Origin of the sequence: Kosakonia sp. YIM B13588, from assembly GCF_042788165.1 — a bacterium.
GTDB lineage: Bacteria > Pseudomonadota > Gammaproteobacteria > Enterobacterales > Enterobacteriaceae > Kosakonia > Kosakonia sacchari.
This window is the reverse complement of sequence record NZ_JBHZPO010000013.1, coordinates 55,202-112,872: the sequence shown is the minus strand read 5'-3', so window position 1 is coordinate 112,872 and position 57,671 is coordinate 55,202. Positions and strand designations below refer to the sequence as shown.

Here is a 57,671-nt window from a genome sequence, read left to right as displayed (position 1 = left end):
GCTTACGGCTGGAGTATCGAACGGGTGGCGTATCGCCCGGTGCGCAGCTCCAAGCGACTGATTGCGCTGATCTCCGCCATCGGTATGTCTATCTTCCTGCAAAACTATGTCAGCCTGACCGAAGGTTCCCGCGATGTGGCGCTGCCAAGCCTGTTTAACGGCCAGTGGGTTGTCGGCAGCAGTGAACACTTCTCGGCAAGCATTACCACCATGCAGCTGGTTATCTGGATTGTAACGTTTGTGGCTATGCTGGCGCTGACGCTGTTTATCCGCTATTCCCGCATGGGGCGCGCCTGCCGCGCCTGTGCGGAAGACCTGAAAATGGCAAGCCTGTTGGGTATCAACACTGACCGCGTTATCGCGCTGACCTTTGTGATTGGTGCAGCGATGGCGGCGGTTGCGGGCGTACTGCTTGGCCAGTTCTATGGCGTTATCAACCCGTATATCGGTTTTATGGCCGGGATGAAAGCGTTTACCGCTGCGGTACTGGGCGGAATCGGTAGCATTCCAGGCGCAATGATCGGCGGCCTGATTCTGGGTGTCGCAGAATCTCTCTCTTCGGCGTATCTGAGCACCGAATACAAAGATGTGGTGTCGTTCGCGCTGTTGATTGTGGTGCTGCTGGTAATGCCGACCGGCATCCTCGGTCGCCCGGAGGTTGAAAAAGTATGAAACCGATGCATTTTGCGATGGCGCTGCTGTCGGCGGCGATGTTTTTCGTGCTGGCGAGCGTCTTTATGGGCGTTCAACTGGAGCTGAACGGCACCAAACTGGTGGTTGATACTGCGGCGGATATTCGCTGGCAGTGGATCTTTATCGGCACGGCGGTGGTGTTTTTCTTCCAGTTGCTGCGGCCTGTTTTGCAGAAAAGCCTCAAGGGTGTTTCCGGTCCGAAATTCGTGCTGCCGGCAATTGATGGCTCTACGCTCAAACAGAAGTTGTTCCTGTTGGCGCTGCTGGTGATTGCAGTGGCGTGGCCATTTGTCGTTTCACGCGGCACGGTGGATATCGCCACCATGACGATGATCTATATCATTCTCGGCCTCGGGCTGAACGTGGTGGTCGGGCTTTCCGGTTTGCTGGTGCTGGGTTACGGCGGTTTCTATGCCATCGGCGCATATACCTTCGCACTGCTCAACCACTATTACGGTCTGGGTTTCTGGACGTGCCTGCCATTGGCGGGGCTGGTTTCCGCTGCCGCGGGTTTCCTGCTGGGCTTCCCGGTGCTGCGTCTGCGCGGTGATTACCTGGCGATTGTGACGCTTGGCTTCGGCGAAATCGTCCGCATTCTGTTGTTGAATAACACCGAAATTACTGGCGGTCCGAACGGTATCAGCCAGATCCCCAAACCGACCCTGTTCGGACTGGAGTTCAGCCGCACCGCCCGTGAAGGGGGTTGGGATACTTTCAGCAACTTCTTTAACGTGCCTTACGACCCCAGTGACCGCGTGGTGTTCCTCTACCTGGTTGCGCTGCTGTTGGTGGTGCTGACGCTGTTTGTGATTAACCGTCTGCTGCGCATGCCGCTGGGGCGCGCGTGGGAAGCGCTGCGCGAAGATGAAATCGCCTGCCGCTCGCTCGGCCTGAACCCGACACGCATTAAGCTGACGGCCTTTACCATCAGCGCCGCGTTTGCCGGTTTTGCCGGTACGCTGTTTGCCGCGCGCCAGGGCTTTGTCAGCCCGGAATCGTTCACGTTCGCCGAGTCCGCATTTGTGCTGGCGATTGTGGTGCTGGGCGGTATGGGGTCGCAGTTCGCGGTGATCCTTGCGGCTATCCTGCTGGTGGTTTCCCGCGAGTTGATGCGTGACTTTAATGAATACAGCATGTTGATGCTGGGTGGTTTGATGGTACTGATGATGATCTGGCGTCCGCAAGGCTTGCTGCCGATGACCCGTCCGCAGTTGAAATTGAAAAACGGGCAAGCGAAAGGAGAGCAGGCATGAGTCAGCCACTGTTATCCGTAAACGGTTTGATGATGCGCTTTGGCGGTCTGCTGGCTGTCAACAATGTGTCGTTAGAGCTGCGCCCGCAGGAGATCGTTTCGCTGATTGGCCCGAACGGCGCGGGCAAAACCACCGTGTTTAACTGCCTGACCGGTTTCTATAAACCGACGGGCGGCACCATTATGCTGCGTGATCAGCACCTGGAAGGGTTGCCGGGACAGCAAATCGCCCGTATGGGCGTGGTGCGGACTTTCCAGCATGTGCGTCTGTTTCGCGAAATGACGGTGATTGAAAACTTGCTGGTAGGACAGCATCAGCAGCTCAAAACCGGGGTTTTCTCAGGCCTGTTGAAAACACCGGCGTTTCGCCGCGCGCAGAGTGAAGCGCTGGATCGCGCCGCAACCTGGCTGGATCGCATTGGTTTGTTAGCGCACGCTAACCGGCAGGCCAGCAACCTCGCTTATGGCGATCAGCGCCGTCTGGAGATTGTGCGCTGCATGGTGACGCAGCCGGAAATCCTGATGCTCGATGAACCGGCGGCCGGTCTGAACCCAAAAGAGACCAAAGAGCTGGACGAGCTGATTGTCGAGCTGCGTAACCATCACAACACCACCATCCTGCTGATTGAGCATGATATGAAGCTGGTGATGGGGATTTCCGACCGGATTTATGTCGTGAACCAGGGCACGCCGCTGGCGAACGGGACGCCGGAAGAGATTCGTAACAACCCGGACGTGATCCGCGCATACCTTGGTGAGGCCTAAGATGGAAAACGCGATGTTATCTTTTGACAAAGTTAGCGCTCACTACGGCAAAATCCAGGCACTGCATGATGTCAGTCTGCATATTAACCAGGGCGAGATCGTGACGTTGATTGGTGCCAATGGCGCGGGGAAAACCACGCTGCTCGGCACGCTGTGCGGCGATCCGCGCGCCAGCAGCGGGCGCATTGTGTTTGATGGCAAAGACATTACCGATTGGCAGACGGCGAAAATTATGCGCGAAGCCGTGGCCATTGTGCCGGAAGGCCGCCGCGTCTTTTCGCGGATGACCGTGGAAGAGAACCTGGCGATGGGCGGTTTTTTCGCCGACCGCGAGCAGTATCAGACGCGTATTCAAAGGGTTTATGAACTGTTTCCGCGCCTGCACGAGCGCCGCATTCAGCGCGCTGGCACCATGTCCGGCGGCGAGCAGCAGATGCTGGCGATTGGTCGCGCACTGATGAGCCAGCCGCGTTTGTTACTGCTGGATGAACCTTCGCTAGGTCTTGCGCCGATCATTATTCAGCAAATCTTCGACACCATTGAACAACTGCGCAAAGAAGGAATGACCATCTTCCTGGTGGAGCAGAACGCCAACCAGGCGCTGAAGCTCGCCGATCGCGGGTATGTGCTGGAAAACGGCCATGTTGTGCTGGAAGACACCGGCGATGCATTACTGGCGAACGAAGCGGTGCGCAGCGCTTACTTGGGCGGGTAACTTATTGATGTAATAGCATTTAAACCGGTCTCGCAAGGACCGGTTTTTTGTCTTAAAAACGTTTTCCTGCGATGCGACCAGACGGTTTGATGGGATATGATGCGGGTGGCGCTTGAGGCTTTTTGCCTCATGACGGTAAAAAGTTGTGCGGCAGAAAGAAGAAAGCCCCGAAGGTCATTTTTCAATTAACCAACGAGGCCTGTCTATATGCTCGACACATGTAGAGTAGCCTCTTACCCGCCGAAAGGCAAGGAGCCGCAGGTTATGAAGCTACCGCAAGGAACCCTTATCTGGTGCGTGTTTATCGTGTGTTTCACACTGCTGATATTCACGTATTTGACACGAAAATCGCTGTGCGAAATTCGTTACAAAGATGGGTTCCGCGAGGTCGCGGCTTTCATGGCTTACGAATCCGGTAAGTAGCAACCTGGAGGCAGGGATAAATCCCTGCCTTTTCAGGGGAAATGGTGATGTGTATACCTCTTAGCGCCTTTACAAAGGGCTTCTCTGTTTAACAGGGAAGCCCTTTTTCCTTTCAAAACGCGACGGCACCACCCATTAACCGCCATTTTTCCTTCACCGTACCATCATCCTGGCGACATTTTCCTGACGCCTGGCTGTCGTCTATTTGTAATTAAATGGTTATTTTTCTGTAATTCGAGCATGTCATGTTACCTCGCGAGCATAAAAACGCGTGAAATCGCGCATCCGCATAACAAGAGAGAGCACAATGACAACGTTACGACATACAGCTTTGGGTCTGGCGATGGGGTTAGTCTTTGCAGGCAACGCCATGGCGGTCACCACCATTCCGTTCTGGCATTCGATGGAAGGGGAGTTAGGTAAAGAAGTTGACTCCCTGGCGCAACGTTTCAATGACACCCACCCGGATTACAAAATCGTACCCATCTATAAAGGCAACTACGAGCAGAGCCTGAGCGCGGGTATCGCGGCCTTCCGTACCGGTAATGCACCGGCGATTTTGCAGGTTTATGAAGTTGGTACCGCCACCATGATGGCGTCTAAAGCAATCAAACCGGTCTACCAGGTGTTTAAAGACGCGGGCATCAACTTTGATGAAAGCCAGTTTGTGCCGACCGTTGCGGGTTACTACACCGATTCTAAAACGGGTCATTTGCTCTCTCAGCCGTTCAACAGCTCTACGCCAGTGCTGTATTACAACAAAGATGCCTTTAAAAAAGCGGGCCTGAACCCGGATCAGCCGCCGAAAACCTGGCAGGATCTGGCTGAGTACACCGCTAAGCTGAAAGCTGCCGGGATGAAATGCGGTTACGCCAGCGGCTGGCAGGGCTGGATCCAGATTGAAAACTTCAGCGCCTGGCATGGTCTGCCGGTTGCTACCAAAAACAACGGCTTTGATGGTACCGACGCGGTACTGGAGTTCAACAAGCCGGAGCAGGTAAAACACATCGCCATGCTGGAAGAGCTGAACAAAAAAGGCGACTTCAGCTACTTCGGGCGTAAAGATGAATCCACTGAGAAGTTCTATAACGGCGACTGCGCCATTACTACTGCCTCTTCTGGTTCGCTGGCGGATATTCGCCATTACGCCAAATTCAATTATGGCGTTGGCATGATGCCGTATGACGCCACCGTGAAAGGTGCGCCGCAGAACGCCATCATTGGCGGCGCAAGCCTGTGGGTGATGCAGGGTAAAGATAATGCCACTTACAAAGGCGTTGCCCAGTTCCTCGACTTCCTGGCGAAACCGGAAAACGCAGCGGAATGGCACCAGAAAACCGGCTATCTGCCGATCACTACCGCAGCGTACGATCTGACGCGTAAAGAGGGCTTCTATGACAAGAACCCGGGCGCAGATATCGCTACGCGTCAGATGCTGAACAAGCCGCCGTTGGCATTCACTAAAGGTCTGCGTCTGGGCAACATGCCGCAGATCCGTACCATTGTTGATGAAGAGCTGGAAAGCGTGTGGACCGGTAAGAAAAGCCCGCAACAGGCGCTTGATTCCGCCGTTGAGCGTGGTAACCAGTTGCTGCGTCGCTTCGAGCAGTCAACCAAGTCTTGATGTAGCGCTTTGCCGGGGAAGATGCACTTACCCGGCAGACAAATACGGCCTACTTAACGGTAGGCCGTTGCTATCCGGCCTATCTGAAAAGAGTTGCTTATGTCCTCATCCCGTCCGGTGTTTCGTTCGCGCTGGCTCCCGTACCTGTTAGTTGCACCGCAGCTGGCGATCACCATTATTTTCTTTATCTGGCCTGCGACTGAAGCGCTGTGGTATTCGGTACAAAGTGTTGATCCGTTCGGCCTCTCCAGCCAGTTTGTCGGACTGGATAATTTCGTCGCGCTGTTTCACGACAGCTATTATCTGGACTCTTTCTGGACCACCATGCGCTTTAGCGCGTGGGTGACGTTCAGCGGCCTGCTGGTTTCACTGTTTTTCGCCGCGCTGGTGGACAACGTGGTGCGCGGCAGCCGCATTTATCAAACGCTGATGCTGTTGCCGTACGCCGTTGCGCCAGCGGTTGCCGCTGTGCTGTGGATTTTTCTCTTTAATCCCGGGCGTGGCTTGCTTACCCATTTTCTGGCGCAGTTTGGCTATGACTGGAACCACGCGCAAAACAGCGGTCAGGCAATGTTCCTCGTGGTTTTTGCTTCGGTATGGAAGCAGATCAGCTACAACTTCCTGTTTTTCTTTGCCGCCTTGCAGTCGATTCCACGCTCCCTGGTTGAAGCCGCCGCCATTGACGGTGCCGGGCCGATCCGCCGCTTCTTTAAATTGTCGCTGCCGCTGATTGCGCCGGTCAGTTTCTTCCTGCTGGTGGTTAACCTGGTGTACGCCTTTTTCGACACCTTTCCGGTGATTGACGCCGCGACAGCAGGCGGTCCGGTTCAGGCGACGACGACACTGATTTATAAAATTTACCGCGAAGGTTTCGCCGGGCTGGATCTCTCCGCGTCCGCAGCGCAGTCGGTAGTGCTGATGTTTCTGGTGATAGTGCTGACGGTTGTCCAGTTCCGTTATGTTGAAAGTAAGGTGCGCTACCAATGATTGAGAATCGCCCCGGACTGACATTGTTCAGCCATATCATGCTTATTCTCGGGATTGCGGTGGTGCTATTTCCACTGTATGTCGCCTTTGTAACGGCGACGCTGGATATCAACGCCGTTTACGACACGCCAATGACGCTTGTCCCCGGCACCCATTTGTGGGAGAACCTGCGCAACATCTGGGTCAACGGTATAGGCGCGAATAGCGCACCGTTCTGGTTGATGCTGACCAACAGCTTCATCATGGCGTTGGTCATCACCGTCGGCAAAATCGCTGTGTCGATGCTCTCGGCCTTCGCCATTGTCTGGTTTCGCTTCCCGCTGCGTAACCTCTTCTTCTGGATGATCTTCTGTACGCTGATGCTGCCGGTTGAGGTGCGTATTTTCCCCACTGTGGAAGTGATAGCGAACCTGAAAATGCTCGACAGTTATACCGGTTTGACGCTGCCGCTGATGGCCTCTGCCACAGCAACGTTCTTGTTCCGCCAGTTCTTTATGACCTTGCCGGACGAGTTGATGGAAGCGGCGCGAATTGATGGCGCATCGCCAATGCGTTTTTTCCGCGACATTGTGTTGCCGCTGTCAAAAACCAACCTCGCGGCGCTGTTCGTCATCACCTTTATCTACGGCTGGAACCAGTATTTGTGGCCGCTGCTGATCATTAGCGATATCAATCTTGGCACCGCCGTGGCGGGGGTAAAAAGCATGATTGCCAGCGGTGAAAGCACCACGCAATGGAACCAGGTCATGGCAGCTATGTTGCTGACGTTGATCCCCCCGGTCGTTATCGTTTTAGCCATGCAGCGAGCGTTTGTGCGTGGCCTGGTCGACAGTGAGAAGTAGGTTGTATCCCTTGATTGTGCGTGACGTCGACGCTGAGCCGAAACCGCGTAATCAAGGCGGAGGATGATGGACATAGTGGGCCTATGTCCAAATCCGACAACGCAGAGTACGCGGTTTCGGCACGCGTCCCGAAGGGCTGGGGCCATTTTTGCCCAAAGCTGCGTTACTCGCGTTTTATTTGGGCCCACCAAACTTCGCCGCTCGCGCCTTGCCTTGGGCAAAAATGGCCGCCAGCGACGTTCACGAACAATCAAGAGATGCAACCTTATATGGCAGGATTAAAATTACAAGCGGTCACCAAGAGTTGGGACAGCGGCAAAACCCAGGTGATCCAGCCGTTGACGCTGGATGTCGCCGACGGCGAGTTTATTGTGATGGTTGGCCCCTCGGGCTGCGGTAAATCAACGCTGCTGCGTATGGTCGCAGGCCTGGAGCGCGTAACCAGCGGGGATATCTGGATTGATACCCAGCGCGTCACCGAGATGGAGCCCAAAGATCGCGGTATCGCGATGGTGTTCCAGAACTATGCGCTCTACCCGCACATGAGTGTGGAAGAGAACATGGCGTGGGGGCTGAAAATTCGCGGCATGGGCAAAGAGCATATCGCCGGGCGTGTCGCGGAAGCGGCGCGTATTCTTGAATTAGACGGTCTGTTAAAACGTCGCCCGCGCGAACTCTCTGGCGGCCAGCGCCAGCGTGTGGCGATGGGCCGTGCGATTGTCCGCGATCCGGCGGTATTTCTCTTCGATGAACCGCTTTCCAACCTCGATGCCAAGCTGCGCGTGCAAATGCGCCTCGAGCTGCAACAGCTGCATCGCCGCCTGAACACCACTTCGCTGTATGTTACTCACGATCAGGTGGAAGCCATGACGCTGGCGCAACGTGTGCTGGTGATGAATAAAGGTGTGGCGGAGCAAATCGGTACGCCGGTTGAGGTGTATGAAAAGCCTGCCAGCCGCTTTGTAGCGAGCTTTATCGGCAGCCCGGCGATGAACCTGCTTGATGGTCGTATCAGTAGCGCTGGCACGCACTTTGAGCTGGAGAGCGGCATGGCGCTGCCGATCAACTGGTACTATCGCGGGTATGCAGGCCGCAAGATGACGCTGGGTATCCGCCCGGAACATATTGCGCTAAGCTCACAGGCCGCAGGCGGTGTACCGCTGGTGATGGACACGCTGGAGATCCTCGGCGCGGATAACTTAGCACATGGTCGCTGGGGCGAGCAGAAACTGGTAGTGCGTTTGTCGCATCAAGATCGCCCGACGGCGGGCAGCACGTTGTGGCTCCATCTGCCGGAAAATCACCTGCACTTATTTGATGGTGAAACAGGACAACGAGTATGAGCAACTGGCCATATCCCCACATTGTCGCCCATCGCGGCGGCGGTAAACTGGCGCCGGAAAACACACTGGCCGCCATTGATGTTGGCGCGCGTTACGGGCATACGATGATTGAGTTTGATGCCAAGCTGTCGAAAGATGGGCAGATTTTCCTGCTGCATGACGACAACCTGGAGCGTACCAGTAACGGCTGGGGTGTCGCGGGCGAGCTGGCGTGGAACGATCTATTAAAAGTGGATGCGGGTGGCTGGTTCAGCGGTGAATTCAAAGGCGAACCGCTGCCACTGCTTTCTGAAGTGGCCGATCGCTGCCGCCAGCACGGCATGATGGCGAATATCGAAATTAAACCGACCACCGGCACCGGGCCGCTGACCGGTAAAGTGGTGGCGCTGGCTGCGCGCGAGTTGTGGGCAGGAATGACACCGCCGCTGCTTTCATCGTTTGAAATTGACGCGCTGGAAGCGGCACAACAAGCTGCGCCGGAACTGCCGCGCGGTCTGCTGCTTGATGAGTGGCGCGATGACTGGCAGGCGCTCACTGAGCGGCTGGGCTGCGTGTCGATCCATCTGAACCATAAACTGCTGGATGAAGCCCGCGTGCGTATGCTGCGCGATGCGGGCTTGCGCATCCTGGTCTATACCGTCAATCAACCCGCGCGGGCGGCGGAACTTCTGCGCTGGGGCGTTGACTGTATCTGTACCGATAAAATCGACGATATCGGGCCGCACTTCCAGTACTAAGGTGTTGTCGACGGCGATGTGCTTTGCAGCATGTCGCCGTTTTGCGTTTGCGGCAGCATATGTTGCTGCGTCATACCGCTGCTAGTTGTTCCCCCGCTGAGCATCCCGGCGCTGTTGTTGGGAAGCACTTGCTGGCCGCCGGGATTGAGCTCCCCCGGCTGCGCCTGCCTTACCCGTTGGGAATTGTTGTTCATCTGCGTCTGTAATTGTTGCTGTTGCAGCTGGGTTTGCGTCTGCATCTGCTGTTTCAGCATTCCTTGATGTTGCTGCTGCTGGTTGAGCATCTGTGTCTGCATCCGCTGCTGGCTTGGGATCACATACCCCGGCTGGTGTGGATCATTGGTGGTGTTTAATGACTGTGCGAAGGCGCTAAGGGGCAGCAGCGCCGCCAGAATCAGTAATCGTTTCATCGTCCTGTCCTCCATTGAGGTTTCCTATCAGTTTACTCGCTTTCATTCGTGACAATGCATTTTTAAGAGTTGTGAACCAGGCTTAAGCGGGGACTGTAGCCCTTACTCGGGAGAACGACGATGATGAAACAGAAGTTTGCGCGTTGGCTGGCGATTGCCGCGCTAATGGCGGGAGGATGTTTTGGCGTTGCGGCGGCACCGCCAGAAGGGCAGGCAACCGCGCCACCTCCGGTGTCTTACGGGGTTGAAGCCGATGTCTTTCATCCTGTTGTAGCGAAACAGGGCATGGTTGCCTCGGTGGATGAAACCGCCACGCGCGTCGGTGTCGATATTCTTAAGCAGGGCGGTAACGCGGTGGATGCCGCCGTAGCAGTCGGTTACGCGCTGGCGGTCACGCACCCGCAGGCGGGTAATCTTGGCGGTGGCGGCTTCATGCTGATTCGTAGCAAAGAAGGGAACGTTACGGCGATTGATTTCCGTGAAATGGCACCCGCTGGCGCAACACGCGATATGTTTCTGGACGAACAGGGCAACCCGGACAGTAAAAAATCCCTGACTTCCCATCTGGCGTCCGGCACGCCCGGCACCGTTGCGGGTTTCTCGCTGGCGCTGGAAAAGTACGGCACACTGCCGCTGAACAAAGTGGTGCAACCGGCCATCAAGCTGGCGAAACAGGGCTTTGTGGTGAACGATGCGCTGGCAGGTGATTTGAAAACCTATGGCAGCGAAGTGTTGCCCAACCACGAAACCAGCAAAGCCATTTTCTGGAAAGATGGCGAACCATTGAAAAAGGGCGACAAGCTGGTACAAAGCAATCTCGGCAAAAGCCTGGAGATGATTGCGGAGAAAGGCCCGGATGCCTTCTACAAAGGCGCGATTGCTGAGCAAATTGCCCAGCAGATGAGCAAAAACGGCGGGCTTATCACCAAAGAGGATTTAGCCAACTACAAAGCCGTAGAGCGCACGCCGATAAGCGGCAGCTATCGCGGTTACGAGGTTTACTCCATGCCACCGCCCTCATCAGGTGGAATTCATATCGTGGAGATCCTCAATATCCTGGAAAACTTCGATCTGGCGAAGTATGGCTTCGGCAGTGCGGATGCGATGCAGGTGATGACCGAGGCGGAGAAATATGCCTATGCCGACCGTTCGGAATATCTGGGCGATCCGGACTTTGTCAAAGTGCCGTGGCAGGCGTTAACCAACAAAGAGTACGCCAAATCGATTGCCGCGCAGATTGATGTCAACAAAGCTCGACCCTCCAGCCAGATCCGCCCCGGTAAGCTGGAACCTTACGAAAGTAACCAAACCACGCACTACTCAGTGGTGGATAAAGACGGCAATGCGGTTGCGGTCACTTATACGCTGAATACGGTGTTCGGCACCGGGATTGTTGCTGGCAACACCGGCATTCTGCTGAATAACGAAATGGATGATTTCTCTGCCAAACCGGGCGTGCCGAATGTCTACGGGCTGGTGGGCGGCGATGCGAATGCGATTGGGCCGGGCAAACGTCCGCTCTCTTCAATGTCGCCAACCATTGTACTGAAAGATGGCAAAACCTGGCTGGTCACCGGCAGCCCCGGCGGTAGCCGAATTATCACCACGGTGCTGCAAATGGTGGTGAATAGCATCGATTTTGGTATGAATGTCGCCGAAGCTACTAATGCGCCGCGTTTTCATCATCAATGGCTGCCGGATGAACTGCGCGTCGAGAAAGGCTTTAGCCCGGACACGTTAAAACTGCTTGAGCAGAAAGGGCAAAAGGTGGCGGTGAAGGAAGCGATGGGCAGTACGCAGAGCATTATGGTCGGGCCGGACGGTACGCTGTATGGCGCGTCGGATCCGCGTTCGGTGAATGATTTAACCGCCGGATACTGAATAGATCCTCTCCCCGTTGGGGAGAGGATATTTTTAGCCTTTCATACGCGCCATAAAGTACGAATCAACAAATTCGCCGTTACGCAGCGCATAGCGCTTACCGGTGCCTTCGATTTCAAAACCAAACTTGCGATACACCGCCAATGCCGGAGCGTTATCGACAAATACCGTCAGCTCAATGCGTTCAATGCGCAGCCAGTTATCGCACAGGTTAATCATCTCACGCATCAGCGCGCTGGCGACGCCACGGTTCTGGAAGGCGGATGAAACCGCCATGCCGAATATCGCCACATGGCTGCGGCGCGGGTTTTGTTCCACCATTAACGTCAGGTTTCCGGCGACTTGCTCGTCAATGCACGCGACCAACTGGCGGCGACCGGGTTGCGGCTTCAGGCGATCTTCCCACAGTTCAGCAGGGGGATGAGGTAGCTGTAGCAGGTTATGGTACACCTCGGGTTGCGCATAAAACTGACGTAAAGATTCTGCATCGCGCGCTTCGGCATGGCGTACCACTATCTCACTCATCCTGCTTCTCCTGTTGATGGGGTAGATGATTACCTTCCTGGCTTTCTGGCGAAGCGTCAACTGCCATTTTTTGCAAAAAAAAGTGGACAAGTGCGAATGATAATGATTATTATTGCCATGCATTCAGGGAAACCGTTGCGGTAATCCTGAAAGCACGACATTGCTCACATTGCTTCCAGTATTTCTTAGCCAGCCGCGTGCTGGCTTTTTTTTGCCTGCGATTTGCCTTCCCGCTTGCCGCCTTTTGGGAAAAGGGGCAGGGACACGTCCTTTGCAGATGCGCTATGGTTGTGAGAGTCAACTTAAGAAGGACTGGATTATGACTTTACATTGCGCCTTTATCGGCTTTGGTAAAAGCACCACCCGTTATCACCTCCCGTATGTTCTGCACCGCAAAGACAGCTGGTATGTGGCGCACATTTTTCGCCGCTATCCGAAGCCGGAAGAGCAGCATCCACAGTATCAACATATTCACTTCACGAGCGATATTGACGACATCTTTAATGATCCGCAGGTAAAACTGGTGATCGTCTGTACCCATGCCGACAGCCATTTCGACTACGCGAAGCGCGCACTGGAAGCAGGGAAAAATGTGCTGGTGGAAAAACCGTTCACCCCAACAATGGCAGAAGCGGTAACGCTGTTCGAGCTGGCAAAACGCAAAGGCCTGACGGTAACGCCGTACCAGAATCGCCGTTTTGACTCCTGCTTCCTCACCACGAAAAAGGCGATTGAAAGCGGCAAACTCGGCAACATCGTGGAAATTGAAAGCCATTTTGATTACTACCGCCCGGTAGCGGAAACCAAACCCGGATTGCCGCAGGATGGCTCATTTTATGGCCTTGGCGTACATACGATGGATCAAATCATTTCGCTGTTTGGCCGCCCGGATCACGCTGCGTATGACATCCGCAGCCTGCGTAATAAAGCCAACCCGGACGATACTTTCGAGGCCCAGCTGTTTTACGGCGATTTGAAAGCCATCGTCAAAACCAGCCATCTGGTGAAGATTGATTACCCGAAATTTATCGTCCATGGCACCAAAGGGTCGTTTATTAAATACGGTATCGATCAGCAAGAAACCAGCCTGAAAGCCAATATCATGCCGGGCGAACCCGGTTTTGCCGCTGACGACAGCAAGGGCGTTCTGGAATATGTGAATGCGGCGGGTGAAACGGTGCGGGAAGAGGTAGCTCCGGAAACAGGTGACTACGGACGCGTCTACGATGCGCTATACGAAACGCTTTCAAACGGTGCGCCAAATTACGTCAAGGAATCTGAAGTTCTCACCAACCTTGAACTGCTGGAACGCGCCTTTGAACAGGCTTCTCCTGCCACGATAACCCTCGCGAAATAACCGAAAAAGGCTCCTCATAACTTGTTCACTTTTTTTGAACAGAGGAGTCAATTTTCACCCTCTATGATCGTTGGTCAATTGCGTCCACACTTACTCCATCGAAAACATACGGGGGTAAAAAACATGATCTTCTTACGCAAAGCAAATGACCGTGGCCATGCAAATCATGGTTGGCTGGATTCCTGGCACACCTTCTCGTTTGCCAACTATTACGACCCAAATTTTATGGGTTTCTCGGCACTGCGGGTGATTAACGATGACGTTATCGATGCAGGTCAGGGCTTTGGCACTCACCCGCACAAAGACATGGAAATCCTGACGTATGTGCTGGAAGGTGCGGTTGAACACCAGGACAGCATGGGCAACAAAGAGCAGGTTCCTGCGGGCGAGTTCCAGATTATGAGCGCCGGTACTGGGGTGCGTCACTCGGAATACAACCCGAGCAAAACTGACCGTCTGCGCCTGTACCAAATCTGGATTATTCCAGAAACTAACGGTATCACGCCGCGCTATGAACAGCGCCGCTTTGATGCGTTGCAGGGCAAACAACTGGTACTGTCGCCGGATGCGCGTGATGGTTCGCTGAAAGTGCATCAGGATATGGAGCTTTACCGTTGGGCGCTGTTGAAAGATGAGCAGTCTGTCCACCAGATCGCCGCCGAACGCCGCGTGTGGATCCAGGTCGTAAAAGGCGAAGTCACCATCAACGGGACCAAAGCCACCACCAGCGATGGTCTGGCAATTTGGGATGAGCAGGCTATCTCGGTGCATGCCGATAGCGACAGTGAAATCCTGCTGTTCGATCTGCCGCCGGTATGATGTTGGTTAAATAAATGACGCAACCTCCTGGTTTTGGCCGGAAGGTTGCGCGTTGTCCGTGATAAACTGAGAAAATCTCTCACTCAGAATAAAATGTCAGGACGATGAAAAAGAAAAGACCCGTACTTCAGGATGTGGCCGATCGCGTTGGCGTGACCAAAATGACCGTTAGCCGATTTTTACGTAACCCGGAACAAGTTTCCGTCGCGTTACGTGGCAAAATCGCGGCTGCACTTGATGAACTGGGTTATATTCCGAATCGGGCTCCCGATATTCTCTCCAACGCCACCAGCCGGGCAATTGGCGTGTTACTTCCCTCTTTGACCAACCAGGTTTTTGCTGAAGTTTTACGCGGCATTGAAAGCGTTACCGACGCGCACGGGTATCAAACCATGCTGGCGCACTATGGCTACAAAGCTGAGATGGAAGAAGAGCGCCTGGAATCGATGCTTTCGTGGAACATTGATGGCCTGGTCCTTACCGAACGTACCCATACCCCGCGCACGCTGAAAATGATTGAAGTTGCTGGTATTCCGGTGGTGGAGCTAATGGACAGCCGCTCGCCGTGCCTCGATATCGCCGTTGGCTTTGATAACTTCGAAGCGGCACGGCAGATAACGTCAGCCATCATTGAGCGCGGCCACCGTCGGGTCGCTTATCTCGGCGCGCGCCTGGACGAACGTACTATCATCAAACAGAAGGGTTACGAGCAGGCGATGCTGGATGCGGGTTTAACGCCATACAGCGTGATGGTGGAGCAATCATCCTCTTACACCGCTGGCATTGAGTTGATGCGCCAGGCGCGCCGCGAGTACCCTCAGCTTGACGGAATTTTTTGTACTAACGATGACCTTGCCGTTGGCGCGGCGTTTGAGTGCCAGCGTCTGGGGCTGAAAATTCCGCAGGATATGGCAATCGCCGGGTTCCACGGTCACGACATTGGCCAGGTAATGGAGCCGCGTCTGGCAAGCGTGCTCACGCCGCGTGAACGCATGGGGCGTATTGGCGCTGAACGCTTACTGGCGCGCATTCGTGGTGAGTCAGTTACGCCGAAAATGTTAGATTTAGGTTTCACTTTGTCACCGGGCGGATCTATTTAGTCTGACAAATTTGAACTAGCTCACACTTATTTATCTCTGGCACGAATGGATATTGCTTCTCCATTACCCCGGCAGGACAATGTTACCGATAACAGTTACCCGTAACAATTCACTCTTGCACCTGTGGGGGCTACCCTTGAGCACGACTAACCTTGATCACCACGTTTATGTTCTGATGGGCGTTTCAGGCAGCGGCAAATCCGCTGTCGCCAGCGAAGTGGCGCATCAGTTACATGCCGCGTTTCTCGACGGCGATTTCCTCCATCCGCGCAGCAACATCACCAAAATGGCGTCCGGTGAACCGCTGAACGACGATGACCGCAAACCATGGCTGCAGGCGCTGAACGACGCCGCTTTCGCCATGCAGCGCACCAACAAAGTGTCGCTGATTGTTTGCTCGGCGCTGAAAAAACACTATCGCGACCAGCTGCGCGACGGTAACCCAAACCTCTCTTTCATCTACCTGAAAGGCGATTTCGAGGTGATTGAAGGCCGTCTGAAAGCGCGTAAAGGGCACTTCTTCAAAACGCAAATGTTGGTAACGCAGTTTGAAGCGCTGCAAGAACCGGGTGCGGATGAGCCGGATGTTCAGGTTGTGGATATTGACCAGCCGCTGGATGGTGTTGTTGCCAGCACCATTGAAGTCATTAATAAAGGCAGTGCTAAGTGAGTACATTAACGCTTGTTTTAACAGCAGTAGGCTCGGTTTTGCTGCTGCTGTTTTTAGTGATGAAAGCGCGTATGCACGCTTTCGTTGCTTTGATGGTGGTTTCCATTGGTGCAGGGCTTTTTTCCGGGATGCCGCTGATTAAAATCGCGCAGACCATGGAAAAAGGGATGGGCGGCACGCTCGGCTTTCTGGCGATTGTGGTCGCGCTCGGCGCGATGTTCGGCAAAATCCTTCACGAGACCGGCGCGGTGGACCAAATCGCCGTCAAAATGCTCCACTCTTTCGGCCACAACCGCGCCCATTACGCGATTGGTCTGGCGGGGTTGATTTGTGCGCTGCCGCTGTTCTTTGAAGTAGCGATTGTTCTGCTGATTAGCGTGGCGTTTTCCATGGCGCGTCATACCGGCACCAACCTGGTGAAACTGGTGATTCCGCTGTTCGCCGGCGTTGCGGCAGCCGCGGCGTTTCTGCTGCCAGGGCCTGCGCCAATGCTGCTGGCATCGCAGATGCACGCTGATTTCGGCTGGATGATCCTGATTGGCCTGTGCGCGGCGATTCCGGGCATGTTGATTGCCGGTCCGCTGTGGGGCAACTTTATCAGCCGCCATGTGGAGCTGCACATTCCTGATGATGTTAGCGAGCCGCACCTGGGCGAAGGCAAAATGCCCTCGTTCGGTTTCAGCCTGTCGCTGATTTTGCTCCCGCTGGTGCTGGTGGGGATGAAAACCATCGCCGCGCGTTTCGTCACCGAAGGCAGCAATTTGTACGACTGGCTGGAGTTTATCGGTCATCCGTTCACCGCGATCCTTGTTGCGTGCCTGGTGGCGATTTATGGCCTGGCGATGCGTCAGGGGATGCCGAAAGACCGCGTTATGGAAATCTGCGGTCACGCGCTGCAACCGGCGGGCATTATCCTGCTGGTGATTGGTGCAGGCGGTGTGTTCAAGCAAGTGCTGGTGGATTCCGGCGTTGGCCCGGCGCTGGGCGAAGCGCTGACCGGCATGGGCTTGCCAATTGCGATTACCTGTTTTGTGCTGGCCGCTGCGGTGCGCATTATTCAGGGTTCCGCCACGGTTGCCTGCCTGACGGCTGTTGGCCTGGTAATGCCAGTTATTGAACAGCTGCATTTCAACGGCGCGCAGATGGCGGCACTCTCTATCTGCATCGCGGGCGGTTCGATTGTGGTAAGTCATGTCAACGACGCCGGTTTCTGGCTGTATGGCCGCTTCACCGGCGCAACCGAAGCGCAAACGCTGAAAACCTGGACCATGATGGAAACCATCCTTGGCACCACCGGTGCGATTATCGGGATGATCGCCTTTTCACTGTTGAGCTAAGTTTGCACACCCTCTCCCGGCGGGAGAGGGTTGGTTTTACCCCTTCATCCACACCCGAATCCCATCCAGGAACATCTGGGTGGCGAGCATCACCAGAATCAGCCCCATCAGCCTTTCCAGCGCGTTAACCCCTTTCTCGCCGAGCAGGCGCAAAAACAGCGACGATTGCAACAAGATAGCCACGGTGCCGCCCCAGGCAATCAGCAGCGCAATCACCAGGTGACTCATTTGATTCGGATATTGATGGGAAAGCAGCATTAACGTTGCCAGCAGTGTTGGGCCTGCCACCAGCGGAATAGCCAGAGGAACAATAAACGGCTCTTCGCCAGCGGGCAGCCCAGAGCTGCTACCGGATTCGCTGGGAAAAATCATCTTAATGGCAATCAGGAACAGAATGATGCCGCCGGAGATAGAAACCGTCTCCGCGCGTAAATTGAGCAGCGCGAGGATTTTCTCCCCGGCGAAGAGGAAGATAAACATCACCAGCAGCGCAATCAGCAGCTCGCGGATCATGATCGCCCGTCGGCGCTTTGGCTCGGTGTGTTTCAGTACCGACATAAAGATGGGCAGATTGCCCAGGGGATCCATAATCAGGATCAACAACACGGTGGCGGAGATGATATCAGTCATTCACTCTTATCCCTGACGCAGGCAGCAAAATTACAGTAATTAGCTGCATTTCTGATACGTTCGCGATCATTGATTAATTTCACTTGCGACTTTGGCTGCATTTTGTAATGTGGCTATTCCCAGTGGGATACTGGTTCGTATACACAGCACACACCTTCGCAGGAACTTCGCTATGAAAAATGTTGGTTTTATCGGTTGGCGCGGAATGGTCGGCTCCGTTCTCATGCAGCGCATGATTGAAGAGCTCGATTTCGACGCCATTCGCCCTGTCTTCTTTTCCACTTCCCAGTTTGGGCAGGCTGCACCCGCGTTTGGCGGAAGTACAGCAGGCACGCTTCAGGACGCATTCAATCTGGAAGCGCTGAAGGCACTCGACATCATTGTCACCTGCCAGGGCGGCGATTATACCAACGAAATCTATCCAAAGCTTCGTGAAAGCGGCTGGCAGGGTTACTGGATCGACGCGGCTTCCTCTTTACGCATGAAAGATGACGCCATCATTATCCTCGACCCGGTTAACCAGGCGGTGATCAACGACGGTCTGAACAAGGGCGTGAAAACCTTCGTCGGCGGTAACTGCACCGTCAGCCTGATGCTGATGTCGCTCGGCGGGCTGTTTGCCAACGATCTGGTGGAGTGGGTTTCCGTTGCCACTTACCAGGCCGCATCCGGCGGCGGCGCGCGCCATATGCGTGAACTGCTGACGCAAATGGGCCAGTTGCACAGCCATGTTGCCGCCGAGCTTGCCGATCCGGCGTCAGCGATTCTGGATATCGAACGTAAAGTGACCGCGCTGACCCGCAGCGGCGAATTGTCGGTCGATAACTTTGGCGTACCGCTGGCGGGCAGCCTGATCCCGTGGATCGACAAACAGCTTGATAACGGCCAGAGCCGCGAAGAGTGGAAAGGTCAGGCTGAAACCAACAAAATTCTTAACACTGGCAATGTCATTCCGGTTGATGGCCTCTGCGTGCGTATCGGCGCGCTGCGCTGCCACAGCCAGGCGTTCACCATCAAGCTGAAAAAAGACGTGTCGATTCCGACCGTCGAAGAGCTGCTGGCGGCGCATAACCCGTGGGCGAAAGTGGTGCCAAACGATCGAGAGATCAGTATGCGCGAACTGACGCCAGCCGCCGTCACCGGCACGCTGACCACGCCGGTTGGTCGTCTACGTAAATTGAACATGGGACCGGAGTTCCTCTCGGCCTTCACCGTAGGTGACCAGTTGTTATGGGGTGCGGCCGAACCGCTGCGTCGCATGTTGCGCCAACTGGCGTAACAGAGTTCACCACCACAAGGGGCGCTACGGCGCCCTTTTTTTGTGCTTTTTTGCCAGAAAGAAGCACAGATGTGTTTATTTTCTCAAGTGTTGAAAAGTGTTGGCTATGCTTTAGACAAGGTGTCGGAACATCTTGCCTGAAGATGGGACGGAGCAGAGAGGATGCACATTTGGTGCTGCGCCGTTCAGGTCAAAAAAGTGTCGCAACCGGACTTACTACGGTGGAAGGTGCGATGCCACAACAACAGGATGAGAACCATGTCCGTTCGTGTTGATAAAGACGTCATTAACGCGCTTATTGCGGGTCATTTTGCTGATCCTTTTTCGGTGCTGGGGATGCACCAGACCGAAGCGGGTCTGGAAGTACGTGCGCTGCTGCCTGATGCCACCGAAGTGTGGGTTATCGAGCCGAAAACCGGGCGCAAAGTGGGAAAACTGGAGTGCCTGGATTCCAGGGGCTTCTTCAGCGGCGTGATGCAACGCCGTAAAAACCCTTTCTATTATCAGTTCGCCGTTATCTGGCACGGCCAACAAAACCTGATTGACGATCCCTACCGTTTTGGCCCGTTAATCCAGGATATGGATGCCTGGCTGCTGAGCGAAGGCACGCATATGCGGCCTTACGAAACGCTGGGTGCGCACGCTGATACGGTCGATGGCGTGGTTGGAACGCGTTTCTCCGTCTGGGCGCCGAATGCGCAGCGCGTCTCGGTAGTGGGGCAATTTAACTACTGGGATGGCCGCCGCCACCCGATGCGCCTGCGTCGGGAAAGCGGTATCTGGGAGCTTTTCATTCCCGGTGCGCTCAATGGGCAGCTCTATAAATTCGAGATGATTGATGCGCACGGTAAGCTGCGTATCAAAGCTGATCCTTACGCGTTTGAGGCGCAAATGCGGCCCGACAGCGCGTCGCTGATTTGCGGCTTGCCGGGCAAGAAAACGCAGAGCGAAGAGCGCAAACGCGCCAATGAATTCGATGCGCCAATCAGTATCTATGAAGTTCATCTGGGCTCCTGGCGTCGCCATACCGACAACAATTTTTGGCTCAGCTATCGCGAGCTGGCGGATCAGCTCGTGCCTTACGCGAAATGGATGGGGTTCACCCATCTAGAGTTGATGCCTGTGAATGAACACCCGTTCGATGGCAGCTGGGGTTATCAGCCTACCGGCCTGTACGCGCCAACCCGCCGTTTTGGTACGCGCGATGATTTCCTGCACTTTATTCATACCGCGCATGCTGCCGGTTTAGGGGTGATCCTCGATTGGGTGCCGGGCCATTTCCCGTCGGATGACTTTGGTCTGGCGGACTTCGACGGTACCAAACTCTACGAGCACAGCGATCCGCGTGAAGGCTATCACCAGGACTGGAACACGCTGATTTATAACTATGGCCGCCGGGAAGTGAGCAACTATCTGGTCGGTAACGCGCTGTACTGGATTGAGCGCTTCGGCATTGACGCTCTGCGCGTGGATGCGGTGGCGTCGATGATCTATCGCGACTACAGCCGTAAAGAGGGGGAATGGATCCCCAATGAATACGGGGGGCGCGAGAACCTCGAAGCCATCGAGTTTTTGCGCAATACCAACCGCATCCTCGGTGAGCAAGCGCCCGGTGCCGTGAGCATGGCGGAAGAGTCTACCGATTTCGCTGGCGTGTCGCGCCCGCCATCGCAAGGCGGGTTGGGCTTCTGGTACAAATGGAACCTCGGCTGGATGCACGACACGCTGGATTACATGAAGCTTGATCCGGTGTTCCGCAAATACCATCACGACAAGATGACCTTCGGTATTCTCTATAACTACACCGAAAACTTTATTCTGCCGCTTTCCCATGACGAAGTGGTGCATGGTAAGAAATCGATTCTTGACCGTATGCCCGGCGATGCCTGGCAAAAATTCGCCAACCTGCGCGCCTATTACGCCTGGATGTGGGCGTTCCCCGGTAAAAAACTGCTGTTTATGGGCAACGAATTCGCACAGGGCCGCGAATGGAACCACGACGGCAGCCTCGACTGGCACTTGCTGGAGGGCGGTGATAACTGGCATCACGGCGTGCAGCGGCTGGTGCGCGATTTGAACCAGGTTTACCGCCATCATAAAGCGCTGCACGAGCTGGACTTCGACCCGTACGGTTTTGAATGGCTGGTGGTGGATGATCATGAAGCTTCGGTATTTGCCTTTGTCCGCCGTGATAAACAGGGCAATGAAATCCTCGTTGTCAGTAACTTTACCCCCGTGCCGCGCCCGGATTACCGCATCGGCATTAACCAACCGGGGCGCTGGCGCGAAGAGTTAAACAGCGACTCAATGCATTACCACGGCAGCAATACCGGCAATGGCGGCGTGGTGCACAGCGACGCGATCGCCAATCGCGGGCGTGAGCACTCCCTGCTGCTGACCATACCGCCGCTGGCGACTATCTGGCTGGTGCGGGAGGGCGAATGAGCAAGCTGACGACCGGAAAAGCGACGCCTCACGGCGCACATGTGCAGAGAGACGGTGTGAACTTTACGCTGTTTTCCGCCCATGCTGAGCGCGTGGAGCTGTGCCTGTTCGATGACGAAGGCAATGAACAGCGCGTCGACTTACCCGGTCGCACCGGCGATATCTGGCACGGTTTTCTGCCGGGCGCGAAGCCGGGCTTGCATTACGGCTACCGTGTTCATGGCCCGTGGGAACCCGCTCGTGGGCACCGTTTTAACCCGGCCAAATTACTGCTCGATCCGTGTGCGCGGCGTGTTGAAGGCGAAACGCTCGACAACCCGCTGTTTCACGGCGGTTATGACGCGCCGGATCCCCACGATAACGCCGCGCTTGGCTTACGCAGCGTGGTGGTGCATGAAAACTACGACTGGGAAGATGACGCGCCGCCGCGCATCCCCTGGGGTAACACGGTCATTTACGAAGCGCATGTCAAAGGGCTGACGTGGCTGCACCCGGAGATCCCGCAGGAAATACGCGGCACCTACAAGGCGCTGGGCCACCCGGTGATGATCAACTGGTTTAAACAACTGGGGATCACCGCGCTGGAATTATTGCCGGTGGCGCATTTCGCCAGCGAGCCGCGCCTGCAGCGGCTGGGGCTGTCTAATTACTGGGGCTACAACCCGCTGGCGCTGTTTGCGCTGGAACCCCGCTACGCCAGTAATCCGGCGCAGGCGATGACTGAGTTTCGCGATGCGGTAAAATCGCTGCATCGGGCAGGGATCGAAGTGATCCTCGATATCGTCCTCAACCATAGCGCTGAAAGCGACCTCGACGGGCCGACCTTCTCCCTGCGCGGCATCGACAACCGAAGTTATTACTGGATTCGCGAAGATGGCGACTACCACAACTGGACCGGCTGCGGTAACACGCTCAATTTGAATAACGCCGATGTGGTGGATTACGCGCACGCCTGCCTGCGTTACTGGGTGGAGACCTTTCATGTGGATGGTTTTCGCTTTGACCTGGCCTCGGTGATGGGGCGCACGCCGGAATTCAGCCAGCAGGCACCGCTGTTTAACGCCATTAAAAACGATCCGCTCCTGCGCTCTTTGAAGCTGATTGCCGAGCCGTGGGATATCGGCCCCGGTAGTTATCAGGTGGGGAACTACCCGCCACCTTTTGCTGAGTGGAACGACCATTTCCGCGATGCGACGCGCCGTTTCTGGCTCGAACAATCCCTCTCATTAGGAGAGTTCGCCGGGCGCTTTGCCGCGTCCAGCGATGTGTTCAAACGTGATGGCCGCCTGCCATCGGCCTCTGTCAATCTGATCACCGCGCATGACGGTTTTACGCTGCGGGATTGTGTCTCTTTTGACCATAAACATAACGAAGCCAATGGCGAAGACAACCGCGACGGTACCAACAGTAATCACAGTTTCAATCACGGAACAGAAGGATTAGGCGGCAGCCTTGATGTGGTTGAAAGACGGCGTGCGAGCATGCACGCGCTCTTAACCACGTTACTGCTTTCGCAAGGCACGCCAATGCTGCTGGCTGGCGACGAAATGGGGCATAGCCAGCACGGCAATAACAATGCTTATTGCCAGGATAACGCATTAACCTGGCTTGACTGGAGCCAGGTGGATAGCGGGCTGGTGACTTTTACCGCCGCGCTTATCCATTTGCGCCAGCGTATTCCTGCGCTCACGCGTGACGCGTGGTGGGAAGTGGGTGACGGCAACGTCGCCTGGTTAAATGACGAAGGGCAACAGCTCACGCCGCAGGCGTGGCAAAACGGGGTGCACCGCTTACAGATCCTGTTATCAGACAGCGTGTTAATCACCCTCAATGCCACCGCAGAAGTTGCAGAAATGGCTTTACCCGCAGGTGAATGGTGCGCCATTCCGCCTTTTGCCGGAGAGGACAATCCGGTCATCGTCTCTGTCTGGCACGGGCCCGCGCATGGAGTGTGCGTATTTCAGCGGTCATAAAAAAGGAGTCAGTCATGGTGAGATTAGATAAGAACGACCCAACAATGCTGGCGCGCCAGTTGCCACTAAAATCTGTTGCCCTGATCCTGGCGGGCGGCCGGGGAACGCGTCTGAAAGATTTAACCAAAAAACGCGCCAAACCCGCGGTGCACTTCGGTGGCAAGTTCCGCATCATCGACTTTGCGCTTTCCAACTGCATCAACTCCGGCATTAGGCGAATTGGTGTCATTACGCAATACCAGTCGCATACGCTGATTCAACATATTCAGCGCGGCTGGTCTTTTTTTAATAACGAAATGAATGAGTTTGTCGATCTGTTGCCCGCTCAGCAGCGCGTACACGGGGAAAACTGGTATCGCGGCACGGCGGATGCTGTCACGCAGAATCTCGACATCATTCGTCGTTATCGCGCGGAGTACATCGTCATTCTGGCGGGCGATCACATCTACAAGCAGGACTACTCGCGCATGCTGATTGATCATGTCGAAAAAGAGGCGCGCTGTACCGTTGCCTGCCTGCCGGTGCCCGTACATGAGGCCACCGCTTTTGGCGTAATAGCCGTGGATGAGAACGACAAAATAATCGACTTCGTGGAGAAACCCGCGTCGCCGCCCAGCATGCCAGGGGACGACAGCAAGGCGCTGGCCAGCATGGGGATCTATATTTTTGATGCGGAGTATCTGTACGACCTGCTTGAGCAGGACGATGAGAATGAAAATTCCAGCCATGATTTTGGCAAGGACATCATTCCGCAGATAGTGAAGTCAGGCATGGCGTATGCACATCCGTTCCCGTTGTCCTGCGTGCAGTCTGATCCTGATGCCAGCCCATACTGGCGGGATGTCGGTACGCTCGAAGCCTACTGGAAAACGAACCTTGATTTAGCCTCGGTGATGCCGGAACTGGACATGTACGATCAAAATTGGCCTATCCGTACCTATAATCAATCTTTACCCCCGGCGAAATTCGTCCAGGACAGGTCGGGCAGCCACGGCATGACGTTGAACTCGCTGGTATCCGGCGGTTGCGTTATTTCAGGATCGGTTGTTGTGCAGTCGGTGTTGTTCTACCGCGTGCGCGTCAACTCATTCTGCAATATCGACTCTTCGGTCTTGCTGCCGGAAGTGTGGGTGGGGCGCTCCTGTCGCCTCCATCGCTGCATTATCGACAGAGGCTGCGTGATACCGGAAGGAACGGTGATTGGTGAAAATGCGGAAGAAGATGCGCGTCGCTTTTACCGTTCCGAAGAAGGCATTGTGTTGGTCACACGTGAAATGCTGCGCAAATTAAAAGCTGAAAGCATCTGATTATAACCTTGCGCGGAAGGGGTCCGCGCGCTGTTTCCCCATTTCTGGCATCAAGGCCAACGGGTTTTGAACAGGAGCGATAATGCAGGTTTTACATGTATGTTCTGAGATGTTTCCGTTGCTGAAGACCGGGGGTCTGGCAGACGTGATTGGCGCGTTGCCTGCGGCACAAATTGCCGGTGGTGTTGATACTCGCGTTCTGTTGCCTGCGTTCCCTGATATTCGTCGCGGTGTGAGCGATGCGAAAGTGGTGTCCCGGCGTGAGACATTTGCTGGCCATATTTCGCTGTTATTCGGTCACTTCAACGGGGTGGGGATTTACATGATCGATGCGCCGCATCTGTATGATCGGCCCGGAAGTCCCTATCACGACACGAATTTGTTCGCCTATACCGACAACGTGCTGCGTTTTGCGTTACTCGGTTGGGTCGGCAGCGAAATGGCCAGCGGACTTGATCCATTCTGGCGCCCGGATGTGGTGCACGCGCACGACTGGCATGCAGGGTTGGCACCGGCTTACCTCGCGGCGAAGGGGCATCCGGCCAAGTCGGTGTTTACGGTGCATAACCTTGCCTATCAGGGCATGTTTTATGCACAGCATATGAATGACATCGAACTGCCATTGTCGTTCTTTAATATGCATGGGCTGGAGTTCAACGGACAGATTTCGTTTCTCAAGGCGGGGTTGTATTACGCGGATCATATTACCGCCGTCAGCCCGACGTACGCGCGCGAGATCACCGAACCGCAGTTCGCCTATGGTATGGAAGGGCTGTTGCGCCAGCGCCAGCAAGAAGGGCGTTTGAGCGGCATCCTGAACGGCGTGGATGAAAAAATTTGGGATCCGGCCACCGATTTGTTGCTCGGTGCGCGCTACACGCGCGATACGCTGGAAGAAAAAGCGGAAAACAAACGCCAGTTGCAGGTAGCGATGGGGCTGAAAGTGAACGACAAAGTTCCGTTGTTTGCGGTGGTGAGCCGCCTGACCAGCCAGAAAGGGCTGGATCTGGTGCTCGAAGCCTTGCCTGGGCTTCTGGAACAGGGTGGGCAACTGGCGCTGCTCGGCGCGGGCGATCCGGTGTTGCAGGAAGGGTTCCTCGCCGCCGCCGCGGAACACTCCGGGCAGGTGGGGGTGCAGATTGGTTACCACGAAGCGTTCTCGCACCGCATTATGGGCGGGGCGGATGTGATTCTGGTGCCGAGCCGCTTTGAACCCTGCGGCCTGACGCAATTGTATGGCCTCAAGTACGGCACGCTGCCATTAGTGCGCCGCACGGGCGGGCTGGCGGATACGGTTTCCGACAGTTCGCTGGAAAACCTGGCGGATGGCGTCGCCAGCGGTTTTGTCTTTGAAGATAGTAATGCCTGGTCGCTGCTTAGGGCCATCAGGCGTGCTTTCGTGTTGTGGTCCCGTCCATCGCTTTGGCGTTTTGTGCAACGTCAGGCGATGGCGATGGATTTTAGCTGGCAGGTCGCTGCGCAGTCATACCGCGATCTTTACCTTCGGTTGAAATAGTTTTCCAGGAATCATTATATGAATGCACCTTTTACTTATGCTTCACCTACGTTAAGTATTGAGGCGTTAAAACATTCGATTGCCTACAAACTGATGTTCACCATCGGTAAAGATCCGGCTGTCGCCAATCGCCACGAATGGCTGAACGCCACGCTGTTTGCCGTGCGCGATCGGCTGGTGGAGCGCTGGCTGCGTTCTACCCGTGCACAGCTCTCTCAGGAAGTGCGTCAGGTTTACTACTTGTCGATGGAGTTTCTGATTGGCCGCACCCTTTCTAACGCCTTGCTCTCACTTGGTATCTATGACGATGTGAAAAACGCGCTGGATGAAATGGGGTTCGACCTTGAAGAGCTGATTGATGAAGAGAACGACCCCGGTCTTGGCAACGGCGGGCTGGGTCGCCTTGCGGCCTGCTTCCTGGATTCGCTGGCGACGCTGGGATTGCCCGGTCGCGGTTATGGCATTCGTTACGACTACGGGATGTTCAAGCAGAACATCGTTGACGGGCGGCAGAAAGAGTCGCCGGATTACTGGCTGGAGTACGGCAACCCGTGGGAGTTTAAACGCCACAACACGCGCTACAAAGTGCGGTTTGGCGGGCGCATTCAGCAGGAAGGCAGAAAGAGCCGCTGGGTTGAAACCGAAGAGATCCTGGCGGTTGCCTACGATCAGATTATCCCCGGCTACGATACCGATGCGACTAACACGCTGCGTTTGTGGAACGCGCAGGCGAGTAGTGAAATCAACCTCGGCAAATTCAACCAGGGTGACTACTTTGCCGCCGTGGAAGATAAAAACCACTCGGAAAACGTCTCCCGTGTCCTCTACCCGGATGATTCAACCTACTCCGGTCGTGAGTTGCGTCTGCGTCAGGAGTACTTCCTGGTCTCCGCGACGGTGCAGGATATCCTCAGCCGCCACTATCAGCTGCACCAGACTTTTAGCAATCTGGCAGACAAAATTGCCATTCACCTCAATGACACTCACCCGGTGCTGTCGATTCCCGAACTGATGCGTCTGCTTATAGACGAGCATAAATTCGACTGGGATGACGCGTTTGAGGTGACTTGTCAGGTCTTCTCTTACACCAACCACACGTTGATGAGTGAGGCACTGGAGACCTGGCCGGTAGATATGCTGGGTAAAATTTTGCCGCGCCATCTGCAAATCATCTTTGAGATTAATGATTATTTCCTCAAGACTTTGCAGGAGCAACACCCGAATAACACCGATTTGTTGAGCCGCACGTCGATTATTGACGAAGCCAGCGGACGCCGCGTACGTATGGCCTGGCTGGCGGTGGTGGTGAGCCATAAAGTGAATGGCGTTTCCGAGCTGCACTCCAATTTAATGGTCCAGTCGCTGTTTGCCGATTTCGCAGAAATCTTCCCGATGCGTTTTCTCAACGTCACTAACGGCGTGACGCCACGGCGCTGGCTGGCGCTGGCGAACCCGTCGCTTTCGCATGTGCTGGATGAAAATATTGGTCGCACATGGCGTACCGATCTCAGCCAGTTGAGCGAACTGGAGCAGCATATTGATTACCCGACGGTGAACCAGGCGGTGCGCCAGGCGAAGCTGGAGAATAAAAAGCGGCTGGCGATCGTTATCGCCCAGCAACTGAACGTGGTGGTGAACCCAAAAGCGCTCTTCGATGTGCAGATCAAACGCATTCATGAATATAAGCGCCAGTTGATGAATGTGTTGCACGTTATCGTGCGTTATAACCGCATCAAGGCCGATCCCACGGCGCAATGGGTGCCGCGCGTCAATATCTTCGCCGGTAAGGCCGCGTCTGCTTACTACATGGCAAAACACATCATTCACTTGATCAATGATGTCGCGCAGGTGATCAACAACGATCCGCAGATTGGCGACAAACTGAAAGTGGTCTTTATCCCCAATTACAGCGTCAGTCTCGCGCAGGTCATTATTCCGGCGGCGGATCTTTCCGAGCAGATTTCACTGGCGGGCACGGAAGCGTCCGGCACCAGTAATATGAAGTTTGCCCTCAACGGCGCGCTGACGATTGGCACGCTGGATGGCGCGAATGTTGAGATGCAGGAACACGTTGGCGAAGAGAATATCTTTATCTTCGGTAACACGGCGGATGAAGTGGAAGCGCTGCGGCGTAAAGGCTATAAGCCACGTGAATACTACGAGAAAGATGAAGAGTTGCATCAGGTGCTGACGCAAATCGCCACTGGCGTGTTTAGCCCGCAGGAACCCGGGCGCTACCGCGATCTCGTCGATTCATTGATCAACTTTGGCGACCATTATCAGGTACTGGCGGATTTCCGGAGCTATATCGACTGCCAGGAAAAAGTGGATGAGCTCTATCGCCACCCGGAAGAGTGGACCAATAAAGCGATGCGCAACATCGCCAATATGGGGTACTTCTCATCGGATCGCACTATTCAGGAATATGCCGAGAATATCTGGAATATCAAACCGGTTCGGCTGTAATAAAAAAACCTCTCCCGGTTGGGAGAGGTTCCTTCTCTTGCAATGCCACTCTCCCATAGGGAAGAGATTGATTCTGTTACGACGCCAGCGACAGTTCCGCTTTATGATGACGCGTTAACCATTGCGCTACGCGCGACTGCTCTTCCGCATTCAGCCACATGCCGAGTTTGGTGCGACGCCAGATAGCGTCGTCCAGGCGTCTTACCCATTCGTGTTCGACCAGGTAACGCAGTTCGGCTTCATACAACTCGTGACCGAAATTCTCGCCTAACTCTTCAAGGCTGGTGGCATTCGCCAGTATCAACTCGCTGTTGCTGCCGTAAGTGCGGGCGTAATGGCGCGCCAGTGATTCGCTGATAAACGGATAACGGCGGCGCAATTTGGCGGCGTAATCATCGCGATCGCCGGCAATATCCCCGCCTGGTAATACGCAGCTTTTCGTCCATGCCGGGCCAATGCCTTTGTAGTACGGCGTCAGTTTTTCCAGCGCGTGTTCGGCCAGCTTGCGGTAAGTGGTCAATTTGCCGCCAAACACTGACAACAGCGGCGCTTTGCCGTTTTCGTCGTGAATATCCAGCGTATAGTCACGGGTGATGGCCTGCGGTGAATCGGATTCGTCATCGCACAGCGGACGTACGCCGGAGTAAGTCCAGACAATATCTTCACGACTCAGCTGTTTCTTGAAGTGACCGTTATAGACTTTCAGCAAGTAGTTGATCTCGTTTTCGTCGATCTCCACGTGCTTCGGATCGCCTTTATATTCCACATCCGTGGTGCCGATAATCGAAAACTCATCCATCCACGGAATTACAAAGACAATACGCTTATCTTCGTTTTGCAGGATATACGCCTGTTTTTGCGCGTGTGCGCGCGGCACCACAATATGGCTGCCTTTGATCAGGCGAATGCCGTACGGGGATGGCAGATGCATGCCGTCATCGAAGAATTCTTTCACCCATGGGCCGGTGGCGTTAACCAGACCGCGCGCCTGCCAGCTGAATTTTTCTCCGGTGTCGATATCTTCCGCTTCAACAATCCACATGCCGTTTTCGCGGCGTGCGCTGGTGGCGCGGGTGCGGGTCATCACTTTACCGCCTTTTTGTTCCACCATCTGCGCATTGGCCAGTACCAGACGCGCATCGTCCACCCAGCAGTCAGAATATTCGAAACCGCGCACGATTTCCGGTTTCAGCACCGATTCTGCGCCAAAACGCAAACCGCGGGATGCAGGCAAACTGGTGCGTTTACCGAGGTGATCGTACATAAACAGACCAATGCGGATCATCCATGCCGGGCGCAGGTGCGGGCGGTGCGGAAGACGAAAACGCATCGGGAAAGCGATGTGCGGTGCCATTTTCAGCAGCACTTCGCGCTCGGCCAGCGCTTCGCTCACCAGGCGGAATTCGTAGTGTTCAAGGTAGCGCAGGCCGCCGTGAATCAATTTGGAGCTGTTGCTGGATGTCGCGCAGGCGAGATCCTGTGCTTCCAGCATCAGCACGGATAAACCACGCCCTGCGGCGTCAACCGCGATACCGGCACCGTTAATGCCCCCGCCTATCACAATCAGATCTTTGGTTTCCATGCTGTCCTCATGCACTTTCGTTATAGCTCAAAAATGTTCGATATCGCTCATAATAGCAAAGGAACGCGCTTTTGGTAACATCAAAAAAACAATTTAGAGTGATATGCATAACATAATGGCGCTAACCCGCTGTCACGACGTACACTTGACGGCAGGATAGCCATTTACTGTGTCAATTAAGAGAACGTCATGGATCACTTTGAGTGTATTAACGTAGAAGAAGCCCACCAAAAATTGCACCAGCAGCAGGCTGTACTGGTGGATATTCGCGATCCGCAGAGCTTTGCGATGGGGCATACACCAGGCGCGTTTCATCTCACCAACGACACGCTGGGCGCGTTTATGCGTGATAACGACTTCGAAACGCCAGTGATGGTGATGTGCTATCACGGCAACAGCAGCAAAGGCGCTGCGCAATATTTATTGCAGCAGGGCTACGATCAGGTCTACAGCGTGGACGGCGGTTTCGACGCCTGGCATCGCCACTTTCCATCAGAAGTGATGCACGGCGCGCTGTAGGCATTGCGCTCGTCTTCGGTATACTGTCTTTTTTTGTAGGGACTAAACGACGCCTGCCATGTTGATGATTACCTCTTTTTCCAACCCTCGCGTCGCCCAGGCGTTTGTTGATTATATGCAGACCCAGGGTGTGATCCTCACCCTTCAACACCATCAGCAAAGCGATGTCTGGCTGGCAGATGAAAGCCAGGCGGAGCGCGTGCGCAGCGAACTGGCGCGTTTTATGGAAAACCCCGGCGACCCGCGTTATCTGGCGGCGAGCTGGCAATCCGGGCAAATCGATAGCGGCTTGCACTATCGCCGCTTTCCGTTGCGGGCGGCGCTGCGTGAGCGTGGCGGGCCTTTAACGCTGTTGATGTCGGCGCTGTGCATCGTGGTGTTTGTGATGATGAGCGTCATCGGTGATCAAACGGTGATGATGTGGCTTGCCTGGCCGTGGGACGCAAGCGTGCGGTTTGAAATCTGGCGCTACTTCACCCATGCGGTAATGCACTTTTCGCTGGTGCATATCATCTTCAACCTTTTCTGGTGGTGGTATCTTGGCGGCGTGGTTGAAAAACGTCTGGGCACCGGAAAACTGGTGGTCATTACCCTCATTAGCGCTTTATTGAGCGGTTTTGTGCAGCACCAGCTTACCGGCCCGTGGTTTGGCGGCTTATCCGGCGTGGTTTACGCGCTGATTGGTTATGTCTGGCTGCGCGGTATACGTGACCCGGAATCGCAGATTGCGTTACCTAACGGATTGTTTATCTTCACCGTTGTGCTGATGGTGGCGGAGTGGTTCGGTTTGACCGGCTTCGCGATTGCTAACGGCGCGCACACGGCGGGGATGGTGATTGGGCTGGCGATGGCGCTGGTCGACACAAGAAATGTGCGAAAACGAACATAATTATCCAGGGACAATTCATGAAACAAACACAGCGTCATGACGCAATTATTGAACTGGTTAAACAGCAGGGATACGTCAGTACCGAAGAGTTAGTCGAGCAATTTTCCGTTAGTCCACAAACGATTCGCCGCGATCTGAACGATCTGGCGGATCAGAATAAAATTTTGCGTCATCACGGTGGCGCGGCGCTGCCATCGAGCTCGGAAAACACCTCCTGGCACGATCGCAAAGCGACGCAAACGGCGGAAAAAGAGCGTATCGCCCGCAAAGTGGCGGAACAGATTCCCAACGGCGCCACGCTGTTTATTGATATCGGCACCACGCCGGAAGCGGTCGCCCATGCGCTGCTCAACCACAGCGATTTACGCATCGTCACCAACAACCTGAACGTCGCCAATACATTAATGAAGAAAGACGACTTTCGGGTGATTCTGGCGGGCGGAGAGCTACGCAGTCGCGATGGCGGAATTGTGGGCGAGGCGACGCTCGATTTTATCTCTCAATTCCGCCTCGATTTCGGCATCCTCGGCATCAGCGGCATCGATGCCGATGGTTCATTGCTGGAGTTTGATTACCATGAAGTGCGTACCAAACGGGCGATCATTGAAAACTCGCGCCATGTGATGCTGGTGGTGGATCACTCGAAGTTTGGACGTAACGCGATGGTCAATATGGGCAGCATTAGCATGGTGGACGCGGTTTACACCGATACGATGCCGCCCGCCAGCGTGGTGCAGGTGATTACCAGTAATAATGTCCAACTGGAGCTGTGCTAAACCGCCTTGCGGCGGTTTTTACACCCCGTAGCCCATAATCTTCAGCAACTGCTGCGCATGCTGAACCGCGTCCTGGCGATGGGCGACGCCGAGTTTCTGATAGAGGTTGCGGATATGGGTTTTAATGGTCGTCGCCGCGACAGCCAACTCGCCCGCAATTTGTTCATTACTGTAGCCAGAATAAATCAGCCCCAGCACCTGCCACTCGCGCTGTGTCAGCGGGCTGGTGCGGATCAGTTCCGGTACTTCCGGGTGAGTGAGCAGCCGTTCGACAAAGTTCTCGTCAAAATGCGCGAACTTGTGACGGTGGTGCTGATTGATATCGCGCAAAATGCGCTGGGCGCGGTGCTGATCCAGCTCTGGCAGCGTATTAAGCTGAATTAACTGACGCAACTGCTGCGCCATCGCTTCCCCTTCAATCACGAAGTGGCTGATAAACCCGGTGCGGTTAGCCAGTTGTAAGGCTTCCAGCAACACCCGCTGCGCGTCATTTTTACGTCCCGCCTGCCAGTAAAGCTGGTTCAACAGCAACAGGTTGCGGTTGATATCGCTCATCAGGCGCAGGCTGCGCGCGTTTTCATTTAATTCCTCAAGCACCATTTCTGCCGGGTCGTAATCGCCGAGCAGGATCTGCGCGCGGGCAATATTGCGCCACTGGCTTTGCAGAAAATGGTTATTGGCAAATTCAGGTTTAGGCGTCTGGCGCAGCCACTGGGCTGCCGCTTTTTTATCGCCGGTCATTTGCCAGTAGATCACCCGTACTTTGTCGGCGTTCGATACCCAGTCGCTATGGTATTGACCATTGCCGAGCAAATTCTCCAGCCGGTGCAGGTGGCTACGGGCATTATCCAGATCGCCGCGTGCCAGCGAGTTTTGCACCAGCAACGCCAGACACTGCAATTGTTGCTGCGGTTGCAGGGCGGAAAGCACCTCCATACCCTGGCGTGCCGCCGCTTCGGACTCGTCCAGTCGCGCCCACGCCCACAGCAGCTGCGCGCGGATGCGCAGTAAAAATTCATGCATCGGCAACTGCTCAAGATGCTGCTCACGGATAAGCGCGAAGGCTTTCTCTTGCATCTCCCAGGCCGCTTGCAGGAAGCCCTGGGCGAACAGAATTTCGCTTTGCTGAATAAGGCTCCACAAGGCGTAGTGCCAGACATCGTGGCGACGCGCCATCTGTTCGGTTTGCTGCATGACCGACAGCGAATTGGTCAGCTCGCCTTTACAGTGCAGCACTTCGCCGTGGACCGAGGTGGCCACAATGCGGCTGTAATAATTTGCCAGCGGCAACTCTTCGAGCGCCACCATCGCCAGCCGTTCGGCTTCCACCGGGTCACCATCGTTGATGGCGACTTGCGCGCGCAGGGCATTGAAATCGCCGTGCAGCGAGGCGTCCATTTGCGTGGTCATCTCCTGTTCGGCGCGCGCCAGAAGCGTGTTCACTTCGCTGTAGCGGTGCTGGCTTTGCATCAACCAGGCTTGTAACAGCACCAGCCGTGGGTTTTCCAGCAGGCTTTCCCACGGTAGCGCTTTTAGCGACTCTTCCAGCACGCTCAGCTCGCTGTGGTTAAACAGCCCCCAGGCATGATGCAGCAGAATATCGCGCAGCATAATGCCATCGCCCGCCGCCAGCGCATGGTGAATGGCTTCGCTCGGGAAACCTTGCGCCATCCAGCTTTCCGCTGCCGCGCGGTGAATATCCGGTAATTCTGTCGCCAGTTCCCACTGACAACGCTGGCGCAGGAAGCTGCCAAACAGCGGGTGGTAGCTAAACCATTCGCCGGAATCGTCCATCCGTTGCAGAAACAGGCCCTGGCGCTCAATCTCTTCCAGCCGCATCTGCCCGTTCTCTTCGCCGGTCACGCGCACAATCAGCGCATCGTTCATTGAACGCAGCAGCGCGCTTTTCAGCAGGAAATGACGGGTATCGACATCGACATTATCCAGCACTTCATCAACCAGATAATCCGAAAGATGGCTGGCGTTAATGCCCGCCAGGCGGCGCGCAGACTGGTGCGGCGCGCTGTGGTTTTGCCGGGCAGAAAGCGCGATAAGCTGGAGCGCCGTTGCCCAACCGGCCACGTCGTCGCACAGACGGCTACTTTCTGCCGCTTCAATAGGGGAGGTCAGGCGACAGTCAAAGAACTGTTTGGCTTCCTGGTGGGTAAAGGCAAGTTGGTGGCTGCCAATTTCCAGCAACTGCTCGCGCACACGAAGATTCGCGATGCCTAACTGCGGCAAGTTGCGCGACAGCACAATCAGCGTCAGGTTTTCTGGCTGATGGCGCAAGAAAAAGCGCATCGCATCGTGGATCACCGGGTTGGTGACGAGATGGTAATCATCAATCACCAGATACAACGGGCGCTGCCATTCGGTCAGCTCAATAAATAACTGTGAAAAGAGTGACGGCAGGCTGGCGTACTGGCGCTTTTGCGCCATCACTTCACTGCTAACACAGTGCCCGCCCGTCGCCTGCTGAATGGCGGCAATAAAATAGCTGGCGAAGCGTTCCTGCTGGTTGTCGCCTTCATCCAGCGAGTACCAGCCAACGTCGTTCTTACCTGCCGCCCACTGTGAAATGAGCGTAGTTTTGCCGTAACCCGCAGGGCTGGTTACCAGCGCAAGCCGATAATTGTTGGCGCCGGAAAGTTTAGCCAGCAGCCGTTCCCGCACCACCGTGTGGTCGAGACGAACCGGGCGACTTAATTTAGACGGAATCAACATAGTTATCACTTCACTGTGCGAAAAACGGAGGGGACGATTTTTTTTGCGCTTCGTAATTAATAGTAATAAGGTCGGCCAGATGAAGAAATATTGCAAGTTATGTCCGAATCTGGCGATTGTGAATTTGCACCATGTCACATTTCTATTTATGTCGTGAATAAAGAAAGCACAATAATGGCAAAATAGGGGGAGTCAGGGCTGGCGGGCGATGCAGGCCGGGATTTGTAATACAATCGGCAACTATAAGGTCTTTATAAGAAATATTAAGACATTGGCTGACATAAACGCACAAATAGCAAAAAACGAACAATTCCGCTCAGCGAAATATTATTTCGCCAAATTCTCACCGGTCAGCGATATTTATTCTCTCCGAAACATCATTTCATTTTTCCTGCGCGCACGCTGAATTTCTACACATCTGTTGCTGCTTTTTTGATTGAATAATGTTCAAAAAAGACGCTACCTTTAGGTGGCGGCGATCACACTTTTCGCTCATCCCCGCTACTCCTCCCCGGCTAATCCCTGGCAGGATGAGGAAGTCACCTGTTGAGCCAGGCACACTAGCGCAAACGTCGATTTACTTCATTACAGGACCCGAATTCTTTATGTCAAAGCCAACGTTTAACAAAGCGGAATTTGAAACGGCTCTTACGCGCCAGTGGCAGCGTTTTGGGGTTCAGGCCGCGAGTGACATGACAACCCGCCAGTGGTGGCAAGCGGTCAGCGGTGCGCTGGCGGAACTGCTGGCGGCGCAGCCTGCACCGAAAATGGCGAAAAATCAGCGCCACGTCAACTATATCTCCATGGAGTTTTTGATTGGTCGCCTGACTGGCAACAACTTGTTGAATCTGGGCTGGTATCAGGGCGTCGGCGAGGTGCTGCAACACCACAACATCAATCTGACCGATCTGCTGGAAGAGGAGATCGATCCGGCGCTCGGCAACGGCGGTTTAGGTCGCCTGGCGGCTTGCTTCCTGGATTCGATGGCCACCGTTGGTCAGTCGGCTACTGGTTACGGTCTGAACTATCAATACGGCTTGTTCCGCCAGTCTTTTATTGACGGGCAACAACACGAAACGCCGGACGACTGGCATCGCCGCAGCTATCCATGGTTTAGCCATAACGAGCAATTAGATGTGCAGGTAGGCATTGGCGGTAAAGTCAGCAAAGAAGGGCACTGGCAACCGGCTTTCACGATAGTAGGTGAAGCCTGGGATCTGCCGGTTATCGGCTATCGCAATGGCGTCACTCAACCACTGCGTTTGTGGCAGGCGATGCACGCGCACCCGTTTAACCTCACCAAATTTAACGATGGCGATTTTCTGCGGGCTGAACAAACGGGTATTGATGCGGAAAAACTCACCAAAGTGCTCTACCCGAATGACAACCACCAGGCGGGCAAAAAGCTGCGTCTGATGCAGCAATATTTCCAGTGCGCCTGCTCGGTGGCCGATATTTTGCGCCGCCATCACCTGGCCGGACGCAAGCTGGCGCAACTGCCGGACTATGAAGTTATTCAACTGAACGATACGCACCCAACCATCGCTATTCCTGAACTGCTGCGGGTATTGCTCGATGAACATCAACTGAGCTGGGACGATGCGTGGGCGATCACTAGCCGCACTTTCGCCTATACCAACCATACGTTGATGCCAGAAGCGCTGGAGTGCTGGGACGAAACGCTGGTGAAAGCGCTGCTGCCGCGCCATATGCAAATCATCAAGCAGATCAATGACAAATTTAAAGTGCTGGTCGAGCAAACCTGGCCGGGCGACAAAGCGGTGTGGGCGAAGCTGGCGGTTGTGCATCACAAACAGGTGCGCATGGCGAACCTGTGCGTGGTTGGCGGTTTCGCGGTCAACGGCGTTGCGGCGCTGCACTCGGATCTGGTGGTGAAAGATCTGTTCCCGGAATACCACCGGTTGTGGCCGGGCAAATTCCATAACGTCACCAATGGCATCACTCCGCGTCGCTGGATCAAACAGTGCAACCCGCAGCTGGCTGCGTTGCTTGATAAGACGTTGAAAAAAGAGTGGGCCAACGATCTCGACCAGTTGATTAACCTGGAGAAATACGCCGACGACGCGGCGTTCCGTAAACAGTACCGCGAGATAAAACAGCACAACAAACAGCAGCTGGCGGCGTTTGTGAAAGCGCGTACCGGCATAGAAATCAATCCGCATGCGCTGTTTGATATCCAAATCAAGCGCTTGCATGAGTACAAACGCCAGCATCTTGGTTTGCTGCATATCATCGCGCTGTATAAAGAGATCCGCGAAAACCCGCAAGCTGACCGCGTGCCTCGCGTGTTCCTGTTTGGTGCGAAGGCCGCGCCGGGCTACTACCTGGCGAAAAATATTATTTATGCCATCAATAAAGTGGCGGAAGTGATTAATAACGACGCCAGCATTGGCGACAAACTGAAGGTCGTTTTCCTGCCGGATTATTGTGTATCGGCGGCGGAAAAATTGATTCCGGCGGCGGATGTTTCCGAGCAGATTTCGACTGCCGGTAAAGAGGCATCCGGCACCGGCAACATGAAGCTGGCGCTGAATGGCGCGTTAACCGTTGGTACGCTGGACGGTGCCAACGTCGAGATTGCCGAGCAGGTGGGCGAGGAGAATATCTTTATCTTCGGTAACACCGTGGAGCAGGTAAAAGCGCTGAAAGCGAAAGGTTACGACCCGCTCAAGTGGCGCAAAAAAGACAAGCAACTGGATGCGGTGCTGAAAGAACTGGAAAGCGGTAAATACAGCGATGGCGATAAACACGCATTCGACCAGATGTTGCACAGTATCGGCAAACAGGGCGGCGACCCGTATCTGGTGCTGGCGGATTTCGCCGATTACGTGGCCGCGCAAAAACGTGTCGATGTGCTCTACCGTGACCAGGAAGCCTGGACGCGTGCCGCGATCCTGAACACCGCGCGCTGCGGCATGTTCAGCTCCGACCGTTCGATCCGCGATTATCAAACCCGTATCTGGCAGGCGAAACGCTAAGGAAGGGTGATGGAGAGTAAACGTCTGGAACAGGCCGCGCTGGCGGCGGGGATCAGCCCAAACTACATCAATGCGCACGGTAAACCGCAATCCATTACTGTGAAAACCAAGCAGCGTTTGTTGGATGCGATGCATCCCACGCCTGCGGTGGCAGCCAGTGCGCCGCCGGTACCCGTGGTACAGGTATTTATCCATGGCAAGAAAAAGGTGCTGCCGGTTGCTGGTAAAGGAGATTTCCAGTGGCAACTCACCACGGAAACGGGCAAACAGTACCAGGGCGACGTGCGCGGCGGGGCGACTTTGCCGCTGCCCACCGGCCTGGCGCTGGGTTATCACACGCTGACCGTGACGCAGACAAATCAGCACTGGCAGTGCAGGGTGATCATCGCGCCGGCGCGTTGTTATGAACCTCAGGCGCTGCTCGACGGTAAGAAACTGTGGGGCGCATGTGTGCAGCTTTACACCTTGCGTTCGGAGAGTAACTGGGGGATTGGCGATCTCGGCGATCTGAAAAAGATGCTCGGCGAGGTGGCCAGCCGCGGCGGTGCGTTTATCGGTCTTAACCCGATTCATGCGCTCTATCCGGCGAACCCGGAGAGCGCCAGCCCGTACAGCCCGTCATCGCGGCGCTGGTTGAACGTTATCTATATCGATGTCAATGCGGTGGCGGATTTCCGCGACAGCGAAGAGGCGCAGGCCTGGTGGCATCTGCCCACGACACGCGAAACGCTGCGGGCCGCCCGCGATGCGCAATGGGTGGATTACGCCACCGTCACCGCGCTGAAACTGGAGGCATTACGCATGGCGTGGCAGCGCTTCCGCCAGCGTGCGCAGAGCGATGAACAGGCTGTGGCGTTCCAGCGTTTTATGCAGCAGGAAGGCGAGAGCCTCTACTGGCAGGCGGCGTTCGATGCCATTCACGCAAACCAGGTGAAAGAAGATCTGCTGCGCTGGGGCTGGCCGGTGTGGCCGGAAGGATTCCAGAATACACATAGCCCGCAGGTGAAAGCGTTCTGCAAAACCCATGCGGATGAGGTCAATTTCTACCTCTGGCTGCAATGGCTGGCTTACACCCAGTTCGCCGAATGCTGGCAAACCAGCCAGGGTTACGCGATGCCGATCGGTCTGTACCGTGACCTGGCAGTGGGTGTGGCGGAAGGTGGAGCAGAAACCTGGTGCGACCGCGAGCTGTATTGCCTGAAAGCATCCGTTGGCGCGCCGCCGGATATTCTCGGCCCGCTGGGGCAAAACTGGGGCTTGCCACCGATGGATCCGCACGTGATCCACGCCCGCGCTTATGCGCCATTTATCGATCTGCTACGCGCCAATATGAAAAACTGCGGTGCGCTGCGGATTGATCATGTGATGTCGATGCTGCGTCTTTGGTGGATCCCGTATGGTGAAACGGCGGATCACGGTGCGTATGTGCAGTACCCGGTCGATGACCTGCTCGCCATTCTCGCGCTGGAAAGCCAGCGTCATCAGTGCATGGTGATTGGTGAAGATCTGGGAACCGTGCCGGTGGAGATTGTCGGTAAATTGCGTAGCAGCGGCGTGTACTCTTACAAAGTGCTCTACTTCGAAAACGATCATGAAAAAACGTTCCGCGCGCCGCAGGCGTACCCGCAACAGTCAATGGCGGTGGCGACAACGCACGATCTCCCTACATTGCGCGGCTACTGGGAAAGCGGCGATTTGACGCTCGGTAAAACGCTGGGACTCTATCCGGATGAGGTTGTTTTACGCGGCTTGTATAAGGATCGCGAACTGGCGAAACAGGGGCTGCTCGATGCGCTTCATCAGTACGGCTGTCTGCCGCAGCGTGCCGGACATAAAGCGTCGCGCATGCCAATGACGTCGGTGCTCAACCGTGGAATGCAGCGTTATATCGCCGACAGCAATAGCGCGCTGTTGGGGCTACAACCGGAGGACTGGCTGGATATGGCCGGGCCGGTGAATATTCCAGGCACCAGCTATCAATATAAAAACTGGCGGCGGAAGCTGGCGGTGTCGCTGGAGGCGATGTTTGCCGATGAAAAGGTCAATAAGTTATTAAAAGACCTCGATCGACGCCGTAAAGCGGCGACAAAGCGGAAATAAAAAAGGCCCGGTTATCCGGGCCTTTCTACGTGCAGCGACTGAATTAAACCACCATGCCTAACAGCAGGCAACCGATCAGGCCACAGAGTGAAATAATAGTTTCCAGCGCCGACCAGGAGCGCATGGTCTCGCCGATAGTCAGGTTGAAATACTCTTTGAACAGCCAGAAACCCGGATCGTTAACGTGAGAGAAAATCACGCTACCGGAACCGACCGCAATCACCATCAACTCCGGGCTCACGCCGGTAGTGGCAATCAGCGGCGCCGCAATACCGCCCGCTGTAATTGCCGCAACGGTGGCGGAACCCAGCGCGATACGCAGCACTGCAGCAATTGACCACGCCATAAACAGCGGGGAGAGATTGGTGGAATGCATCATTGAGGCGATGTATTTATCAACGCCGCTATCAACCAGAACCTGTTTGAACGCACCGCCACCGCCGATGATCAGCAGCATCATGGCAATGATTTTGATGGAGCTGGTCAGCGTTTCGTTGATGTCGTCCATCGAACGACCACGGTTCAAGCCGAAAGTGAATACCGCAATCAGCACTGCAATCATGGTTGCCATGACCGGGTCGCCGAAGAACTCTGCGTAAGGCAGCAGCGCATGGCCTTTCGGCAGCAGCATTTCGGCTACCGCGCGCAGCGCCATCAGGATCACCGGTACCAGCGATGTCCAGACGCTGACGCCAAAGCCTGGCATCTCTTCTTCGGTGAAGGTTTTCGCGTTGTAGAGGCCATCCGGGATCGGTTTATCAATGCTTTTCAGGAAACGGGCATAGACCGGGCCGGCAAGGATAACGGTGGGGATACCAAGCAGCGTACCGTAGAGCAGCGTTTTGCCCATATCCGCATGGAAAATGGTCGCAATCGCCGTTGGGCCCGGGTGCGGAGGCAGGAAGCCGTGCGTCACGGACAGGGCTGCCGCCATTGGCACACCAACATACAGCAGCGGAATGCGTGCGGACGCGGCGATGGTGAACACCAGCGGCAGCAGCAGTACGAAGCCAACTTCATAGAACAGTGCGAAACCGACGGTAAAACCGGTCAGCACGACTGCCCATTGAATGTACTGGCGACCAAACTTTTCGATAAGCGTGGTGGCAATGCGCTGTGCGCCGCCGCAGTCCGCCAGCAGTTTGCCGAGCATGGCACCAAAGCCCATGATCAGCGCAAGGCTGCCGAGCGTACCGCCGACACCATTTTTAATGGATTTAATAACGGCATCGAGCGGCATGCCCTGCATCATCCCCACGGCGAGCGCCACGAGGATCAGAGCGATAAATCCGTTCAGTTTGAAGCGGATCATTAACAGGAGTAAGAGAGCAACACCGATAGCGACAATGACTAATGGCATGATTTACCTGGCCTTTAATTTGTTATGGGTAACGTCAGTGTTTCTGGCAGCCGCTGAAAATTCCCGAAAGAGGAAAGAGCGAACTGCAGCACCGTTGCGGCTGACATCCATTGCTAAAAATTGTAGTCGGATGTTTTTTAAGTTGTCGGTGCTGGCAGGAATGATACGGGTAACATCTATGAAAAGAGAATCACTCTGGCGATCTAAATGTAAGATCTGAGACATGCGTCATATTAACGCCGGGAAACTAAACAGCGGTGAAAAGGGAAAAGTGGGCGGGGAGATACGGGTAACAGATGGATTAACATTGTAGACCCGGCAGGCAGAACGCCGCCGGGCAATCTACAGCAGAAAACAGGCTTAGTAGTAAGAGTGCTCGCCGCGCTGGTGCTCGGTTAAATCGCGCACACCTTTCAGCTCCGGGAACTCGGTCAGCAGCTGCTTTTCGATACCCTCTTTCAGCGTCACGTCGACCATGGAGCAACCGTTACAGCCGCCGCCAAACTGCAGAATGGCGTAGCCTTCATCGGTGATCTCCATCAGCGAAACGCGGCCGCCGTGACCAGCCAGCTGTGGGTTGATTTGCGACTGCAGCAGATACTCCACGCGCTCCATCAGCGGCGCGTCGTCGGACACTTTACGCATTTTGGCATTCGGCGCTTTCAGCGTCAGCTGGGAACCCAACTGGTCGGTGACAAAATCGATTTCCGCATCTTCCAGATACGGCGCGCTCAGCTCATCGACATAGGCAACCAGTTGTTCAAATTTCAGCGCGGTATCAGTGGCTTCAACCGCGTCCGGCGGGCAATAAGAGACACCGCACTCAGCGTTGGGCGTGCCTGGGTTAATCACAAAGACGCGGATTTGTGTCCCTTCTTCCTGATTTGCCAGCAGTTTGACAAAGTGCGCTTGGGCAGCGTCGGAAATACGGATCATAGCAATGGCCTAATAGTTGACTATTTTACTTGGTTATAATACGCCCATCATCGAGGGTCTACAAGGTTCGACACAGGCACCAGACCTGAACAGTTGCTGCGCCGCTGCGTAAAAGCAGCCGGGTGATTTCCGCAACGGTGCTGCCGGTCGTGACGACATCATCCACCACGACGATATGGAGACCGGCAACGGGCAATTCAAGACGAAAGGCATTTTTCAGGTTCTGCTTGCGCAAACGAGCACTCAGTTGGTGCTGAACAGGCGTTGCCCGCATCCGGCGCAGCGCGACGAAAGAGTATGGGCATTGCAACCAATGCGCCAGCGCCCGGCACAGGAGATCGCTTTGATTAAACCCTCTGCGCCACTGGCGACGCGCATGCAGCGGTACGCTTAAGATCATATCCGGTGTCTGCCAGTTTCCGCTGCGGCGGGCGTTTAACACGGCTAACAGCAGCAGACGGGCCAGCGTGCGGGCGATTTCCGGGCGAGGCAAAAATTTAAACTGCTGCACCAGCGGGCTAAGTGGTGGCGCGTAACGGCTGACGGCAATCAGCCGCTGCCAGGGCGGCGGTTTTTGCAGACAGCGCCCGCAGGCAATGTCGTCGCGAGCGGCGGGTAAACCGCACAAAGGGCAAATTTTTTCGCGCACTTTCATGGCGCGCGTGCAGCCGGAACAGACTCCCCAGTGGCTCAGCATCAATGGCATTCGACATAGCCAGCATAAGCCCGGCACTGTTAGCATGTGCCACCTCCTTGTGTGAAAGAAGAGAACGATAGCTGATGAAGAACATCTGGTGGCAAACCAAAGGCGAAGGAAATTGTCATCTTGTGCTGCTGCACGGATGGGGGCTGAATGCGCAGGTCTGGGATTGCATTACTCCGGAACTGAGCTCGCAATTTACGCTGCATTTAGTGGATCTGCCGGGCTATGGCAGAAGCGAGGGGTTTGGCGCACTGGCACTGCCGCAGATGGCGGATATCGTGTTATCTCACGCGCCAGAAAAGGCGATTTGGTTGGGCTGGAGCCTGGGCGGGTTAGTAGCGAGCCAGATTGCGTTGCAATCACCTGAACGCGTCAGCGCGTTGGTTACGGTGGCCTCATCGCCCTGTTTTAGCGCACAGGGTGATTGGGTGGGCATCAAGCCTGAGGTGCTGGCCGGTTTTCAGCAGCAACTGAGTGAGGATTTTCAGCGTACCGTTGAGCGTTTCCTGGCATTGCAGACGCTCGGCACCGAAACCGCAAGACAGGATGCGCGCGAGCTTAAAAACGCGGTACTGTCGCTTCCGATGCCGCCAACCGAAGTGCTGAACGGCGGGCTGGAGATTTTAAAAACGGTGGATTTACGCGAAGCACTGAGTGGACTGACGTTGCCGTTTTTGCGTATGTATGGCCGTCTTGACGGGCTGGTGCCGCGTAAAATCGTTCCGTTACTGGATGATATGTGGCCTCAGAGCGAGTCGTTAATTTTCCCGAAAGCGGCACATGCGCCGTTTGTGTCGCACCCGACGCAATTCTGCGAGGCGTTGCTGGCGCTGAAATCCAGGCTCGTTTAACGCAACGCCCACCACTCACGAGAGCAGGCGCTTTTCCCTTCCGGGCACTGCTTGCAGCTACCGGTTAAACAACCGGTAGCCTCTTCCTGAATACGCACGGCTTTACCCATGGCTTCCATGCGACCGAGCATGGCATCGATCATCGCGCGCGGCGTATGCAGCGCGGCGCTCAGTTGCTGAGCCTCCATCCGGCCTTGCAATGCCAACAAATCACGCACTTCAATTAACGACGCCATGTTATTGCTCCTTAGTGACAATCGCCCGCCGGGCTGTCGCAGCAGCTGGTGACAGTTTTACGCGTGGCCAGCAGGGTAACATCCACCCGGCTTCTGGCGCGGCGAAGGGCGCTTATTACCACCACGTTAAACAGCAGAACCGCCAGAATGCAGGTCAGGCTGTAGACCGGATGATCGCTGAAAGTCGCCGTCTGGTAAAAGAGCGTGGCGAGCGAGTAGGCGATATTCAGCCCCCACAGCACCGAGAAGCCCATCCAGCCCCGGCTGGATTCGCGGGCGATAGCGCCCATGGCGGTGATACACGGTACGTAAAGCAGCACAAAAATCAGATAACTGTAAGCGGCGGCCGCGCTGCCAAATTTTTCGCTCATCACGCCCATGGTGCCGGTCGCCATTTCGCCATCACCTTTACTGGCTTCGATTGGGTTAGCCAGCACGCTCAGGCTGAATGTCTCTTTCACGCTTTTCACCGTGTCTTCCAGAGCGGCAATCAGCTCACCCGTCAGGCTGAATTCCGCCGGGTTAAAGGCTTCCTGCTCAATATTTTCTGCGGTGTAAAGCGAGTTCAGCGTACCGACGACCACCTCTTTTGCCATTGCGCCTGTAACAAGACCCACAGTGGCTTGCCAGTGATCGCCATGCACGCCAATCGGCTCCAGCAGCGGGGTAAATACGCGGCTGACAGAGGCTAGTGCGGATTCATCAATTTTGTGTACGGTGCGGCCATCCAGCGAGAAGCTGTTCATCGCGCTGAGGAAAATGCTGACGATGATAATCACTTTACCCGCGCGGATGACAAAGCCTTTCAGACGCTGCCAGGTTTGCAGCAACAGGCTTTTCAGATGCGGAACGTGATAAACCGGCAGCTCCATCACAAACGGTGATGCTTCGCCGCGCAGCAGCGTATGTTTCAGTACCAGGCCGGTAAGGATCGCCATGACGATACCAATCACATACAGCGAGAAGACGGTGAGCGCTCCCTGCTGGCCGAAAAAGGCGGCAGCGAAAACCGCGAAGATGGCCAGACGCGCGCCGCAGGACATAAACGGCGCCATCATAATGGTGATCAAGCGTTCACGCGGTGCGTCTAAAGTACGCGCGCCCATCACTGACGGTACGTTACAGCCGAAACCGACAATCAGCGGTACGAAAGATTTGCCTGGCAGCCCCAGCGATTGCATCAGGCGGTCCATCACAAACGCGGCGCGTGCCATGTAACCGGAATCTTCAAGAAAGGACATAAACAGGTACATCATGCCGAGTTGCGGCACCAGCGGCAGCACGGTGTTGACACCGCCGCCAAGCCCTTGTGCCAGAAACACGGTCAGCCATTCCGGGAAGTGCAGCGTATAACCCAGCCACTGAATACCATGAATAAATATGGCTACTGAGCCCGCGTCGAAAATGGGCTGGAATGCGCCGCCGATGTTAATGGCAAACAGAAACATCAAATACATGACGAACAAAAAGATCGGCAAACCCAAAAAGCGGTTAATGATGATGCGGTCAACTGCGGCGGTGAACTGGCTTGGCTCGGCGGTGAGCGTGTTGCTGACGGTATCGCAAATCGCCGCAATCGACTGATAACGCGCATCGGCAATGTGCAACGCAGGGTCGTCCATTTCCGTTCCCAGACGTGCGAGCGAGGCAGCCAGTTGTTGTTCGCTGACGCCAGAGTTGGCGCGGCTGTAAATATCACCTTCGAGCATTTGCAGGCCCATCCAGCGACGTTGCTGCAACGGCACATCAGCGACCATTTGCTGCGCCAGCGCGTCTGCTTCGCGGGAAAGGGGTTGGGCGTAATGCACCAGTTCAACATTGTCGTTGTGTTGGTGACGATCGACAGCCATTTTCAGCGCTTCAATCCCGCGACCACGCGTGGAAACCAGCGGGATCACCGGGCAGCCCAGGCGTGCGGCCAGGCCGTCGATATCAATGCGGACTTTCTGTTTTTCCGCGATATCCAGCATGTTGAGGGCGATAATGCACGGTACGCCCAGCTCCAGCAATTGCAGCGTCAGGTAGAGGTTGCGCTCAAGATTGGAAGCATCGACAACGTTAATCACCAGATCGGCATCGCCGCTTAAAATGTAGTGGCAGGCGATCTGCTCATCCAGCGAGGTTTGCGCGGAAATAGTAGTGAGCGAATAGGTTCCGGGAAGATCGACCAGCGTCACCTGGTGGTCGGTGGTGTTGAACTGGCCCTCTTTGCGCTCAACGGTTACGCCGGACCAGTTTCCTACCCGCTGACGCGCGCCGGTGAGCTGATTAAATAATGTGGTCTTGCCAGAATTAGGGTTACCAATTAAGCCAATGGTCAATTTTTTCATTTTTACTTAGCACTCTTTGTAACGACTGGCTGATTAACGAGATACCGCTTCCAGTTCGAGGAACGCGAGATCTTTTTTCCGTAACACTAAATTAACGCGGCGGGTTTCAATATGAATAGGGTCACCCAAAGGGGCGACGCGCACCACATTAAAAGAGGAGCCGGGCAACATCCCTAATGACAGGAGTTTTTGTCGCCAGGCCGGGCTTATTTCTTGAGAGAAACCGGTAATTTTCCACGCGCTGTCAGGAGAGAATTGCATAGAGCCTACTTATTTACGCTGCGAGCCAAGAGTTATCACGCGCCGTCTGGCGCACTGTCCATCATCGAAGGAGTGGAGAAATAATCTACTGACCCGATGATAATGAGAATAGTTTTTATCATCAATCATAAAAATGCGTTTGCCGGGGGCAGAATTGATAATTTGATTCTCTCTTGATGTAGCTCAAAAATTTGTAGGGTTGTGAATTCCCGCTGCAAAAGGGAGAAATATTGCCGGCAGGTTAAAAAGATAATTTTTATTTTACAAAGTTAATGCGTGTTTAATATTTGTAATGTGCACCGCGCAAGAAAAATAATGCAGCTGTCGTTAGTGCAATTAAATATAAGCGTGATTAGTTAATAATTTTGAATAGTAAATGACAGGTGAAATAACGAGTTAATTGCTTTTCATTCATCAGGCGGCAGATTTAATCTGGACTTTTTCGAATGTGTTTGCAAAAACCCCCTCCCGGTTAAGGGAGGGGGAAAGATTAACGTTTTTTACCCATTGCCGCAGCGAGCGCATCCATCATTGCACTGTTGCCGCTCGGCTGGCTGTCGCGACCGCGTGGTGCTTTCGCCGGGCGCGCAGCATTACGATTTCCGTTATCGCGGTTGCTGCTGTTGCCGTTGCCACGACGGGTGCTGGTGTCGCCTGGCTGCTCGTCCAGACGCATAGTCAACGCGATTCGTTTGCGCGGTAAATCCACTTCCAGCACTTTAACTTTCACGATATCGCCCGCTTTCACCACGGTATGCGGATCTTCGACGAACTTATCCGCCAGCGATGAGATATGCACCAGGCCATCCTGATGCACGCCGATATCAACGAAAGCGCCAAAGTTAGTCACGTTGGTGACCGCGCCTTCGAGCACCATTCCCGGCAGCAGGTCATTCATCGTTTCCACGCCTTCGGCAAAGGTCGCGGTTTTAAACTCAGGACGCGGGTCGCGCCCCGGTTTCTCCAGCTCTTTGATGATGTCAGTCACCGTCGGTACACCGAACTGTGCATCAGTAAAATCACTGGCTTTCAGTTTGCGCAGCTCCGCGCTGTTGCCCATCAGATCGCGCAGTGACTGCTCGGTTGCCGCCAGAATACGTTCAACCACCGGATAGGTTTCCGGGTGAACGGTAGACGCATCCAGCGGGTTGTCGCCATGGTTAATGCGCAGGAAGCCCGCGCACTGTTCAAAGGCTTTCGGCCCCAGACGGCTCACTTTCAGCAACTGCTGGCGGTTCAGGAACTGACCGTTCTCATCGCGCCAGGCGACAATATTCTGCGCCATCATGCGGGTTAAACCGGCGACGCGCGTCAGTAGCGGCACAGAAGCGGTATTCAGATCAACGCCGACGGCGTTTACGCAATCCTCGACCACCGCATCCAGTTTGCGCGCCAGTTGCGTCTGGCTGACATCGTGCTGGTACTGGCCGACACCGATAGATTTCGGATCGATTTTCACCAGCTCCGCCAGCGGATCCTGCAAACGACGGGCGATGGAGACCGCGCCGCGCAGTGAAACATCCAGATCCGGGAATTCGAGCGCCGCCAGCTCGGAAGCGGAATAAACCGATGCGCCCGCTTCGCTGACAATCACTTTCTGTGCGGTCACTTTCGGGAACTGTTTCTGCACATCAAGGTAGAAGCGTTCCGTCTCGCGCGAGGCGGTGCCGTTACCAATCGCCACCAGTTCAACATTGTATTTTTCGCACAGCGCCGCGACGGCTACTGCCGCTTTTGCTGCCTGGCCGGTATGCGGATAGATGGTGTCGGTGGCAACCAGTTTGCCGGTGGCATCCACCACCGCGACTTTCACACCGGTACGCAGACCCGGATCGAGACCCATCGTGGCGCGCAGCCCGGCAGGGGCAGCCATCAGCAGATCGTGCAGGTTGCGGGCGAAAACATTGATGGCCTCATCTTCCGCGCGTTCGCGCACGGTGCCCATCAGCTCCGTTTCCAGATGCATCAACACTTTGATACGCCACGTCCAGCTCACTACGCCTTTACGCCAGCTGTCCGCTGGCGCATTGTTCAGGCGCAGGCCGAGGTGGTCGATAATAATTTGCTCGCAGTGGCTCTCTTTTGGTGGCTCATCAAACTGCGGATCGGCGTTCAGCGCCAGTTGCAGCACGCCTTCGTTACGCCCGCGAAACATCGCCAGCGCGCGGTGTGAAGGGACAGTCGAAATCGGTTCGTGGTGATCGAAATAGTCGCGGAATTTGGCACCTTCGTCCTCTTTACCGCTAACTACGGTGGAGACGAGATGGGCGTTTTTCCACAGATAGTCACGCACTTTTGCCAGCAACGCGGCATCTTCCGCGAAGCGTTCCATCAGGATATAGCGCGCGCCATCCAGCGCCGCTTTGCTGTCGGCGACGCCTTTATCGGCATCGACAAACGTTGCGGCCAGCGTTTCCGGGTCTTGTGACGGGTCATTCCACAGGGAATCTGCCAGCGGTTCCAGCCCGGCTTCAATGGCAATTTGCCCGCGCGTGCGGCGCTTTGGTTTATACGGCAGGTAGAGATCTTCAAGCTCGGTTTTGCTCAGCGTACCGTTAATAGCTTTTGCCAGCTCATCGCTGAGTTTGCCCTGTTCGCCAATTGATTTCAGAATCGCCTGGCGGCGCTCTTCCAGCTCGCGCAGATAACCAAGGCGGGTTTCGAGCTGACGCAATTGCGTGTCATCCAGACCGCCGGTGACTTCTTTACGATAGCGCGCGATAAACGGCACTGTGTTCCCTTCATCAAGCAGGCGAACGGCGGATTCCACCTGTTCGGTTCGTGCCTGAAGTTCACCCGCAATAATGCGGCAGAGCGAATCATTCATCATGTCATTTCATCTTCTGAACAAAAATCAGGGGATAGTTATACGGACTGGCATTGCAAAATGCCAGTCGCGCAGGGCTTCTCAGACGGTTCTGGGGGCTATTTCACGTATTCAATTTGATTAACGTACCAGGTTGCTTCACCGCCGGGGGTTTGCACTACCGCCACGTCGCCTTCCTCTTTCTTCAGCAGGGCGCGTGCCATGGGCGAATCGATAGAGATGTAATCTTTGCGGCCAAAAATTTCATCATAGCCAACGATGCGAAAACGCAGTGTATCGCCGTCGTCGTTTTCAATTTCCACCCATGCGCCAAAAAAGACTTTGCCTTCCTGCTGAGGGGAGTAATCAACGATTTTGAGATTTTCCAGGCACTTGGTGAGATAGCGCACGCGGCGGTCTATCTCGCGCAGACGCTTTTTGTTGTATTGATAATCGGCGTTTTCGCTGCGGTCGCCGAGGCTGGCCGCCCAGGTGACTTTTTTAGTGACTTCCGGGCGCTCCTGACGCCAGAGAAAATCGAGTTCCTGCTTCAGTTTTTCATAACCTTCGCGGGTAATCAGGGGCGTTTTCATTCTTGGGCCTTATTTCCGTGACATTCTTGCCTGCACACACTTTACAAACGGGATAGTGTAAGGTGCAGATTAATCATGCTTTCTGTGATGACATATGCATATAAGCTGCTGTTAAATATGCTTTGTAACAATTTCGACTAGAATGTATACCAGATTTCGCTGGTCGTGAACGCGCACTTTTCTAGAATACGGAAACATTATTGTCGGAACCTTTGGGAGTATAAACAATGCAAGAGAATTATAAGATTCTGGTCGTGGATGACGACATGCGCCTGCGCGCATTGCTTGAGCGTTACCTTACCGAGCAGGGCTTCCAGGTTCGCAGCGTGGCTAACGCTGAGCAAATGGATCGTCTGTTAACCCGTGAATCTTTCCATCTGATGGTGCTGGATCTGATGCTGCCCGGCGAAGATGGTCTCTCTATCTGCCGCCGTTTACGCAGCCAGAGCAACCCGATGCCGATTATTATGGTGACGGCGAAAGGCGAAGAAGTGGACCGCATTGTGGGTCTGGAAATTGGTGCCGACGATTATATTCCCAAACCGTTTAACCCGCGTGAGCTGCTGGCGCGTATTCGCGCTGTGCTGCGCCGCCAGGCGAATGAACTGCCGGGCGCGCCATCTCAGGAAGAAGCGGTGATTGCGTTTGGTAAGTTCAAGCTGAATCTTGGTACGCGCGAAATGTTCCGCGAAGATGAGCCGATGCCGCTGACCAGCGGTGAGTTCGCGGTGTTGAAAGCGCTGGTGAGCCACCCGCGTGAGCCACTGTCTCGCGATAAGCTGATGAACCTGGCGCGCGGGCGTGAATACTCGGCGATGGAGCGTTCTATTGACGTGCAAATCTCACGCTTGCGCCGCATGGTGGAAGAAGATCCGGCACATCCTCGTTATATTCAGACGGTTTGGGGTCTGGGCTACGTTTTCGTGCCGGACGGCTCTAAAGCATGATGCGAGTGCGTTTCTCGCCGCGAAGTTCATTTGCCCGCACCCTGTTACTTATCGTCACCTTGCTGTTCGCCAGCCTGGTGACGACCTACCTGGTGGTGCTGAACTTCGCCATTCTGCCTAGCCTCCAACAGTTTAATAAGGTTCTTGCGTACGAAGTGCGTATGTTGATGACCGATAAACTGCAACTGGAGGACGGCACGCAGCTGGTGGTGCCTCCGGCGTTTCGCCGTGAGATTTACCGCGAGCTGGGCATTTCGCTTTATTCCAACGAGGCCGCGGAAGACGCCGGCCTGCGTTGGGCGCAGCACTACGAATTCTTAAGCCAGCAAATGGCGCAGCAGCTTGGCGGCCCGACCGAAGTACGGGTTGAGGTGAATAAAAGCTCGCCGGTGGTGTGGCTGAAAACCTGGCTGTCGCCCAATATCTGGGTGCGCGTACCGCTGACCGAAATTCATCAAGGTGATTTCTCCCCGCTGTTCCGCTACACGCTGGCGATTATGCTGCTGGCGATAGGCGGTGCCTGGTTGTTTATCCGCATTCAGAACCGCCCGCTTGTTGACCTGGAGCACGCTGCGCTGAAGGTGGGTAAAGGGCATATTCCGCCGCCGCTGCGTGAATATGGCGCGTCGGAAGTGCGCTCGGTCACCCGAGCTTTTAACCAGATGGCCGCCGGGGTGAAACAGCTTGCCGATGATCGCACGTTATTGATGGCGGGCGTCAGCCACGATCTGCGTACGCCGCTCACGCGTATTCGCCTGGCGACGGAGATGATGGCGGAAGAAGATGGCTATCTCGCTGAATCTATTAATAAAGATATTGAAGAGTGCAACGCGATTATCGAGCAGTTTATTGATTACCTGCGTACCGGGCAGGAAATGCCGATGGAAGTGGCTGAACTGAACGCGGTGCTTGGTGAAGTCATCGCGGCGGAAAGTGGCTACGAGCGTGAGATCGATACCGGGTTGAAAGAGAGCGAGATTTTCGTGCGCATGCACCCGCTTTCCATTAAACGCGCGGTTGCCAATATGGTGGTTAACGCGGCGCGCTACGGCAATGGCTGGATCAAAGTCAGCAGCGGTACCGAGCACAATCGCGCCTGGTTCCAGGTTGAAGACGACGGCCCTGGTATCAAACCGGAGCAGCGTGAACATCTGTTCCAGCCGTTTGTCCGTGGTGACAGCGCGCGCAGCACCAGTGGCACAGGCCTCGGGCTGGCGATCGTGCAGCGTATTGTCGATAACCATAACGGCATTCTTGAATTGGGCACCAGCGAGCGGGGCGGGCTCTGTATTCGCGCCTGGCTGCCGATCCCGATTGCCCGACTGAGTGGGCAGAATAAAGAAGCATAAAAAACCCGCCAGATGGCGGGTTTTGTTTCTCTTGCGTAGCCAAATTACACTTTTGGCCCGGCGCTGACTAACGCGGCGCCGGCAGCGGTATCGGTGTACTTCTCGAAGTTTTCAATAAATAACGTTGCCAGCTGCGCGGCTTTCTCCTGCCATTGCTCCGGGGACGCATAGGTATTGCGCGGGTCGAGAATGCGCGTATCCACGCCGGGCAGCGAGGTCGGGATTGCCAGGTTGAACATCGGCAGGGTAAAGGTTTCCGCATCGTCCAGCGAGCCATTAAGGATCGCGTCGATAATCGCCCGCGTGTCCTTGATAGAGATGCGTTTACCGGTGCCGTTCCAGCCGGTATTGACCAGATACGCCTGCGCGCCGGCGGCCTGCATTCTTTTCACCAGAACTTCCGCATATTGCGTCGGATGCAGCGATAAAAACGCGGCACCAAAACAGGCAGAGAACGTTGGTGTCGGCTCGGTGACGCCGCGTTCGGTTCCGGCGAGTTTAGCGGTAAAACCAGAGAGGAAATGGTACTGCGTCTGGCTGGCGGTCAGGCGTGAAACCGGCGGCAGTACGCCGAAAGCATCCGCTGTCAGGAAGATAACTTTCGTTGCGTGGCCTGCTTTGGAGACCGGTTTAACGATGTTCTGAATATGGTAAATCGGGTACGACACCCGGGTATTTTCCGTTTTCGACGCATCATCATAATCAATGCTGCCATCGGCGCGGACGCTGACATTTTCCAGCAGCGCATCACGACGGATGGCGTGGAAGATATCCGGTTCAGCCTCTTCCGAAAGCCGAATAGTTTTGGCGTAGCAACCGCCTTCGAAGTTGAAAACACCGTCATCATCCCAGCCGTGTTCATCATCGCCAATCAGGCGGCGTTTCGGATCGGTAGAGAGGGTGGTTTTACCGGTGCCGGAAAGGCCGAAGAACACGGCAACATCGCCTTTTTCACCGACGTTTGCTGAACAGTGCATCGAGGCGATGCCCTGTAACGGCAGCAGGTAGTTCATGATTGAGAACATGCCTTTCTTCATCTCGCCGCCGTACCAGGTTCCGCCAATCAACTGGATGCGTTCGGTGAGATTAAAGGCGACAAAGTTTTCCGAGTTGAGACCTTGCTCTTGCCATTGCGGGTTGGTGCACTTCGCGCCATTCATCACGATAAAGTCCGGCGTAAAGCTTGCCAGCTCTTCTTCGGTCGGGCGAATGAACATGTTCTTCACAAAGTGCGCCTGCCAGGCCACTTCGGTGATAAAACGCACCGAGAGACGCGTGTCCGGGTTTGCGCCGCAAAACGCGTCAACAATAAACAGACGCTTGCCGGAAAGCTGCCGGGTGACCAGGCCTTTTAGATGTTGCCAGACGTCAGGCGAGATCGGCTTGTTGTCGTTCTTGCCTTTGCCTTTATCGGACCACCACACGGTATCGCGGGTGGTGTCATCACGCACAATATACTTATCCTTCGGCGAACGGCCGGTAAAAATACCGGTGTCGACGGCGACAGCACCAGAATTCGTCAGCACTCCACGCTCATATCCTTCCAGGTCTGGACGGAGCTCCTCCTGATACAGCGTATCGTAATCGGGGTTGTAGACGACATCCTGAACATCGTTGATACCATAAGCCTTGAGATCCTGCGGGGTTAAGCTCTTAACGCGCATGTCACTGCTCCTTAGCCAATATGTACTGCCTTAAATTGTAGGGTTGTTTTTTACCCGCTTACCGGGACGAGGCTCATAGATTTACCTAACTCGACAAACCCAGACTGACGGAAAACACTGTGATTGTGGTCACGTAACGAGACGGATTATGGCAAAAATAGTCTCATTTATGGGGTAAATGTTCCAAAAATGGCGTAAGACGACATTTTTAACCGCAGCTTTGTGACTGTAATCGCTTTCATGAAAGTAAGTTACGTAACACTTTCATTGGGGATTTTAGCGGAAACGTGATGAGCCATGCAAAACGCCGCCCGCAGGCGGCGTGAGGAAAGAAGAAATTTAGTGGACTTGTGGATCGGCAGGGGAGGCGTTGTTGCGGATCTCGGCAATGTCCATTGCGTTAAACAGATAGTGGCTGCCGCAATAGTCGCAGTGCATGTCGATTTCACCTTCTTCCGCGAGGATGCTGTCCACTTCTTCGTCCGGCAGCGTCTTCAGCGCACCCGCGCAGCGCTCGCGGGAGCATGTGCATTTGAATTCCACATCTTGCGGATCGTACAGCGTGACTTCTTCTTCGTGATACAAGCGCCACAGCACATCTTCCGCCGCCAGCGTCAGCAACTCTTCCGCTTTGATGGTTTCTGTCAGCACGGCGAGATGCTCAAAATCTTCGGCCTGCGTTTCCTGCGCCGGTAATACCTGCAGTAGCATGCCGCCCGCTGCTGGCTGACCATCAACCTCGCCGGTGCGGATAAACAAGCGTGTCGGCAGCTGTTCTGAACGCAGGAAGTAATCTTCCAGGCATGCCGCCAGCGTATCACCTTCAAGACCCACAACGCCCTGGTAACGCTCGCCCTCTTCCGGCGTGATGGTGATAACCAAATAACCGTTACCCACCAGCGTTTTCAGATCCGCATTTTCCGGCACATCGCCCTGAACACGTGCCACACCGCGCATTTGCTGGCGATTATTACCATTAATCACCGCCAGGTTCATCGGGCCATCACCCTGCAACTGCACGGTAATATCACCGGCAAATTTCAGTGTTGCGGTCAGCAGGCTGGTGGCGACCAGCAACTCGCCGAGTACGGTTTTTACCGGCAGCGGATAGTTGTGGTTGTCGAGGATCTGTTTCCAGGTACGGGAAACGGTCACCAGCTCGCCGCGAACAGCATAATTTTCAAAAAGATAGCGGTGTAATTGGTCTTGAATGGCCATGATTATCTCTCTTGCGGGTGAGCGTTATTCGCTATCACCTAATTTAAATTTTATCAGATCGCGACGTTCTTTCTTATCCGGGCGGCGATCGGGGTGGGGCATGGTGAGCGCGTTAAGTCTGCGGGCCAGCGCCATTTTTTCGCGTTTCTCGATGCTTTCTGCCGTCTCTTCATACAGCTCGACAGCTTCATTTGCCGGACGGCGCTGCTCCGTAATGCCTTTAATGATGACGGTTCGCTCATCATTTCCCTGACGCAGCGTGAGCGTGGCGTTCAGCTCGACAATTTTACTCGGCTTGCTGCGCTGCCCGTTGTAATGCACTTTGCCGCCGTCAACCATTTCGCGGGCAAGGGCGCGGGTTTTATAAAAACGCGCGGCCCACAGCCACTTATCCAGACGAACTTCCTGCGCAGGCTGCTGTTTCATCACATCTCCTTGAGAAGTGAGGGGATCAAGCCGCGATAGTCATTAGTGCCCGGATGGCGCAGATAATGTTTCTCCGCAAGCCCCGAGTCCGGGTTGGTGACGCCCAGGCAATAGCGGATGCCAAATTTCGCCGCCGCATCAAGAATCGGTTCGCTGTCATCGATAAACAGCGTCCGTTCAGGATTGAGCCCGGTTTCATGCGCGACAGCCTGCCACAGGCGCTGATCCTCTTTCGGATAACCAAATGTATGGGTGGAAAGTAATAAATCAAGGTGCGACGCGAGACCCGTGTGCTCAAGTTTGACCGCCAGATTATGCGGATGCGCATTGGTCAGCAAAATGCGGCGTTTACCGCTTTTTTGTAGCGCATCCAGAAACGGCACCGTATCTTCACGCAGCACCGCGCGCGGCCCCTGCTGAGTGGTCATAGCGCAAATATCCAGGCCCAGGCGTTCGCTCCAGTAATCCAGACAGTACCAGTTTAGCGTATGCTGCACGGCGTGATATTCCTGGCGGAGAACGTTCTGCGCTTCTTCCGGCGTTAAGCCTTGTTTGACGCCAAAGGTTTCCGGCACCAGTTTTTGCCAGAAGAAGTTATCAAACGCGAGATCGAGAAGCGTGCCGTCCATATCCAGCAAAACGGTATCGACGTCCTGCCATGCGATATCAAGGTGCATTAAAAACTCCAGCCAGAGAAAACGTGCGCGACAGGTTAACACAGCTCGCACGACAGATCGTTAGCTGCTGAGGCTATCCTGGGTGGGCAGAAACTGGGGGTTCAGACAGCTTGCGTAATACTGCTGAATCTCTTCGATACGTGTGCGGTTGCGCTGGTAACGCCGCAGCGCCAGCACACCGTTGTAGAGGCTGCAAATCACCATCGCGACCAGCAGAAGTGTGGTTCCCACATAACGCCACAGGCCGCTTGCATCCGGCATGCGATGCAGGCTGATGTGTTTGGTGCCGTTGGCATCGGTATAGATATTGGTAATGATCCCTTCCGCGCGAAACGGCGTCTGCATCAGCATTTGCGCCAGCCGCTGGAATTCCTTCCATTGTTCCTGTGCCGGGTAGTCATACAGCGCAATCGGCGGCCAGGGTTGATCAACCAGCTCGCTGCCTTCTTCACTGCTAATCACAAAACCGCCCGGTGCCGGACTGTTAAGCGCCTGCGCGGCGCGGGTGGTTTCCCGCATAATGAACGGCGCGGTAGACGTGGTGACCAAATTATCCAGCGACTCGGCGCTTACCGGGCGCAGTAAGACGTTCACGCCGGTGAGTTTCCCGTCGCTGGCGCGTTTGGTCA

Annotated in this window: 48 protein-coding genes and 1 pseudogene (2 of these 49 running past the window's edge); 31 read left to right on the top strand and 18 right to left on the bottom strand. The window is 55.0% G+C overall.

What is annotated here, in order from left to right:
- The 11 genes and pseudogenes from livH to ugpQ form a co-directional block, all read left to right on the top strand.
- A protein-coding gene (gene livH / locus ACFX4U_RS19690) for a high-affinity branched-chain amino acid ABC transporter permease LivH (RefSeq protein ID WP_017459570.1) crosses the window boundary here: on the top strand, positions 1-672 show its 3' portion. The gene continues 255 nt to the left of window position 1, outside the view; only the last 672 of its 927 coding nucleotides appear in the window; its start codon lies off the left edge, out of view; it ends in the stop codon at positions 670-672.
- Positions 669-1,946 (top strand): high-affinity branched-chain amino acid ABC transporter permease LivM, encoded by a 1,278-nt coding sequence (locus ACFX4U_RS19685; RefSeq protein WP_313509932.1) that lies wholly within the window; start codon positions 669-671, stop codon positions 1,944-1,946. The genes livH and ACFX4U_RS19685 overlap by 4 nt, the downstream gene beginning before the upstream one ends.
- Positions 1,943-2,710, top strand: a complete 768-nt coding sequence (livG, locus tag ACFX4U_RS19680) for a high-affinity branched-chain amino acid ABC transporter ATP-binding protein LivG (protein WP_017459568.1) — start codon at positions 1,943-1,945, stop codon at positions 2,708-2,710. Before ACFX4U_RS19685 ends, livG begins: the two co-directional genes overlap by 4 nt.
- Before the next feature lies 1 nt (position 2,711).
- Positions 2,712-3,425: a high-affinity branched-chain amino acid ABC transporter ATP-binding protein LivF gene (gene livF, locus ACFX4U_RS19675; protein ID WP_017459567.1), complete on the top strand. Its 714-nt coding sequence runs from the start codon at positions 2,712-2,714 to the stop codon at positions 3,423-3,425.
- 287 nt (positions 3,426-3,712) lie between these two features.
- Positions 3,713-3,781, top strand: a pseudogene (locus tag ACFX4U_RS19670) (DUF5431 family protein); the annotation flags it as partial.
- A complete protein-coding gene (locus tag ACFX4U_RS19665; RefSeq protein ID WP_231943034.1) occupies positions 3,750-3,848 on the top strand; it encodes a Hok/Gef family protein in 99 nt (32 codons plus the stop codon). The pseudogene ACFX4U_RS19670 and the gene ACFX4U_RS19665, both read left to right, overlap by 32 nt.
- A 307-nt stretch (positions 3,849-4,155) precedes the next feature.
- Positions 4,156-5,472, top strand: coding sequence for a sn-glycerol-3-phosphate ABC transporter substrate-binding protein UgpB (gene ugpB / locus ACFX4U_RS19660; RefSeq protein WP_313509929.1), 1,317 nt, complete (start codon positions 4,156-4,158; stop codon positions 5,470-5,472).
- A gap of 99 nt (positions 5,473-5,571) precedes the next feature.
- Positions 5,572-6,459: a sn-glycerol-3-phosphate ABC transporter permease UgpA gene (gene ugpA / locus ACFX4U_RS19655; protein WP_305734786.1), complete on the top strand. Its 888-nt coding sequence runs from the start codon at positions 5,572-5,574 to the stop codon at positions 6,457-6,459.
- Positions 6,456-7,301, top strand: a complete 846-nt coding sequence (gene ugpE / locus ACFX4U_RS19650; RefSeq protein WP_313509924.1) for a sn-glycerol-3-phosphate ABC transporter permease UgpE — start codon at positions 6,456-6,458, stop codon at positions 7,299-7,301. The genes ugpA and ugpE overlap by 4 nt, the downstream gene beginning before the upstream one ends.
- 269 nt (positions 7,302-7,570) lie before the next feature.
- Positions 7,571-8,644 (top strand): sn-glycerol-3-phosphate import ATP-binding protein UgpC, encoded by a 1,074-nt coding sequence (locus ACFX4U_RS19645; RefSeq protein WP_200551350.1) that lies wholly within the window; start codon positions 7,571-7,573, stop codon positions 8,642-8,644.
- On the top strand, positions 8,641-9,381 hold the full coding sequence (gene ugpQ, locus ACFX4U_RS19640; protein WP_313509921.1) for a glycerophosphodiester phosphodiesterase: 741 nt from the start codon (positions 8,641-8,643) through the stop codon (positions 9,379-9,381). Before ACFX4U_RS19645 ends, ugpQ begins: the two co-directional genes overlap by 4 nt.
- Here ugpQ and ACFX4U_RS19635 read toward each other — a convergent pair.
- Positions 9,378-9,791 (bottom strand): DUF2756 family protein, encoded by a 414-nt coding sequence (locus ACFX4U_RS19635; protein ID WP_313509918.1) that lies wholly within the window; start codon positions 9,789-9,791, stop codon positions 9,378-9,380. The genes ugpQ and ACFX4U_RS19635 overlap by 4 nt on opposite strands.
- A 120-nt stretch (positions 9,792-9,911) precedes the next feature.
- Here ACFX4U_RS19635 and ggt point away from each other — a divergent pair, with 120 nt between their 5' ends.
- The gene (ggt, locus tag ACFX4U_RS19630) at positions 9,912-11,672 is read left to right on the top strand and encodes a gamma-glutamyltransferase (RefSeq protein ID WP_313509916.1); all 1,761 of its coding nucleotides are present in this window, start codon (positions 9,912-9,914) and stop codon (positions 11,670-11,672) included.
- A 33-nt stretch (positions 11,673-11,705) separates the two neighbouring features.
- On the opposite strand, the gene yhhY is transcribed toward ggt, so the two are convergent.
- Positions 11,706-12,197, bottom strand: coding sequence for an N-acetyltransferase (gene yhhY / locus ACFX4U_RS19625; RefSeq protein WP_017459558.1), 492 nt, complete (start codon positions 12,195-12,197; stop codon positions 11,706-11,708).
- Between the two features lie 319 nt (positions 12,198-12,516).
- Here yhhY and ACFX4U_RS19620 point away from each other — a divergent pair, with 319 nt between their 5' ends.
- From ACFX4U_RS19620 to gntU, 5 genes are all read left to right on the top strand, one after another.
- Positions 12,517-13,554, top strand: a complete 1,038-nt coding sequence (locus ACFX4U_RS19620; protein ID WP_313509913.1) for an oxidoreductase — start codon at positions 12,517-12,519, stop codon at positions 13,552-13,554.
- A gap of 123 nt (positions 13,555-13,677) precedes the next feature.
- Positions 13,678-14,373: a pirin family protein gene (locus tag ACFX4U_RS19615; protein ID WP_200551355.1), complete on the top strand. Its 696-nt coding sequence runs from the start codon at positions 13,678-13,680 to the stop codon at positions 14,371-14,373.
- Positions 14,374-14,477: 104 nt separating this feature from the next.
- Positions 14,478-15,473 (top strand): gluconate operon transcriptional repressor GntR, encoded by a 996-nt coding sequence (gene gntR, locus ACFX4U_RS19610; RefSeq protein ID WP_200551356.1) that lies wholly within the window; start codon positions 14,478-14,480, stop codon positions 15,471-15,473.
- Between the two features lie 136 nt (positions 15,474-15,609).
- Positions 15,610-16,143 carry a gluconokinase gene (gene gntK, locus ACFX4U_RS19605; protein ID WP_313509912.1) on the top strand — a complete coding sequence of 178 codons (534 nt, stop codon included), beginning with the start codon at positions 15,610-15,612 and terminating at the stop codon, positions 16,141-16,143.
- Positions 16,140-17,480 carry a gluconate transporter gene (gntU, locus tag ACFX4U_RS19600; protein ID WP_289892067.1) on the top strand — a complete coding sequence of 447 codons (1,341 nt, stop codon included), beginning with the start codon at positions 16,140-16,142 and terminating at the stop codon, positions 17,478-17,480. Before gntK ends, gntU begins: the two co-directional genes overlap by 4 nt.
- Before the next feature lie 36 nt (positions 17,481-17,516).
- Here the strand turns inward: gntU and ACFX4U_RS19595 are convergent, their stop codons facing one another.
- Positions 17,517-18,110 carry a YhgN family NAAT transporter gene (locus ACFX4U_RS19595; RefSeq protein WP_017459552.1) on the bottom strand — a complete coding sequence of 198 codons (594 nt, stop codon included), beginning with the start codon at positions 18,108-18,110 and terminating at the stop codon, positions 17,517-17,519.
- 172 nt (positions 18,111-18,282) lie between these two features.
- Here ACFX4U_RS19595 and asd point away from each other — a divergent pair, with 172 nt between their 5' ends.
- The 6 genes from asd (at position 18,283) to glgP (ending at position 29,096) form a co-directional block, all read left to right on the top strand.
- Positions 18,283-19,389 carry an aspartate-semialdehyde dehydrogenase gene (gene asd, locus ACFX4U_RS19590; RefSeq protein ID WP_313509904.1) on the top strand — a complete coding sequence of 369 codons (1,107 nt, stop codon included), beginning with the start codon at positions 18,283-18,285 and terminating at the stop codon, positions 19,387-19,389.
- A 258-nt stretch (positions 19,390-19,647) separates the two neighbouring features.
- Positions 19,648-21,834, top strand: coding sequence for a 1,4-alpha-glucan branching enzyme (gene glgB / locus ACFX4U_RS19585; RefSeq protein ID WP_305734793.1), 2,187 nt, complete (start codon positions 19,648-19,650; stop codon positions 21,832-21,834).
- Positions 21,831-23,807, top strand: a complete 1,977-nt coding sequence (gene glgX, locus ACFX4U_RS19580) for a glycogen debranching protein GlgX (protein WP_313509901.1) — start codon at positions 21,831-21,833, stop codon at positions 23,805-23,807. The genes glgB and glgX overlap by 4 nt, the downstream gene beginning before the upstream one ends.
- Before the next feature lie 14 nt (positions 23,808-23,821).
- A complete protein-coding gene (gene glgC, locus ACFX4U_RS19575) occupies positions 23,822-25,114 on the top strand; it encodes a glucose-1-phosphate adenylyltransferase (protein WP_200551361.1) in 1,293 nt (430 codons plus the stop codon).
- An 82-nt stretch (positions 25,115-25,196) separates the two neighbouring features.
- Positions 25,197-26,630 (top strand): glycogen synthase GlgA, encoded by a 1,434-nt coding sequence (gene glgA, locus ACFX4U_RS19570; RefSeq protein WP_200551362.1) that lies wholly within the window; start codon positions 25,197-25,199, stop codon positions 26,628-26,630.
- A gap of 18 nt (positions 26,631-26,648) precedes the next feature.
- Positions 26,649-29,096, top strand: coding sequence for a glycogen phosphorylase (gene glgP / locus ACFX4U_RS19565; RefSeq protein WP_305734795.1), 2,448 nt, complete (start codon positions 26,649-26,651; stop codon positions 29,094-29,096).
- A gap of 76 nt (positions 29,097-29,172) precedes the next feature.
- Here the strand turns inward: glgP and glpD are convergent, their stop codons facing one another.
- Positions 29,173-30,678, bottom strand: a complete 1,506-nt coding sequence (gene glpD, locus ACFX4U_RS19560) for a glycerol-3-phosphate dehydrogenase (protein WP_349350391.1) — start codon at positions 30,676-30,678, stop codon at positions 29,173-29,175.
- Between the two features lie 189 nt (positions 30,679-30,867).
- Between glpD and glpE the strand changes: the two genes are divergently transcribed.
- The 3 genes from glpE to ACFX4U_RS19545 are packed head-to-tail and all read left to right on the top strand — an operon-like array spanning position 30,868 to position 32,862.
- The gene (glpE, locus tag ACFX4U_RS19555; protein ID WP_017459544.1) at positions 30,868-31,197 is read left to right on the top strand and encodes a thiosulfate sulfurtransferase GlpE; all 330 of its coding nucleotides are present in this window, start codon (positions 30,868-30,870) and stop codon (positions 31,195-31,197) included.
- A 58-nt stretch (positions 31,198-31,255) separates the two neighbouring features.
- On the top strand, positions 31,256-32,086 hold the full coding sequence (gene glpG / locus ACFX4U_RS19550; RefSeq protein WP_313510213.1) for a rhomboid family intramembrane serine protease GlpG: 831 nt from the start codon (positions 31,256-31,258) through the stop codon (positions 32,084-32,086).
- A gap of 17 nt (positions 32,087-32,103) precedes the next feature.
- Positions 32,104-32,862: a DeoR/GlpR family transcriptional regulator gene (locus ACFX4U_RS19545; protein WP_017459542.1), complete on the top strand. Its 759-nt coding sequence runs from the start codon at positions 32,104-32,106 to the stop codon at positions 32,860-32,862.
- Between the two features lie 18 nt (positions 32,863-32,880).
- Here ACFX4U_RS19545 and malT read toward each other — a convergent pair whose 3' ends face one another.
- On the bottom strand, positions 32,881-35,586 hold the full coding sequence (gene malT / locus ACFX4U_RS19540; protein ID WP_313510212.1) for an HTH-type transcriptional regulator MalT: 2,706 nt from the start codon (positions 35,584-35,586) through the stop codon (positions 32,881-32,883).
- 605 nt (positions 35,587-36,191) lie between these two features.
- Between malT and malP the strand changes: the two genes are divergently transcribed.
- Together malP and malQ are read left to right on the top strand one after the other, a co-directional pair.
- Complete coding sequence (gene malP, locus ACFX4U_RS19535; protein ID WP_313510211.1) at positions 36,192-38,585, top strand: maltodextrin phosphorylase; 2,394 nt, start codon at positions 36,192-36,194, stop codon at positions 38,583-38,585.
- A gap of 9 nt (positions 38,586-38,594) precedes the next feature.
- Complete coding sequence (gene malQ / locus ACFX4U_RS19530; RefSeq protein WP_313510208.1) at positions 38,595-40,685, top strand: 4-alpha-glucanotransferase; 2,091 nt, start codon at positions 38,595-38,597, stop codon at positions 40,683-40,685.
- Positions 40,686-40,728: 43 nt separating this feature from the next.
- On the opposite strand, the gene gntT is transcribed toward malQ, so the two are convergent.
- The 3 genes from gntT to gntX all read right to left on the bottom strand — a co-directional run bounded on the left by gntT (position 40,729) and on the right by gntX (position 43,723).
- Entirely contained in the window at positions 40,729-42,045 is a 1,317-nt protein-coding gene (gntT, locus tag ACFX4U_RS19525; RefSeq protein ID WP_305734800.1) for a gluconate transporter, read from the bottom strand.
- Positions 42,046-42,405: 360 nt separating this feature from the next.
- Positions 42,406-42,981 carry a Fe-S biogenesis protein NfuA gene (gene nfuA / locus ACFX4U_RS19520; protein WP_131411915.1) on the bottom strand — a complete coding sequence of 192 codons (576 nt, stop codon included), beginning with the start codon at positions 42,979-42,981 and terminating at the stop codon, positions 42,406-42,408.
- Positions 42,982-43,039: 58 nt separating this feature from the next.
- A complete protein-coding gene (gene gntX / locus ACFX4U_RS19515) occupies positions 43,040-43,723 on the bottom strand; it encodes a DNA utilization protein GntX (protein ID WP_313510202.1) in 684 nt (227 codons plus the stop codon).
- Between the two features lie 38 nt (positions 43,724-43,761).
- On the opposite strand from gntX, the gene bioH reads away from it, so the two are divergent.
- Positions 43,762-44,535, top strand: a complete 774-nt coding sequence (bioH, locus tag ACFX4U_RS19510) for a pimeloyl-ACP methyl ester esterase BioH (protein ID WP_313510200.1) — start codon at positions 43,762-43,764, stop codon at positions 44,533-44,535.
- On the opposite strand, the gene feoC is transcribed toward bioH, so the two are convergent.
- The 5 genes from feoC to greB all read right to left on the bottom strand — a co-directional run bounded on the left by feoC (position 44,532) and on the right by greB (position 50,761).
- The gene (gene feoC, locus ACFX4U_RS19505; RefSeq protein WP_017459532.1) at positions 44,532-44,771 is read right to left on the bottom strand and encodes a [Fe-S]-dependent transcriptional repressor FeoC; all 240 of its coding nucleotides are present in this window, start codon (positions 44,769-44,771) and stop codon (positions 44,532-44,534) included. The two genes, bioH and feoC, sit on opposite strands and share 4 nt — an antisense overlap.
- An 11-nt stretch (positions 44,772-44,782) precedes the next feature.
- Positions 44,783-47,101, bottom strand: coding sequence for a Fe(2+) transporter permease subunit FeoB (gene feoB / locus ACFX4U_RS19500; RefSeq protein WP_349350392.1), 2,319 nt, complete (start codon positions 47,099-47,101; stop codon positions 44,783-44,785).
- Between the two features lie 33 nt (positions 47,102-47,134).
- Positions 47,135-47,362, bottom strand: coding sequence for a ferrous iron transporter A (gene feoA / locus ACFX4U_RS19495; protein ID WP_017459530.1), 228 nt, complete (start codon positions 47,360-47,362; stop codon positions 47,135-47,137).
- A gap of 490 nt (positions 47,363-47,852) precedes the next feature.
- Positions 47,853-50,192, bottom strand: coding sequence for a Tex family protein (locus ACFX4U_RS19490; RefSeq protein WP_313510195.1), 2,340 nt, complete (start codon positions 50,190-50,192; stop codon positions 47,853-47,855).
- Positions 50,193-50,287: 95 nt separating this feature from the next.
- Entirely contained in the window at positions 50,288-50,761 is a 474-nt protein-coding gene (greB, locus tag ACFX4U_RS19485) for a transcription elongation factor GreB (protein WP_017459528.1), read from the bottom strand.
- 227 nt (positions 50,762-50,988) lie between these two features.
- On the opposite strand from greB, the gene ompR reads away from it, so the two are divergent.
- On the top strand, positions 50,989-51,708 hold the full coding sequence (gene ompR, locus ACFX4U_RS19480; protein WP_001157751.1) for a two-component system response regulator OmpR: 720 nt from the start codon (positions 50,989-50,991) through the stop codon (positions 51,706-51,708).
- Positions 51,705-53,057, top strand: coding sequence for a two-component system sensor histidine kinase EnvZ (gene envZ, locus ACFX4U_RS19475; protein ID WP_017459527.1), 1,353 nt, complete (start codon positions 51,705-51,707; stop codon positions 53,055-53,057). Before ompR ends, envZ begins: the two co-directional genes overlap by 4 nt.
- A 44-nt stretch (positions 53,058-53,101) precedes the next feature.
- On the opposite strand, the gene pckA is transcribed toward envZ, so the two are convergent.
- From pckA to ACFX4U_RS19450, 5 genes are all read right to left on the bottom strand, one after another.
- Positions 53,102-54,721, bottom strand: coding sequence for a phosphoenolpyruvate carboxykinase (ATP) (gene pckA / locus ACFX4U_RS19470; RefSeq protein WP_313510170.1), 1,620 nt, complete (start codon positions 54,719-54,721; stop codon positions 53,102-53,104).
- 339 nt (positions 54,722-55,060) lie between these two features.
- Complete coding sequence (hslO, locus tag ACFX4U_RS19465; RefSeq protein WP_313510168.1) at positions 55,061-55,939, bottom strand: Hsp33 family molecular chaperone HslO; 879 nt, start codon at positions 55,937-55,939, stop codon at positions 55,061-55,063.
- Positions 55,940-55,963: 24 nt separating this feature from the next.
- Positions 55,964-56,365, bottom strand: coding sequence for a ribosome-associated heat shock protein Hsp15 (gene hslR, locus ACFX4U_RS19460; RefSeq protein WP_313510166.1), 402 nt, complete (start codon positions 56,363-56,365; stop codon positions 55,964-55,966).
- Complete coding sequence (gene yrfG / locus ACFX4U_RS19455) at positions 56,365-57,042, bottom strand: GMP/IMP nucleotidase (protein ID WP_086872853.1); 678 nt, start codon at positions 57,040-57,042, stop codon at positions 56,365-56,367. The genes hslR and yrfG overlap by 1 nt, the downstream gene beginning before the upstream one ends.
- Positions 57,043-57,102: 60 nt before the next feature.
- On the bottom strand, positions 57,103-57,671 hold the 3' end of the coding sequence (locus ACFX4U_RS19450; RefSeq protein ID WP_349350393.1) for an intracellular growth attenuator family protein. It continues 1,570 nt past the right edge of the window; the window shows 569 of its 2,139 coding nt (coding positions 1,571-2,139); its start codon lies beyond the right edge, outside the window — the gene reads right to left on this strand; the stop codon is at positions 57,103-57,105.

Bases quoted from the DNA above. Each gene is read 5' to 3' on its own strand.
- ACFX4U_RS19685 (WP_313509932.1), top strand. From the start codon at position 669: ATGAAACCGATGCATTTTGCGATGGCGCTGCTGTCGGCGGCGATGTTT.
- livG (WP_017459568.1), top strand. From the start codon at position 1,943: ATGAGTCAGCCACTGTTATCCGTAAACGGTTTGATGATGCGCTTTGGC.
- livF (WP_017459567.1), top strand. From the start codon at position 2,712: ATGGAAAACGCGATGTTATCTTTTGACAAAGTTAGCGCTCACTACGGC.
- ugpB (WP_313509929.1), top strand. From the start codon at position 4,156: ATGACAACGTTACGACATACAGCTTTGGGTCTGGCGATGGGGTTAGTC.
- ugpA (WP_305734786.1), top strand. From the start codon at position 5,572: ATGTCCTCATCCCGTCCGGTGTTTCGTTCGCGCTGGCTCCCGTACCTG.
- ugpE (WP_313509924.1), top strand. From the start codon at position 6,456: ATGATTGAGAATCGCCCCGGACTGACATTGTTCAGCCATATCATGCTT.
- ACFX4U_RS19645 (WP_200551350.1), top strand. From the start codon at position 7,571: ATGGCAGGATTAAAATTACAAGCGGTCACCAAGAGTTGGGACAGCGGC.
- ugpQ (WP_313509921.1), top strand. From the start codon at position 8,641: ATGAGCAACTGGCCATATCCCCACATTGTCGCCCATCGCGGCGGCGGT.
- ACFX4U_RS19635 (WP_313509918.1), bottom strand. From the start codon at position 9,791: ATGAAACGATTACTGATTCTGGCGGCGCTGCTGCCCCTTAGCGCCTTC.
- ggt (WP_313509916.1), top strand. From the start codon at position 9,912: ATGATGAAACAGAAGTTTGCGCGTTGGCTGGCGATTGCCGCGCTAATG.
- yhhY (WP_017459558.1), bottom strand. From the start codon at position 12,197: ATGAGTGAGATAGTGGTACGCCATGCCGAAGCGCGCGATGCAGAATCT.
- ACFX4U_RS19620 (WP_313509913.1), top strand. From the start codon at position 12,517: ATGACTTTACATTGCGCCTTTATCGGCTTTGGTAAAAGCACCACCCGT.
- ACFX4U_RS19615 (WP_200551355.1), top strand. From the start codon at position 13,678: ATGATCTTCTTACGCAAAGCAAATGACCGTGGCCATGCAAATCATGGT.
- gntR (WP_200551356.1), top strand. From the start codon at position 14,478: ATGAAAAAGAAAAGACCCGTACTTCAGGATGTGGCCGATCGCGTTGGC.
- ACFX4U_RS19595 (WP_017459552.1), bottom strand. From the start codon at position 18,110: ATGACTGATATCATCTCCGCCACCGTGTTGTTGATCCTGATTATGGAT.
- asd (WP_313509904.1), top strand. From the start codon at position 18,283: ATGAAAAATGTTGGTTTTATCGGTTGGCGCGGAATGGTCGGCTCCGTT.
- glgB (WP_305734793.1), top strand. From the start codon at position 19,648: ATGTCCGTTCGTGTTGATAAAGACGTCATTAACGCGCTTATTGCGGGT.
- glgX (WP_313509901.1), top strand. From the start codon at position 21,831: ATGAGCAAGCTGACGACCGGAAAAGCGACGCCTCACGGCGCACATGTG.
- glgC (WP_200551361.1), top strand. From the start codon at position 23,822: ATGGTGAGATTAGATAAGAACGACCCAACAATGCTGGCGCGCCAGTTG.
- glgA (WP_200551362.1), top strand. From the start codon at position 25,197: ATGCAGGTTTTACATGTATGTTCTGAGATGTTTCCGTTGCTGAAGACC.
- glgP (WP_305734795.1), top strand. From the start codon at position 26,649: ATGAATGCACCTTTTACTTATGCTTCACCTACGTTAAGTATTGAGGCG.
- glpD (WP_349350391.1), bottom strand. From the start codon at position 30,678: ATGGAAACCAAAGATCTGATTGTGATAGGCGGGGGCATTAACGGTGCC.
- glpE (WP_017459544.1), top strand. From the start codon at position 30,868: ATGGATCACTTTGAGTGTATTAACGTAGAAGAAGCCCACCAAAAATTG.
- glpG (WP_313510213.1), top strand. From the start codon at position 31,256: ATGTTGATGATTACCTCTTTTTCCAACCCTCGCGTCGCCCAGGCGTTT.
- ACFX4U_RS19545 (WP_017459542.1), top strand. From the start codon at position 32,104: ATGAAACAAACACAGCGTCATGACGCAATTATTGAACTGGTTAAACAG.
- malT (WP_313510212.1), bottom strand. From the start codon at position 35,586: ATGTTGATTCCGTCTAAATTAAGTCGCCCGGTTCGTCTCGACCACACG.
- malP (WP_313510211.1), top strand. From the start codon at position 36,192: ATGTCAAAGCCAACGTTTAACAAAGCGGAATTTGAAACGGCTCTTACG.
- malQ (WP_313510208.1), top strand. From the start codon at position 38,595: ATGGAGAGTAAACGTCTGGAACAGGCCGCGCTGGCGGCGGGGATCAGC.
- gntT (WP_305734800.1), bottom strand. From the start codon at position 42,045: ATGCCATTAGTCATTGTCGCTATCGGTGTTGCTCTCTTACTCCTGTTA.
- nfuA (WP_131411915.1), bottom strand. From the start codon at position 42,981: ATGATCCGTATTTCCGACGCTGCCCAAGCGCACTTTGTCAAACTGCTG.
- gntX (WP_313510202.1), bottom strand. From the start codon at position 43,723: ATGCTAACAGTGCCGGGCTTATGCTGGCTATGTCGAATGCCATTGATG.
- bioH (WP_313510200.1), top strand. From the start codon at position 43,762: ATGAAGAACATCTGGTGGCAAACCAAAGGCGAAGGAAATTGTCATCTT.
- feoC (WP_017459532.1), bottom strand. From the start codon at position 44,771: ATGGCGTCGTTAATTGAAGTGCGTGATTTGTTGGCATTGCAAGGCCGG.
- feoB (WP_349350392.1), bottom strand. From the start codon at position 47,101: ATGAAAAAATTGACCATTGGCTTAATTGGTAACCCTAATTCTGGCAAG.
- feoA (WP_017459530.1), bottom strand. From the start codon at position 47,362: ATGCAATTCTCTCCTGACAGCGCGTGGAAAATTACCGGTTTCTCTCAA.
- ACFX4U_RS19490 (WP_313510195.1), bottom strand. From the start codon at position 50,192: ATGATGAATGATTCGCTCTGCCGCATTATTGCGGGTGAACTTCAGGCA.
- greB (WP_017459528.1), bottom strand. From the start codon at position 50,761: ATGAAAACGCCCCTGATTACCCGCGAAGGTTATGAAAAACTGAAGCAG.
- ompR (WP_001157751.1), top strand. From the start codon at position 50,989: ATGCAAGAGAATTATAAGATTCTGGTCGTGGATGACGACATGCGCCTG.
- envZ (WP_017459527.1), top strand. From the start codon at position 51,705: ATGATGCGAGTGCGTTTCTCGCCGCGAAGTTCATTTGCCCGCACCCTG.
- pckA (WP_313510170.1), bottom strand. From the start codon at position 54,721: ATGCGCGTTAAGAGCTTAACCCCGCAGGATCTCAAGGCTTATGGTATC.
- hslO (WP_313510168.1), bottom strand. From the start codon at position 55,939: ATGGCCATTCAAGACCAATTACACCGCTATCTTTTTGAAAATTATGCT.
- hslR (WP_313510166.1), bottom strand. From the start codon at position 56,365: ATGAAACAGCAGCCTGCGCAGGAAGTTCGTCTGGATAAGTGGCTGTGG.
- yrfG (WP_086872853.1), bottom strand. From the start codon at position 57,042: ATGCACCTTGATATCGCATGGCAGGACGTCGATACCGTTTTGCTGGAT.